Origin of the sequence: Planctomonas psychrotolerans, from assembly GCF_008642235.1 — a bacterium.
GTDB classification, from domain to species: domain Bacteria; phylum Actinomycetota; class Actinomycetes; order Actinomycetales; family Microbacteriaceae; genus Planctomonas; species Planctomonas psychrotolerans.
The window spans coordinates 57,672-114,077 of sequence record NZ_SJEV01000002.1 but is presented as its reverse complement, the minus strand read 5'-3'; the positions used below and the strand labels follow the sequence as shown (position 1 = coordinate 114,077).

Sequence of the window (56,406 nt, the reverse complement as noted above, 5' to 3'; positions counted from 1 at the left end):
TCACGATCGACGTCGCCGCCGCGGCCCTTCCCCTCCTCGGCGACTACATCCCCGACGGCGCGAAGACCCGTCCGAGCGCCACCCGGAACGGATGGCTGGAGACGACGCTGCGGGTCGCGCACTACCACGGGCTGAAGCGGCTCATCGCGGGCATGCCCGGAGTCGTCGTGGTGCTGCAGCCGGAGGACGCGCGCCGGGCCGTCGCCGACTGGGCGTCCGCCGGAGCGGCGCGCTACTTGTAGCCTGTTCTCATGCCGTGGTGGTCGTGGATCCTCATCTGGGGCGGGCTCGTGCTCGCTCTCCTCGGCATGTATGCGTATCTCGGTGTGCGACTGTTCCGCAAAGCGACGGCGGCCCTCCGCGAACTAGCGCTCCTCGCCGAGAAGACGCAGTTGCTGTCCGCGCGGTCGGCTGACGTGGCGGGGCGCGATTTCACCCCCGCTGTGCTGCGCGACTACCCCGACGTGGTGGACGACTACCGGCGCGTACTCGATGTGCGCGAGGCGCGCAGGGAGAACAGAATCGCCCGGGGTAGACTTCTGACCAGCGCCGACTATCGGCTTGCTGCCGCACAGATCAAAGGAGTCTGAACCATGCTTGGAAACCTACAGGGCTGGCACTTCATCATCCTCGTCGTGGTCATCCTGCTGTTGTTCGGAGCTCCCAAGCTTCCCGGCCTCGCCAAGAGCCTCGGTCAGTCGATGCGCATCTTTAAGGGTGAGATCAAGACCATGAAGGAAGAGAACAACACGGATCGCCCGGCCCGGTCGGACGGCACCACGGACGAGTTCCCCCGGAACGATACCGACCGCACCTCGACCGACTACGTCTCGCGCAACAGCCCGAACGATCCGCTGAATAAGCCTTAGCATTCGTGGCCGCTCGTTCTCGTAAGTCGAGTGCCACTGACGGGAAGATGTCGCTCGGGCAGCATCTCCTCGAGCTGCGCAAGCGTCTCTTCATTTCCGGTATCGCGGTGGTGCTGGCCGCCATCGGCGGCTGGTTCCTCTCCGATTTTATCCTCGATGCGCTCCGCGAACCCATCCTTGAGGTGGGGGAGGACCAGGGTCGCGCGGCGACCCTGAACTACGAGACCATCACGTCGGCGTTCGACCTCAAGCTGCAGATCTCGCTCTACGCCGGACTTATCATTTCGAGCCCGGTGTGGCTCTACCAGATTTTCGCGTTCCTGGTGCCCGGCCTCACCCAGAAGGAGAAGCGGTACACCTTCGGCTTCTTCTTCTCCGCGGTGCCGTTGTTCCTGCTCGGGTGCATCGCCGGCTGGTGGGTGCTGCCGCACATCGTCGAGTTGCTCACCCGGTTCGCCGGCATGGAGGACTCGTCGCTCATCACCGCGCGGCAGTACTTCGACTTCGTGCTGAAGCTCGTGTTCGCGGTGGGTATCGCGTTCGTTCTTCCGGCGTTCCTCGTGCTGTTCAACGCGATGAGCATCCTGTCCGGTGAGACGATCCTCAAGTCATGGCGCCTGGCCATCCTCGCGATCACCGTGTTCTGCGCGATCGCGACACCGGCTGCCGACGTCATGTCGATGTTCCTCCTCGCCATCCCCATGATCGGCCTCTACCTGATCGCTGCGGCCATCGCCGTGTTCAACGACCGGCGACGCGCCCGCAAGGTTCGGGTGATGGAAGCGGAGTACGGTCTCTCATGACCTCCTCGCTGTCCCCGGCCGAACGCTACGCCGCGTCACGGACTCGGGCGTCGTCGCCGAAGCTGGATGCGTTCCGCACCGGTCTGCGGTTCGACCTCGACCCGTTCCAGCAGAGCGCGTGCCGGTCGCTGGAGGAGGGCCGGAGCGTGCTCGTGGCCGCCCCCACCGGGGCCGGCAAGACGGTGGTCGCCGAGTTCGCCGTGTTCCTCGCCATGCAGCGGCCCGCGGCGAAGATCTTCTACACCGCGCCGATGAAAGCCCTGAGCAATCAGAAGTACTCCGAGTTCGTGCGGGAGTACGGGCCCGACGAGGTGGGGCTCCTCACCGGGGACACCAACGTGAACTCCGGCGCGCGCATCGTGGTGATGACCACCGAGGTGCTGCGGAACATGCTCTACGCGAACTCCGACCTGCTGCGCGACCTCTCCTTCGTGATCATGGACGAGGTGCACTACCTCGCCGACCGGTTCCGCGGCGCCGTGTGGGAGGAGGTCATCATTCACCTCCCGGAGGAGGTGCGGCTGGTGTCGCTCTCCGCCACGGTGTCCAACGCCGAGGAGTTCGGCGACTGGCTGCAGGTCGTGCGCGGCGAGACCGACGTGATCGTGAGCGAGGAGCGGCCCGTGCCGCTCGACCAGCACGTGCTGCTCCGGCACAAAATGCTCGACCTCTTCGACTCCTCCGGCCTCGCCGCCACCCACCGGGTGAACCCGGAGCTGATGCGGCTCGCCCAGAGCGCCGGGCGCGACTCCCGCGCGTACTCCGGTCCGCGGGGACGGAAGGGGGGGAACGGCGGCGCGAAGGGCGGATACGACCCCGGCCGCATGCAGCGGCCCGAGGTGATCGAGATGCTGCGCTCCAAGCACCTTCTGCCCGCCATCTTCTTCATCTTCAGCCGGGCCGGATGCGACGCCGCGGTGCAGCAGGTGCTCCGCGCCGGCGTGCGGCTCACCCAGCAGCACGAGCGCGACGAGATCCGCGCCATCGTCGACGAGCGGTGCCGCACTCTGCTCGACGCCGATCTCGCGGTGCTCGGCTACTGGGAATGGCTCGAGGGACTCGAGCGGGGCGTCGCCGCCCACCATGCCGGCCTGCTTCCCGCTTTCAAGGAGGTGGTGGAGGAGCTGTTCCAGCGCAAGCTGGTGAAGGTGGTGTTCGCCACGGAGACGCTGGCGCTCGGCATCAACATGCCCGCGCGCACGGTGGTGCTCGAGCAGCTCGAGAAGTTCAACGGCGAGGCGCGCGTGCCGCTGACGCCGGGGGAGTACACGCAACTCACCGGCCGCGCCGGCCGCCGGGGCATCGACGTCGAGGGTCATGCCGTCATCCAGTGGAAGGACGGCCTCGACCCGCAGGCCGTCGCGTCCCTCGCGTCCCGACGCACCTATCCACTCAACTCCAGCTTCCGGCCCACCTACAACATGGCCGTGAACCTCATCGACCAGTTCGGGCGTGAGCGCACCCGCGACATCCTCGAGTCCTCCTTCGCGCAGTTCCAGGCCGACCGCGCCGTCGTCGACCTCGCGCGCAAGGTGCGGCAGCAGGAGGAATCGCTCGCCGGCTACGAGAAGTCGATGACCTGCCACCTCGGTGACTTCGGCGCATACTTCGGCATCCGCCGAGAGATCGGCCAGATCGAGCGCCAGGGAGCGGCCCGCGCCGACACGGCCGGGCGCGGGGAACGCGACGACCGCCAGAAGGAGCTCACCGAGTTGCGCCGCCGCATGAAGGCGCATCCGTGCCACAGCTGCAAGGACCGGGAGCACCACGCCCGCTGGGCGGAGCGCTGGTGGCGGCTCAAGAACCAGACGGATGCGCTGAGCGCGCAGATCCGCACCCGCACCGGAGCCGTCGCGAAGGTCTTCGATCGCGTGACCGAGCTGCTGCTCGGCCTCGGCTACCTCAAGCGCGACGAGTCGTCGAACGTGGTGTCGACGCCGAACGGCCGCACCCTGAAGCGCATCTACGGTGAGCGCGACCTGCTCGTGGCCGAGTGCCTGCGGCACAGCGTGTGGACCGAGCTCGACCCGGCGAGCCTCGCCGCGATGGCGACCGCTCTCATCTACGAGCCCCGGCGCGACGAGGGGAACCCGTCGGAGCGGTACCTGCCGCGCGGCGCGTTCCGCCCCGCCCTCGAACGCACGGAGGAGATCTGGGCGAAGCTCGACGACATCGAGCGGGAACGCCGACTTCCCGTCACGTCGCCCATCTCGACCGGGTTGAGCATGGCGATGCACCGCTGGGCTCGGGGCGGAACCCTCGATGACGTGCTCTTCGAGGCCGATCTCGCCGCCGGTGACTTCGTGCGCTGGGCCAAGCAGACCATCGACCTCCTCGACCAGCTCTCCGTCGTGGCCGACGGCAAGGTCGCCCGCAATGCCCGCACGGCGCTCGACCTGGTTCGGCGCGGCATCGTCGCCTACTCCAGCGTGGCGTGATGACCGCACAGCTCTCCGCCCGCGGTGCCCCGGTGCCACGCTCCCCGGAGTGGCCGATGGCCGGCCCCGCCCCGCGGCCCGTCGGCAGCCGCTCCCCGTCGCCGGCACCGACCCCCGATACCGGCGCTGGACTCCGCGGCGTACCACTGTGGCTCGCGCTCCTGCTCGCCGTGGCATCCGGGTTCGTCTCCGACGTCGGATACCCCGACCGCAACCTGTGGCCGTTCACCCTCGTGGGTGTGGGCGTCTTCCTGTTCGCCCTGCTGGGCCGCACCGGGCGCGGCGCCCTGGCGGTCGGTCTGGTCGGAGGTCTTTCCTTCTACCTCGTACACACCGAGTGGCTCACCGTGTACCTCGGGCCGGTGCCGTGGCTCGCACTGTCGGGCCTGCAGTCGCTGTTCTGGGCGGTGTTCGCCGTGCCGTTGGCGTTCCTGCTGCGAGAGGGCCCCGTGGTGTGGCCCAGTCGGATCGGTCGCGTCGGCATGGTTCCGCTCGCGGTCGCTGCCGTCTGGACGCTGCGCGAAGCGATCACGAGCACCTGGCCCTACGGCGGATTCTCGTGGGGGAGGGTGGCCTACGCGATGTCGGAGAGCCCGCTCGCTCCCCTCGTGGCCTGGGTAGGCATGTCGGGGCTGAGTTTCCTCGTCGTCACCGTGGTGGTGCTCTGCCTCCAACTCGCCCGCGAGGCCGACTGGCCGGCGTACTCCCGCCGCGCCGTCGCCGTAGGCGCGCTCACCCTGCTCGTGCTGATGCCCGCCTGGCCGGCTCCGACCTCCGGCAGCAGCACGATCGCCGCCGTGCAGGGCAACACCAACTCCGGTCTCTTCGCCCAGTACGAGCCCGGGGAGAACCTGCAGAAGCACGTCGACACCACCCGTCCGCTGTACGACCTCGACGCGGACGTGGACATGGTGGTGTGGCCGGAGAACGGATCTGACCTCGATCCTCAGCGCGATGCGATAGCCGAACGGCTGGTGGACGGAGTCAGTCGGGCGATGGACGCGCCGGTCGTGCTCGGCACGGTCACCGAGCGCGACGGGAACAGCTACAACACCTCTCTGCTGTGGGAGGCGGGGTCGGGGGTGACCGACTGGTACGACAAGAAGCACCCGGTGCCGTTCGCGGAGTACGTGCCCGACCGCAGCTTTTGGCGGCCCTTCGCGCCCAACCTCATCGACATGGTGCCGCGGGGGTACTCCTTCGGCACCCGGGACACGGTGCTCGACGTGAACGGTGTTCTCGCGGGCATCTCGATCTGCTTCGACATCACGGATGACGGGCTCGTCGCGGAGATGGTCGACGACGGCGCCGAAGTCATCCTCGCGCAGACGAACAACGCCGACTTCGGTCGCACCGACGAGAACGTGCAGCAGCTGGCCATCGCCCGGCTCCGAGCGATCGAGATCGGCCGAACCGTCGTGAACATCTCCACCGTGGGCACGAGCGCGATGATCGCCCCCGACGGATCGACGCTCGCCGCCCTCACGCCCTACGAGCCGGGCAGCATGGTCGAGACCGTGCCGCTCAGCGACACGCGCACGCCGGCGAGCACGATCGGCGGGCCGCTGTCCTCCCTCATCTACGGGTTCGGCCTCGCGGCGCTCGGTGTCGTGGCGCTGTTCCGCCCGCGGATGCTACGCGCTCGGACCTGATCGCACCGGGAGACGCTTGGCTCCAAGGACGCTGGAGTCATGAGAAACGCCCCTCCCGTTCGAGAACGGGAGGGGCGTCGTGGTGCGGGGCTCTGGGAAAGGGCTAGGCACCAATCTTGTGTTCGCCGCGGCGGGACCGGAGGTACTGGAGTCGCTCTTCGAGCAGCTCCTCCAGCTCGGCGCGGGTGCGTCGCTCGAGCAGCATGTCCCAGTGCGTGCGGGGGGTCTTGGTCTCGACCTCGTCCTGCTCGACGAGTGCCCCGTTGTCATCGACGAGACGGCCTTCCTGGCCGCTCCTCGGGGACTCCCAGGTGTCGGGAACTTCGGCGTCGGCCGCGAAAACAACCTCGAAAGTCGAACCGTTCTCGGACCGGTAGGTCTTCTTCTGACGCGGTGAGAAGGTAACTCCCTCTTCGCTTTGCAGACTCTGTGATCCGAGTCGCATGCCGCGCAAACTGCGATCTGCCATTGTGTGGTCTCCTCTCGCGGACTGTCCCAGTTATAAACGCACAAGCTGGGCGTATCCTTTCCGAAGGCTACGCTTCCCAGCAGTTTCTCAGCGCTATGAGGCAAGAATGCGGCGCGCGAGATCCGCCCGATCCGTCACGATCCCGTCGACGCCCGCCTCGAAAAGGCGGCGCATCAGGAATTCGTCGTTGATCGTCCAAACGTGCACCTCGCGAACGGCCGTGCGCAACCGGCGGATCATCGTGGGCGTGATCGTGGACACGCCCAGTACCCGCACCGGCATCTGCACCGCGTCCACACGGCGGAGCGCCCGTCGCGCGAGAACCGTCAGCCCGACGCGCGCGCTGAGAACGGCGATCGCGAGGCGCGACGCGGACGCCGATGTGGCCACGCCGGGGAGGGTGCGCAGCGTCCGTGTCCGGCGGGACTGGGAGAAGGAGGTGACGAGCACCCGGTGACCCGCGCCGGCGGCGCGGATGACGGCGGCGCTGGCATCCGTCGCGTCCGCCGACTTAACGTCGATGTTGAAGATCGCGTCGGGGAAGGTGTCGAGCGCCTCGGCGAGAGTGAGGATGCGCTGTCCCCGGCCGAGGTCGATCGCCCGCAAGTCCTCGAGCGGGACGTCGGCGATGCTCGCTCGCACGCCGCCCACGCGCTCGAGCGTCTCGTCGTGCCACAGCACGGGCACCCCGTCGCTCGTGGCGCGCACGTCCGTCTCGAGGTGCGTGATGCCGAGGGCCAGGGCGTGCTCGAACGCGAGTGCGGTGTTCTCCGGCGCATCGAGCGCCAGCCCGCGGTGGGCGATCACCCTCGGCGGATCGGGGGAGAAGTACCCGGACACGGGATGGGCGGTCAGGGAATGGCGGGCGCGGGGGGTGTGGCGTTGTCGTCGCGGTGCGGTTCAGCCGGCGTCGCGCTCACGCGAGTCGTGGTGCCCGGTGCATCCGCGATACCCGCCGCATCCGCCGCACCCGTGTCGGGCTGGCGTCGGGCGAGACCCGAACCGCTCGGATCCGTGAACGCCGTTCCGATGCCCTTCAGCGCCTCGGTGAGTTCGCTCGGGATGATCCACAGCTTGTTCGACGCACCCTCGGCGAGTTTCGGCAGCGTCTGCAGGTACTGGTAGGCGAGCAGCTTGTTGTCGGGGTCACCGGCGTGAATGGCACCGAAGACGGTCTTGATGGCCTCCGCCTCGCCCTCCGCGCGGAGCACCTGGGCGCGTGCGTCACCCTCGGCGGAGAGGATGGCGGCCTGCCGGGCGCCCTCGGCGGTGAGGATCGCCGACTGCTTGGTGCCCTCGGCGGTGAGGATGAGCGCCCGCCGATCTCGCTCTGCGCGCATCTGCTTCTCCATCGAGTCCTGAATGGAGGCGGGCGGATCGATGGCCTTCAGTTCCACGCGTCCCACGCGCACGCCCCACTTGCCGGTCGCCTCGTCGAGCACGACCCGGAGCTGCCCATTGATGTTGTCGCGGCTGGTGAGCGCCTCTTCGAGGTTCAGGCTGCCGACCACGTTGCGGAGCGTGGTGGTGGTGAGCTGCTCGACGGCGCCGAGGTAGTTGGCGATCTCGTAGCTCGCGGCGCGCGCATCCGTGACCTGGAAGTACACGACGGTGTCGATGGAGACGACGAGGTTGTCCTCGGTGATCACCGGCTGCGGCGGGAACGACACGACCTGTTCGCGCATGTCGATGAGCGGACGCACCCGGTCGATGAACGGGACGAGCAGGTTGAGGCCCGGCATGAGCGTCTTGTGATAACGCCCGAGCCGCTCCACCACGCCCGCATTGGCCTGGGGGATGATGCGGATGGAGCGGAACAGGATGACGAGCACGAGGATCACCAGGACGGCGACCACGACGGCGAGCACTACATTGCCGAAGGCGTCAGTGGGGTTCATTGCGAGGAGTTCCCTTCGGAGGGGACGACGAACGCCGTCGTTCCCTCGATTGCGGTGACGACGACGCGCTCACCTTCGACGAGGTTGCGGTGGGCCACCTGGGGAGCCACCTTCGCGGTCCACAGTTCTCCGTTGGACAGCTTCACGTGTCCGCCGTACTCCGTGACCGGGGTGACGACCTGGCCGACGAGGCCGAGGAGGGCGTCGAGGTTGCTCTTCGCGGGATCGCCGCCGCGGCGGAGGGCGCGGAGGAGGGGCGGCTTCAACAGGAGCAGCAGGAGAAGCGACAGCAGCGCGGCGATCATGATCTGCAGCCACCAGGGAGCCCCGAGGAGGTCGGCGGTCAACCCCCCGAGCCCCCCGATCGCGAGCATGAGGAAGGTGAGCTCGAGCGTCAGTGTCTCGACGACCACGAAGAGCAGGATGAGGGCCAGCCAGGCGATCCAGGCGTAATTCATCAGGAAGTCGGTCACGGCTCCCCCTTTCAGCGTGCGGGACGCACCGGCGGCCCCGCAGCGGCGCGGAATCCGTGCTTCGAAACTACCAGTAGGCGCGTTCCCGAGCCTGTGCCGCCGCGTGGTCTACGCTCGAAAGTTGGCGGGTCGAGCGGCCCCGAACGTCGAAACGCAAGGAGCAGACCGTGTCGAATCCCCTCACCCCCGGAATTCTGGCCGGCAAGCGCGCACTGGTAACGGGCTCGTCCCGCGGTATCGGCGCCGACACCGTGCACTACCTCGCCGAGGCGGGCGCCTCGGTGGTGGTCAACTACCGCAACAAGAAGGCCCGTGCCGACAAGCTGGTCGGCACCATCGTGAGCGGCGGCGGCACCGCTGTGGCCGTGGGCGCCGACCTCACCGACCCCGAGTCCGTCCGCTCCATGTTCGACACCGTCCGGGCGGAGTTCGGTGGTCTCGACATTCTGGTGCTGAACGCATCCGGCGGTATGGAGAGCGGGATGGCCGCTGACTACGCCATGACCCTCAATCGCGACGCTCAGGTCGACGTGCTGACGGCGGCGATGCCGTTGCTCGGGTCCGGTTCGCGTGTGGTGTTCGTGACCAGCCATCAGGCCCACTTCATCGAGAGCACCCCGACCATGCCGGAGTACCTGCCCGTGGCCCTCAGCAAGCGTGCGGGGGAGGACGCGCTGCGGGCGCTGCTGCCGGACCTCACCGCGAAGGGCGTCGAGTTCGTCGTGGTGTCGGGCGACATGATCGAGGGCACCATCACCGCCACCCTGCTCGAGCGCGCCAACCCCGGCGCCATCGGCGCCCGCAAGGACTCGGCCGGCCGCCTGTACAACGTTTCCGAGTTCGCCGCCGAGGTGGTCTCCGCCGTGGTGGACCCCGTCCCGGACAACAACACGCGGTACGTGGGCGACATCAGCGACTTCACCGGCAAGGACTGAGCGGCGTGCGAGCGAGCGACATCCGCCTCCTCACCACGCTCTCCCGACCGTCGCTGTCGCCCGACGGCGGTTCGGTCGTCGTGGCGGCCACCCGGGCCGACCTCGACGCCGACGCCTACGTGGGTCAGCTCTGGATCGGGCCGACGGACGCCTCCGCCGCGCCGCGCCGCTTCACCCGGGGCTTCCGCGACACCGCACCGCAGTTCTCGCCGGACGGCACCCTCGTGGCCTTCCTCCGCGCCGAGGCGGATGCGGCGCCGCAGTTGCATGTCGTCGACGCGCGCGGCGGCGAGCCCGTTAGGGTCACCGACGAGAAGCTCGGGGTTACCGAGTTCGCGTGGGCACCCGACGGTGGTCACCTCGCCCTCACCTCGCGAGTGCCCGAGCCCGGACGGTACGGCACCATCCCCGAGGTGGGCGGCGACGCCGAACCCCCGCGACGCATCACCACCCAGCGGTACTCGGCCAACGGCGTCGGCTACGTCGTCGATCGGCGCAGCAGCGTGTTCCTGGTGGCGACCCCCGACGTGTCCGCCGAGCCGGCGGTGAAGCGGGTGCCGGAAAGGGTGGGGGAGAAGGCGGGTGACCGCACGGCGCTCGGGGTTACCCCGGCCACGCGACTGACGACGGACGACGCCGACTACTCGCGCCCGACCTTCGGACCCGACGGGTCGCACGTGCTCGCAGTAGCGGCACGCCACGACTCCCGCGACACCGACCTCCGCACCGGGGTGCACGAGATCGCGCTCGACGGGGGAGAAGTGCGCACGATCGTCGGTCCCGAGCACGACCTCGCCATCGCCGACGTAGTTGTCGCACCCGACGGCACGATGCATCTCCTCGCCCAGGAGGTCGGCACGTCCGGCCGCGACTTCGTCGCGCGCAACACCGCCCTCTACCGCGCCAATGCCGACGGGTCGGTCGATCGGCGCACCGATCCGGAGTCGGTGGACCTCGGCGAGGTCGGCAGTGCGATCACACTGGAATCGGACGGATCCGTGCTGGTGCAGAACCGGGTGCGCGGCACCGTGCAACTGCTCCGGGTGCGCGCGGACGACACGATCGAGAGCGTCGTGGACGGTGCCGTCGAGGTGACCGGTGCGGCCGCCGCGTCGGGTGTGACCGCCGTGACGATGACCGATGCCCGAGGTGCCGGCGACCTCGCTGTCGTCCGCGACGGCGTGCTCACCCGGCTCACCGATTTCTCCGCCGCCGTGCGAGACGCGGGTGTTTCCGAACCGCGCGAGCTGACGGTAACCGGCAGGGACGGGTACCCGGTGCACGGCTGGCTGTTCACCCCGGCGGCCGAGGGACCGCATCCGGTGCTCCTCGTCATCCACGGCGGACCGTTCGCGGCGTACTCGGTGGGCCTGTTCGACGAGGCCCAGGTGTACGCCGACGCCGGTTACGCCGTCGTGCTCTGCAACCCGCGCGGGTCGGCCGGCTACGGCCAGGCGCACGGGCGTGTCATCCGACAGCGCATGGGCACGGTCGACCTCTTCGACGTGCTCGACTTCCTCGACGGGGCACTCGCCGACCCGCTGCTCGATTCGGATCGGGTGGGCATCATGGGCGGCTCGTACGGCGGGTACCTCACCGCGTGGACGATCGCGCACGACCATCGGTTCGCTGCCGCGATCGTGGAGCGCGGCTTCCTCGACCCGGACGGTTTCGTCGGCACCTCCGACATCGGCAGCTTTTTCGGCGACGAGTACGTGGGCACCGATCCCGAACTCATGCGCGCCCAGAGCCCGCAGGCCGTGGTGGACCGGGTGCGCACGCCCGCACTCGTGCTGCACTCGGCGAACGACCTGCGCTGCCCACTGCCGCAGGCGGAGCGGTACTACGCCGCTCTGAAGCGCGGGGGAGCGGAGGCGGAACTCGTGATCTTCCCCGGAGAGAACCACGAGCTCAGCCGGAGCGGACGTCCGCGCCACCGTGTACAACGGTTCGAGGTCATCCTCGAGTGGTGGTCCCGCTACCTCCCGGTCGGCGGTGGTGGCTCCGCCGAGGATGCGGATGCCCCGGACGTCGGCATCCGAGACCTGGCCTTCTGATCGTGTCGAGACGCCACGTCCGGAATACGGCGCGCATCCTCCTGCTCGACGGGGAGGGGCGGGCGTTGCTGTTCCTCACCAACTACTCCGTGAACATCGGCCTTCCGCCGCGCTGGATCACGCCGGGCGGCGGCATCGATCCCGGCGAGTCGCCGGAAGAAGCGGCGAGACGCGAACTGTTCGAGGAGACCGGCCTGGCGCTTCCCGACGTGGGTGCGCGGGTGTGGGAGCAGGACTTCGTGCGGCAGCGTCTCGACGGCGACCTCGACACGGGTCACTCGACGTTCTTCGCGGTGCACACCGATGTCTTCTCGCCGGTGTCCGACAACTGGATGCCGGAGGAGTTCCACGACATCCACGAGCATCGGTGGTGGTCGGCCGACGAGCTCGAGGCGTCGGGTGCGGCCTTCGAGCCGGCGGAGCTTCCCCAGCTGATCCGCTCCGCCGTCAGCGTTCGTGCGGCCGGGCGCCCGTGACGACCCGGCTCACGCACGGACGTATGCTGGCGCGATGAGCGACTCCATCGAATCCATCATCCGCGCGGTGGAGGAAGAGGAGCGCACGCTCCTCTTCCCGACATTCACCAATGACGACGCACTGCGCCTCGGTGGCCTCCTCGTCGACCTGGCCCGGGAACGCTCCTTGGCGGTAACAGTCGACATCACCCGCGGCGACCAGCAGCTGTTCCACGCGGCCATGGCCGGTACCGCCGCGCACAACGACGTGTGGATCACACGCAAGGTGCGCACCGTGCGCGAGTTCGCGTCCAGCTCCTACCTGGTCGGTCTGCGGGCGCAGAAGGGCGGGACGGCCTTCGAGGATGCGCCGTGGATCGACCCACTGCGCTATGCCGGACACGGCGGAGCCTTTCCCATCACCGTCGAGGGCGTCGGAATGGTGGGCACCGTCACCGTGTCCGGTCTGCCGCAGCGCGACGATCACGCGCTAGCGGTCGAGGCGATCACGACGTTCCTGGCGACCGCGGGTTCGGGTAGCGACGGCTGAGGTCACACCCTATCGAGGAACGCGATGGCGCGGTGCAGGGCGAGCGTCGCCGCGCCGGCGTCGTAGGCAGGGAGCGACTCATCCATGAACAGGTGGCCGCCGCCGGGGTAGAGGAAGAGTTCCGCGTCCGGGGCGTCCGCCATGAGTGCGCGGGCCGCGTCGATGTCGCCCTCGCCGACGAAGAACGGGTCGGCGTCCATCCCATGGATCTGCACCGGCACGGAGGCCGGCCATTCGCCGAACTCCTGGGCGGGCACGCAGGATGCGAAGAACAGCGCCCCTCGAGCGCCCGCTCGCGTCTGCGCGAGCATCTGGGCGGGGAGCACGCCGAGCGAGAACCCCGCGTAGACGAGATCGTTCGGGAGGTCTCCCACTGACCGGGTGCCGCGGTCGAGCACCTCGGGGAATCCGATCTCCTCGACGTGTGCCATGCCGGCGTCGATGTCGTCGAAGGTGCGTCCGTCGAGGAGATCCGGGGTGTGCACGGTGTGTCCGGCGGCGTGCAGCTGCTCGGCGAACGCGACCACGCCGGGCGTGAGGCCCTGCACGTGGTGGAACAGGACGATCTCGGCCATGTGCTCTCCCGGAATCCCTCGGTGAACGTGCGATCCCAGAATGCTCCACCCGCCCCGATGAGGGCAACGGTCCACGCTCCCTGAGCCTGTCGAAGGGACGCAACCCGCACGCTCCCTGAGCCTGTCGAAGGGACGCAACCCGCACGGTCCCTGAGCCTGTCGAAGGGACGCAACGCCGCGCGGTCCCTGATGCCGCTTCGGCGAGCTCAGCGACCGTCGGTGCCGAGGTCGTCGTCATGACCGGCATGGATGCGCGGCCACTGCGCGCTGGGGCGGCCGTTCTGCCGCATCTGGTCGCCACGGGTGCCCCAGTGCTGCGGCCACCCATCGGGGGAGTCCTCCCAGGTCTCCTTCCTGCCGTACACGGTGCGGTCGAGCAGCCCGTACGACGGCGCCATGATCTCGTTGCCGCGACCAGTGGTCCAATAGGTCTCGAACACCCGGTCGGCGACGCGCAGGTAGGACACCAGAATGCCGAAGTGCCGGCCGGTGATCAGCCGGTCGACGGACTCGTCCGGCACGGAGTACCAGGGCACGGTCCAGCCCATGAAGTCGCGGTACCGGGAGCTCTCGTCGTACGGCCCTTGACATAATGTGGCGTAGGCGACGTCTCTCGAGTTCAGATAGGAGAGTTCGGAGATGTGGCTGGTGGAGAAGGTGCAGCCCTCGCATTGATCGGCCGCCGGCATGCCGGTGTGCCACATCTGGAAGTACGCGATCAGTTGCGATCGGCCGTCGAAGACATCGATCAACGGCACGGCGCCCTGGGCGCCGATGAGCACCGTGGCGGAGTCGACCTCGACCATGGGCAGACGACGGCGTTCAGCGGCCAGCGCGTCGGCGGCCCGAGTGAGCGCTTTCTCCTTGACGCGAAGTTCGTCGATGCGCGCTTGCCATGTCGACCGGTCGGCTATCGTCGGCACGGCGCCGTCACCGTGCATTGCTTCTGTCATGCGACATCTCTAGCGCGGGGTGACGACGTCATGCAATGGGTGGCGAAAGGCTCATGGGCGCGGATTGGCAGATGTCCGATAATGCACATTATGTCAAGTACGCGGTGCGGGGCCACCGTGCAACTCTCCGACCGGCGTGCGGCGTGACAGCGTGTAATGCGCCACGCCGGACGGCGAAACGGCTGTCTCGCTGTCGAAGCGCTCCTCGAGTCCCTCCAGTCCGTCCCACAACCGAACTCCGCGGCCGAGCACGATCGGCACCACGACGATGTGGAGAAAGTCCACCAGGTCGGCGGCCAGGAACTCGCGGACGACCGTCGGCCCGCCTCCGAGGCGCACGTCGAGTCCGCCGGCCAGATCGGTTGCGAGCGCCAGTGCGGCCTGCGGGGTCAGATCGCGAAAGAGGAAGGTGGTCTCACCGAGCACGAGGTCGGGACGTTCGTGATGCGTCAGCACCACCACGGGCGTATGGAACGGCGGCTCGTTCCCCCACCAGCCCTGCCAGGAATGGTCTTGCCATGGTCCGACCTGCGGTCCGAACTTCCCCCGCCCCATGATCTCCGCGCCGATTCCCCGTCTCGTCTGCGCGGCAAAGACGTCGTCGATGCCGTTCGCCCCATCCCCCGTCGCCTCACCCATGTGTCCCGACATCTCCATGAAGGTGCGGGTCGGAAAATACCAGCGCATCAGCCGATCCTGCGCGTGGCCGAACGGAGCGTCGAACGTCCGATCCTCGCCCGTGGCGAATCCGTCCAACGACACGGCCAGATTGTGCACTCGAAGCTGCGCCATGGTCCGACGGTATCACTGATGTGGACGTTGTACACATGCAAGTCCGCGAGACCGTTGAGCCGCGTCGAGAGCGGCGCGGGAGGACGGGCCGACAGGACGCCGTTGCTCCCCCGAGACGTGGGTTCCGCAGGACGCGGAGTCCGGCCGCGGTGGCTGCCCTCCACCGTTTCTGCGAGCATCGATTCGTGAGGTCGATCCATTCGCGGCGCACCGCCATCGCTCTGCTGGCACCGCTCATCGCAGTTTCCGCGGTCGGATGCGGATCTCCCGCGCCGTTGCCCGCCGAGCCGTCGCCCGTGCAGTCACCGTCGGCGGTGAGTACCGACATCCCGTCCCCCGGCGCCGCCATGGACGTGTCGCGCGAGTTGCAGCGACTCGAGACCGAGTACGACGCAACCATCGGCGTCAGCGCCGGGGAACCGGCGACGGGCCGGAGCGTCGCCTACCGACCGGACACGCGATTCGGATACGCATCCACGATCAAACTGTTCGTCGCCGCAGAGTTCCTCCGACGGGTGCCCGCGGACGACCGGAAAGACGTGGTCACCTGGTCCGCCGGTGACGTGAAGGCGGCCGGGTACTCCCCGGTCACCGCGGACCACGTGTCCACCGGCCTCAGCCTGGAGAATCTGGCCGAGGCGGCCGTGCGAGAGAGCGATAACACCGCGACGAATGTGCTGCTCGACCGCATCGGCGGGCCCGGTGGACTGGATGCGGCGCTGGCGCAGTGGGGTGACGACACCACCCACGTCGCACGCGCAGAACCGGCGCTCAACGAGGTGGACCTCGGACGCACCGACGACACGACGACACCCGCCGCCTTCACCGGGAACCTCACGCAGCTCCTGAACGGGCCGATTCTTCCCCCGGACGACCGCGCGTTGCTGCTCGAATGGATGAGCGGCAACGCAACCGGCGACGCGCTGATCCGTGCCGGAGCACCCGCCGGCTGGACCGTTGCCGACAAGTCCGGTGGCGCCGGACCGATGCGGAACGACATCGCGGTCGTCACCCCTCCCGGCGGGGATCCCCTCGTTCTCACCGTCTTGACGCGGAGGAACGATGCGTCGGCCGCCTACGATGACGCACTCGTGGCCGAGGTCGCCGCCGTCGTCCTCAGTGCCTTCGCTGATTGACTCGGTGTCGACAGGGTTCGTCCTTCCCCTTCGCGCTCCCGGCTGACACGATCGACGCATGACTCCCTCCCCTCCGTGGTTCCCGGATGAGGTCGGACTGGCGGGCCGGGAGAATCTCGACAGCGCGCACGTCGAGCGGTACGACGGCAAGATGGACGCCGACCCCGCCGCGGAGGTGGCCCTGCTCCAGCGGTCCGGTCTGACAGCGGACTCCGTGCTGCTCGAGTTCGGCCCGGGCACCGGGCAGTTCACGGTCGCCGCCGCGCGAGTCACATCTCGCGTGATCGCGGTGGATGTGTCACCGCCGATGCTACGGAAGCTGTCGTCGAAACTGAGTGATCGTCGCATCGACAACGTCACCCTCGTGCAGGCGGGCTTCCTCAGCTACCAGCACACCGGGGAGCCGGTGGACGTCGTCTACTCGCGATACGCGCTCCATCACCTCCCCGACTTCTGGAAGGTGATGGCGCTGCACCGACTCCGGCGGATGCTGCGGCCCGGCGGTCTTCTGCGCCTGTGGGACGTGGTCTACGACTTCCTGCCGTCGGAAGCGGAGGCCAGTATCGACGCCTGGTGCGACCTCGGTGGCGCATCCGTCGAGGCGGAATGGAGCCGGGCGGAGTTGGAGGAGCACGTGCGGGACGAGCACTCCACCTTCAGCTGGCTCCTCGAAGCGATGATCGATCGCTGCGGCTTCGGCATCGATGACGTGCAGCGCATACCCGAGACATTCGATTCCAAGTACCTGCTCCGAGCCCGGTGACGCGCCGACCGGGGAGGACTCCTCCCCCGCACCGGCTCACCTCTATGCTCGCTATCCATGGGGCTATGGGATCCGTACGACGTGATGGGCGAGCACTATCAGACGCACGCGGCGGACGGGGCGTACAACGCTCACTACGACCGCCCCGCGATGTTGTCGTGCGTGGGTGAGGTCGCGGGACGCGAGGTGCTCGACGCGGCCTGCGGCCCCGGCTTCTACACCGAGGAACTGCTCGCGCGGGGCGCGTCCGTCGAGGCGTTCGACGGCAGTGCGGAGATGGCGACACTCGCGCGGCGCCGGGTCGGGAACTCGGTGGACGTCCGGGTCGCCAGCCTCGACGACCCACTCCCCTACGACGACGACTCGTTCGACCTGGTGCTGTGCGCCCTCGCGATCCACTACGCCGCCGACCGTGCGGCGACGTTCCGCGAGTTCCATCGAGTGCTCCGCGCCGGCGGCCGAGTCGTGCTGTCCACGCAGCATCCCACCGTCGACTGGCTGCGCAAGGGCGGCTCCTACTTCGACGTCGCGCTCGAGACCGACCGGTGGGACCACATCGGCGGCGCTCAGGACGTGCGCTTCTGGCGGGAACCGCTCGGCGCGCTCTGCGCTGCTGCCACCGACGCGGGATTCCTGATCCGAGGCGTGCACGAGCCTCTGCCGGCGGAGAGCATGCGTCAGTCGTGGCCGGACGAGTACGAGACGCTGCGGCAACGCCCCGGATTCCTCATCCTCGACCTGTTGAAACTCTGACCGCGGGCACGAACGAAAGGCGCACCATGACGTTCTCGGCCAATGTGTCGATCCTCTACAGCGAGCTTCCCTTCCTCGACCGGTTCGCCGCCGCGCGGGCGGCAGGCTTCACCGACGTCGAGTGCTGGTGGCCGTTCGCGAGCCCCACCCCCGAAGACGGTGAGCTCCGTGACTTCTACGCGACCCTGGAGTCGGCGGAGGTGAACCTTCGGGGGCTGAACTTCTTCGCGGGGAACATGGCGGCGGGCGACCGCGGGGTGCTGTCCTCGCCCGCGGCCGCAGAGGACTTCGCATCGAACATCGCTGCCCTGCGCGCCATCGCCGTCGAGACGGGATGCCGCACCTTCAACGCGCTCTACGGCCACCGTCAGGACGGCCTATCCGACGAGATGCAGCGCTCCGCAGCCTCGAGCGCGTTACGGCGGGCGGCCGACGCGCTCGGCGATCTCGAACCGACGATCCTGCTCGAGCCGCTGACCCTCGGCGAGAACGGGGACTACCCGCTCGTCACCATCGACGACGTACTCCGCGTTCTCGACATCACGGGTGAGTCGTCCGTGCGTCTCCTCTTCGACGCGTACCATCTGCACAACAACGGCGCGGATATCGTCGCGGACGTGGTGCGCCACGCCGATCGCATCGGGCACATCCAGATCGCGGACAGCCCGGGGCGCGGGGCTCCCGGCACCGGCGACATCGACTTCGCCGCGTTCCTCGCGGCAGTGGAGTCGACCGGCTACGACGGCTTCATCGGGTGCGAGTATCGCGAGCCCGTGCCGCAGGTCATGCCGACGATCCCCACCAGGGGGTAGGGCGCGCAGCCTCGGGGTCCGAGCCCTCGACAACGGCGCCCGCCGACACGAACGACATCGGGCCCCCCGCAACGCGGAGGGCCCGATGTCGTTCTCAGAAGCGGATCAGAGTGCGCCACCACCGCGCGGGTCGACCGTACCGCGCGACCCGGTACCGGAGTCCCGGTTCAGTTCGTCCGTCACGAAGGGGTCGCCCGTGAGTCCGGCGTCGTCCGTCACGACGGTTCCGTCCAGGACGGGCTCGTCCGACTGGCCGGGCGCGACCGGCGCCGTGTCGATCGGCGGCGTCGTGGTCACCGGGGTCGTGTCGACGGAGTCGTCGGACGAGTCCTTGTCCTTCGTTGCCGCTGCAACGCCGACGGCGGCCGCGGCTGCCGCGGCGACTCCTGCCGCAATGACCTTGCCCGACACCCCGGCCTTGCCGGAATCTCCGCGGGATGCCTCGGCGTCCTCGACGCCGGGGGTACCGACGGTGCCACCGTTGTCGATGGTGCCTCGCCAGGCGCCGGTGGCGTAGTCCTCGGACTCGATGAACGCCTTGAAGCGCTCCAGGTCGCCCTGGGTCTGGTTCTCGACCACGTTCAGCTTGTCCCCGACCTTTTCGACCAGGCCCTCGGGCTCGTACTCGAGGGAGAGGTGCACGGACGTCTGTCCGCCACCGAGGTCTTCGAAGGTCACCTCGCCGGCGTTGGTTGCCCCCTCCGTCGCGGCCCAGGACACCTTGCGGTCCGGTACCTGCTCGAGGATCTTCGCCTCCCACTTGCGTCGTACACCGGCGATCTCGGCGACCCACTCGAGGCGGTCGTCGCCGAGGTGGGTGATTTTCTTGATGCCGTTCATGAAGTGCGGGAATTCTTCGAACTGGGTCCACTGGTTGTACGCCCGGCTGACCGGGACGTTGACCAGGATGGTCTTTTCGATTCTCGTGCTCATGGCAGCTCCTTCGCATCGTTGATGTCGGCGCCCCGGGTACTGGCGCCGTCTTTCGATGCTACTGATCCCGATTCGCCGGGGCCTGCCCCTTGCATTTCTTCGGAGCGTCCGGACAGATACCGTCCCGCAACTCATGCGAGCCGGGCGAGTCGCGAGCGGTCAGCCGTCGATCGACTCGGTGTTGCGCGGGTACAGCGCTAGCAGCGCCCCGGAGAGCACCCAGATCGCCCCGATACCGAGGAACTGCACGGTTCCGCCCCATCCCACGGTGGCCGCCGCGCACGCGGCCCCGGCGGCTGCCGCCGTCGCGCGCAACCCCGCACCGACCGTGAACACCTGACCGCGGAGCGACGCGGGACTCTGCTGCTTCCGGAGCAGGAGCATGGCCGCGGCACTCGACGCGGTGAACAGGCCGGCGATGCCGACCAGCACCACCGTCCACCACAGGCCTCCGTCACGGGCGGCGCCGAGAAGGAGCAGCCCGATCACCGTGAAACCGATGCCCATCGACAGTTCCGGCCGCAGGCGTCCGGGCCGGGCCGCCGTGGCGAGGGCACCCACGAGCCCGCCGATCGCGAACGCGGCCACGATGACCGCACCATCGTTCGCCTCCCGCGTCCGGTCGAGCGCGAGCACCACGGCGGCGACGGGTAGTGCCCCACCGCCGAGCTGGCTGAGGGTGCCGGATGCGGTGACGACGGCCAACGGACGGTGCCTCACGATGTGGCGCAGGCCGTCGCCCATGGTGCGCCAGATCGACGACCCGGTGCTCGGCCGGGGGCGCAACGTCGTGAGGAACAGTCCGGCGACCCCGAGCAGGGCGATCACGGCCATCGCCGCCATCGCGGCCCGCGCCGAACCGAAAGCCGTCGTCACGGCGACGAGGGCAGGCCCGCCGACGGAGCCGAGATTGTAGGAGAGGGCGTCCAGGGCGTACGCCCGTCGCTCCGCCGGGATCTCATCCGTCACGAAGCTCGAGAGCCCGCCGAGGAAGAACGGGCCGGCCGCGCCGGCGGCGATGAGTCCGACCGCCACCACCGCCGTCGGCAGGATGCCGAGGAGTGCCGCGCCGGCGAAGCCCAGCGCGGAGATCGCACCGGCGGCGGCGATCAGGGAGCGCGGGTGCCGGGTGCGGTCGAGCGCGGCCCCGACAAGGGGGGCGGCGACGACGGCGGGTGCGAGCGACGCCGCCACGAGCAGGCCGCCCAGAGCGACGTCGTTCAGGACCTCCACGGAGAGGATGGGGATCGCGACGGCAGCGCCCCCGGATCCGAGACGAAGCGGTGTGGCCGCCGCGAGGTAGCGCGCCCCGCTCACCGGGTCTCCCCTGGTCCTGCACTGCCGCCGTTCGATCCGGTGTCGGCACTCACCCGTTCCACCGGACCCCCTGCTCGACGTGATGGCAGCCCTGCGCTTACCCCGACTGTGCATTCTCACCCTAGGGTGCTCGGAGATGCGTCAGACCCATCGCGGAACGAGACGAGTCGGGCGTCCCGCGTGCGTGTGCGGTCCAGCCTCACATCGCACCCGCGTCCGCGGTCACCGGGCGCGCCGATGACTGCACGGAGTCAGTCGTCGAGACGTCCCGAGAGAGCACCTCGGAATGCGGCCGTTGACGCACCCGAACTCTCGATGCGCCAGTCCAATTCCTTCGACTGGTTGAACCACACCACGCCGATGACATCCGGTTGCGCGGAAAGATAGTCGATCAGTTGTCGTATCCACTCGACCTTCGAGCCACCGACGTCGGTGGAGGCCGTTTCGGCGATCAGAATCGGTTTCTCCGGTGCGAGGGCGCGTAACTGACGTAGGCCCTCACCGAAGAGCGCATCCGGGGCCGTCCACGTGGACCAGGTCGCGGTCGTCCCCCAGTTGTACCCATCGAGCGCCACTATGTCGACGTAGCCGTCCCCCGGGTACAGCCCGTCGATCGTGGGAAAGCCCCAATCGGGAATGTTGGGCGACCAGACCCATTCGACGTTGGTTGCACCCGCTGCCTCGACCAGGTCGTGCACGTGCCTGTACGCCGCGACATAATCGCCCGGCGTGTTGTCATTCACCCCATCGGCCCAGGGGTACCAGTTCCCGTTCATTTCGTGCCCGTAGCGAAGCATGACGGGCTTGCCCCACGCGGCCAGAGCAGTCCCCCATTCGGAGATGTGGGCGTCGTAGTCGCCAGCCGCGATTCTGTCGCTACGGAAAGCCGGCTGATCCACACCTCCGCCCCACTTCCACGGTTCCCAGGTGAGGAGGCTCACGGCGCCACGCGCATGGGCGGAGTCGAGTTCCGCGATCGGCGGTGGCTGCTCGAAATCCTTATACCAGAGCAGGATGGACGGACTCTCGCCGACCGCGGTCGTCGTAGCATCGAGGGTTGCGGTGTCGAGGGGCCACCCGGGGGACATCAGCCCGAACCTGAGAGACGCGTCGCTCGCTGCCCATTCGGTGAGTGCGGGTGGCTGAGACAGGTACGTCGAGGGAGCAGTGGTCGTCGGCAGTGCGGCAGTGTCCGGGACGCCGAGGGCGGTGCCGCTCGCGCTCACGGATGGAGCCGCGTTCGCCTCGGGGGCGACATACGCGTGTGCATCGTGTGGCGCGCGCCAACCCGACTCCCCCGGCGGACTGGGCGGGCTCGGTGGAACCATCGGCTGAGGATCGAGAGCGGCGCCGCTCATGTCCGGGTGCTGACGTCGGGCCGATTCGGACGGCACGTCTCGAGATGAGCCGGCTGAAACAGAGCCGAGGACGGACAGCGCCGGGCTCTCTCGTGCCGCGCCCCTGTGCTCCGTCGCCGGGGATGACGATGCGGACTTCCCGTCCGACACCGAACGGTCGCTATCCATCGCTATGGCTCCTCCGCTCACCGCGAGCGCAAGTGAGATTGCGAGCGTACTAGCGCAGCAATGCTTCAGCCCCATGTGGAAATGCCCCCTCCGCACAGTATGGCGGAGCAGGGGGAGACCTCAACGCCCCCGTCCGAGGGAGGGCTCGGGGTCGTTTCGCCTGCCGAGACATCAGTGAAACGCCTCCCCTTCGTTTCCGGCAGGTAAACGATTTCCCACCAATTTGGTCACCATGCGAAGAAACTATAAGTTGAGTTGATCTCGCGATCCCCCCCTCGCGAGCCGCTCCGTGGCACCCCCGAGCCGCGAGAGATCCCGATTCCCGACTTCCCTTGCGCACGCCCATGCGCCAGGTTCTTCGGTCCCCCGAACGGACCCATCGTGACGTTTACCCTGCCGTCCTGCCGTGAACACGCGTGCACCGCCCCTCGAGAACCACTCCACGGACGCCAGTCCGAGGGAAGCGTTCCTGTCGCATGAGGGCTCCCGCTGACACGGCGACGATCACGCGTGCCGCGGTGCAGTCCGGTGAATCGCGAGTGCGTCGACCCGCCATCGTGCTGACCGATCTCGTGTCGATCGCGGTGGTGCTCGGTGGTCTCACGTGGCTCGTGCTGCAGCAACCCGGAGCACTCGCCGCACTCGCCGCGACGCTCGCAGCCCCAGCACTGATCGCTAAGCGGGCCGAAGACAAGCGCCAGGTCCTCGCCGTGTCCCTGACCGTGGGCATGATCGTCGCTGCCATCGACTATGTCGCATGGCGTTTCACTGTCACCAACTGGGAAGCGTGGTGGCTGGCACTCCCGTTGCTGCTGGCGGAATTGTTCGGCGTCCTGCACGCCGTCGGTGTCATGCACACCGTTTGGCCACGGCGTACACATCGTCATCAGCCCACGAGCGACGCCAGTAAGCACCCGATCTACATCATGGTGCCAACGGCGAACGAAGGGGTCGACGTCGTGCGCCCGACGCTCGCCGCTGCGAAGGTTGCACGAAGCACTTACCTGTCGTGTCATCCCCACGCGAGCGTCACGATCGTTCTGTGCAATGACGGACTGGTCGCCGGTTACGAGCATTGGCGGGAGCTCGAGAAACTCGCGGTGGAGTTGGACGTCGAGTGCATCACGAGGACGATGCCAGGAGGTGCCAAAGCAGGAAACCTGGAGAATGCCCGCACGGTTCTCGGAATCACCGGTGATGCCCTGCTCGTGATTTTCGATGCGGATCAGGTTGCGTTTCCGGAATTCCTCATCCGGACGATCCACGAGTTGGACGATGATCGAGTCGCGTGGGTGCAGACGGGCCAGTTCTATCGGAATCTCGACAACCCTGTGTCCCTATGGGCGGAGCACCAGCAGGCGATCTTCTACGGGATGTTGATGCCGGGCAAATCGACTCTCAACGCAGCGTTCATCTGCGGGACCAACGTGGTGATCCGTGCGGAAGCCCTGGATGAGATCGGGGGGTTCCCCCAGGATTCGGTCACGGAGGATTTCGCTGCGTCCCTGGCCCTGCACCCTCGGTGGAGAAGCGTTTTCGTCCCGGAGCGGCTAGCGGAGGGCCTCGGCCCGATGGACCTGCCCGCCTACTTGAAGCAGCAGGACAGGTGGGCCATCGGGACCCTCGGAACGCTCCGCTCGCATTTCATCCCTCTTCTGTCGTCGCGCCGGACTGGCATGAGCGCGCACCAACGAGCTCAGTACCTCCTGGCGCAGACGCATTACCTCAGCGGAGTCAAGGACCTCATCTTCGTCGTCGCCCCGGTCCTCTTCCTCCTCACCGGCATTCCCGCCGTGAGTGGAGCCGACATCGGCAGCCTCTTCGACCACTTCCTGCCCTATTTCTTGCTATCGCAGGCAGCGTTCTGGGTGGTGGCGGCACGGCGCACCAGCGTGCGCGGTGTCCTGATCGGATTCGGTTCGTTCCCGACGCTCGTGTCGAGCCTCGTCACGGTGCTCGTCGGTCGCAAAGTTGCTTTCCGCGTCACATCGAAACGTCGAAACACCGGTGCGGGCATGCGTCATCTCGCGCCGCACCTGATCGGGGTCAGTGTGTGCGCCGCCGCACTGATTCACGTCAGCTCGAGCGGGCCCATCACCGCCGCCGAGAGTGTCACCATCTTCTGGGTCGGCTACACGACGCTGGCCTTCGTCGGCTTCATCGTGCTCGGGATCCAGGACATTGTCGGTGCTCGGGTCATGGCTTCTCCCACGGCGGTCAGCCGTTCGTCATTCCGCCTCCGTCTCCCCGCGCGACCCGTGGCGGTTCTCGTCTCGATGCTGATCGTTGCGACCGTAACGGTCATCGCGGGTGCGGTGACAACGCTGGGCCCGGCATCGCAGGTGGCCGCGTACACAGCCTCACCTGCCCGGTCGGGAGAACTGGCCGTCGGAGCCGTCCTTCCCGGTCGCCGAGTCGCCACGTCGGTGGCGTACGAGTTCCCCGGTGGACTCGACATCATCGGGCGGACGCAAGAACTGAGCGATCGGTTCGACGCGGACTGGGCGGCTCAGCTCGAGTCTTCGGGTTCTACTCCATGGCTCACACTGACGCTCAGCGAGTCGACGGACGCGTTGCAGTCGAACCTCCTGGGAATGGCCAACGGACTGCACGACGATGACATACAACGCTGGGCGACGGACCTCAAGGACTTCGGATCCCCCGTCTATCTGACAGTGCTTCCGGGCGTCGACACCGCAGAGTCGGCAACGTCAGCGCTGACACCGGGCAGTGACCCGGATGACGTCGCGGTGGCATGGAGCAGGGTGCATTCCGCGCTTCAAGAAGCGGGTGCATCGAATGTCGCCCTGGCGTGGGCGCCGGCGCTCCCGGCCTCCGATGAGGCTTTCGCACCGGACGAGGAACAGATCGACGTCGTGGTGATCACTCTTCTTGCCTATCCGAATACCGAGTGGGTCGAACCGGCGCCCGTCGTCACGGCGGTGCAGAAGCGACACCCCGAGAAGCCGCTTCTCCTGCAGGTTGCGGCGTCGGGAGACGCCGGGCAGAAGGCACGGTGGTTGCAGAGCGTGGCCGGTACCGCCGAGAGCAACGACAGTGTTCACGCAGTCCTGTACTACGAAGCAGACCCGAGCGCTCCAGGCGAATCGGTTGCCGGGTCATGGTCCATCGCCTCCGATGACTGGTCGCGACGAAGCTACGCTGCGATGGCTACCGCTCGGGACCAACCAGAGCTACCGGAGTCCTTCCGCGACGTAACCGCACTCACGGAATCGACCTCGCGATGATGGCCGTTACGGCGGAGCCGACGCTTCGGACTGTCGAGGCATCGATGCGCGACAGCGCCCCGCCGATGCCAGCCCGTCCGACCCGTGCGGTCCGTGCGGTACACGGAGTGCTCGCCATCCTGCTCCTCCAGCTCGTCGGGATGCTGACGCTCCGGAACTCGCCTTTCCAGGACGAAGCGCTCTACATGTATGTCGGCCATCGATATCTGGACCGCCTGCTCGACGGTGATGCCCTCCCCGAGGCGTTCTCGTCTTATCTCTCGGGCCTTCCCTACTTCTACCCCGTCATCGGTGGCGTGCTCGATCGTGCGGGCGGCATCGAGTTCGCACGCGTCCTGAGTACCGTGGCCGTGCTCGCGACGACCTACGCGGCATATCGACTGGGCTCGGCCCTGTTCACCGAGCGTGTCGGCCTCCTTGCGTCAGCCACCGTCGCCGCACAGACGTCGTTCCTCCTCATCGGACGCCTCGCCACGTACGATGCCTGTGCACTCGCGTTCTTCGCCGCTGCAGCGGTGGTCGCCGTGGAGACCAGACGTCATGTCGTGCGGCGCACGGTCGCCGTCGTGCTTCTCTGCGTGTGCGCGGTCGCCGCGAAGTACGCCCTTGCGTCGGTCGTCCCGGCGGCCGGACTGCTTCTGCTCCTCGCACCCGGCCTCCGGCATGACGCTCGGACCCTCGTTCGTATCGCCACCACGGCTGCCATCACGTCGGGGGTCGTCATCACGGGCGGCATCATGCTGCTCGGAGCGGATTCGTCGATGTTGGCCGGGGTGGCCCAGACCACCACCGCCCGTGTCGTGAGCCAGGAAACTTCCACGATGAGTATCGTCGCGACGATAGTCGAGCGGTCCGGAGCGGTGATCGTTCTCGCCTTGGTCGGGCTGGCCCTCCTCGCACGAAAAGGAGGGTCGGCGCTCCTCGCTTCGGGTGGGCTCCTGCTCGTAGCCTCGGTCGTGCCCGCCTATCACCTCCTTCAGGGCGAGCTCACCTCTCTCGACAAGCACCTGGCGCTCTCGGGTTTCCTCCTGGCTCCGCTCGCGGGCCTCGCTCTCGTTCGAGTCCTGGATCGGAGATCGGCGCCAGCCGGGTGGGTCGTGGTCGCGACGGTCCTCATCCTGATGTTCTCGACTGCCGTATCGGATGCCCAACGGCTGTTCCGAGCGTGGCCCGACAGCGCTCAGCTTCACGTTTCGATGCTGAGTCTCGTCCGGGACGGCAGCACCGAAGTGCTGGCGGAAGAAGTAGAGGTGCTGAAGTACTACCTGGTCGACCAGGTCGCACAACCCGAGCAGTTCACGGGACTCGACTTCTTCGACTATGTCGGGTCGGACGGACAGCGTCGCATCGGGGCGGAGGCATACGCCCGTGCCATCGAAGAGGGCCACTTCGATGTGATCGCGTTCCGGTACGGCCCCAGCGCTGAGCTGGCCCGGTCTCTGACCGACGACATCGAGCGGTCCGGACTGTACGAGCAGGTCGCCGAGCATGCGTTCACGGTCACGAGTGGAGACGGTAACTACATCATCTGGCGGCGTTCAGCCGATCGAAGCGAGGAACAACAGTGAGCATGCCAATCTCGATCGTGATCCCCACCTTCAACGAGGCGGGTAACGTCGCCGAACTGGTGGGGCGCCTCAATGCTGTAGGCATCGGCTCGGAGATCCTCTTCGTCGACGACTCGACAGACGACACTCCCGCTGCGATCACCGCGGCCGCGAGGACCTCCGACATCCCGCTTCGGCTGCTGCAGCGGGAAACCCCGGTGGGAGGACTCAGCGGTGCTGTGCTGATGGGGATGACCGAGGCGACGAATGACTGGGTGCTCGTCATGGACGCCGACCTGCAGCACCCCCCGGAGATGATCCCGGTACTGGCGGAAACGGCTGGGCGCGGCGCCGCTGACGTCGTTGTCGCGTCGCGATACTGCGAGGATGGCGACGCGGGAGGACTCTCGAACGCCGCGCGGCGTGCCGTGTCGTCACTCTCGACCGTGTTGACCCGATCGATGTTCCCCTCGAAGCTTCGTGACTGCACGGACCCCATGACCGGCTTCTTCCTCGTGAGGAAGTCGGCACTCGTCATCGAAGACCTGCAACCGCGCGGGTTCAAGATCCTGCTCGAGATCCTTGCCAGGCAACCACGTCGCCTTACGGTGCTCGAAGAGCCTTTCGTCTTCGGCGAGCGATTCGCCGGTCAGTCGAAAGCTTCTCTCTCGCAGGGCGTCCGGTTCATGAGTCAACTCTTGAGCCTTCGTTTCGGGCGTATGTCGGCGTTCGCCGTGATCGGACTGATCGGTGCACTGTGCAACATCGCGATCGTCGCTCTGATCACCTGGGCGGGGTTCGACTACCTTGCGGCCGCGATCATCGCTGCCGAGGTCACCATCGTCGGCAACTTCCTCCTGCTCGAGAGATTCGTGTTCCGCGACCTCACCAGGAGTCGCCCGGGGACGTGGTCGAGGTTCTGGAAGTCGTTCGCCTTCAACAACGCGGAGACGGCTTTGCGACTGCCTCTCCTCTTCCTCCTCGTCGACCTGTGGACCATTGCCGCGGTTCCAGCAACCGGGATCACGTTGATCATCGCTTTCCTGGCCCGTTTCGTCTTCCATTCCCGCGTGATCTACGGGCCGCCAGCGTCGAGTGCCGGTACGCCGTCCATACGCGCCATCGAGGAGTCGGATTCCGACCGGGCAGTCGACGCGCCGTAGGGTCCTCTTCGCCGGGGTACGACGTCACGGACCGGGCTATCCGTCGACGACCGCCGACGGGAGGGTCAGAGTGACGACACCATCGGTAACGTCGATCGTCGCGTCGAGGAAGTCGCGGATGCGGGGCAACCCCTCGGTCGTCGGGCTCACGTGTTCCCCGACCACGACGACACGCATCCCGGCCGCGAGCCCGGCACGGATGCCCGCCTCCGCGTCCTCGAACACGATCGCGTCGCGCGGTTCGACACCCAGAAGTTCCGCGGCGCGGAGGTAACCGTCGGGAGCGGGCTTGCCGTGCGTGACGTCCTCCGCGGTGACGAGAACGGACGGGATACCCACGGCCGCACCGCGCATCCGACCGGTCATGAGGGGGACGCTCGCGGAGGTGACCAGAGCGACAGCGGTCGGTGGCAGCGCCCCGAGGAAGGCGTCGGCACCGGCGATGGCGACGGTGGAGCCGGCATTGTCGAGCTCGAACGCGGTGAGCTCGGACACGAGCGCGGCCACGTCGGTGCCGGCCGGTGCGAAGCGCCGCACGCTGTCTTCGGCGCGGATGCCGTGGATGCTGTGCAGCACCGCATGCGTGTCCAGCCCGAACCGGGTCGCGAACCGGGACCAGATCTCCTCGACGACGGCCGTCGAGTCGACGAGGGTGCCGTCCATGTCGAAGAGCATGGCGCGAGCGGTGAGTGCGATGGGGTCGGACATGGGTGTTCCTCCCTCGGGGCGGGGCTCTCGCCCATGGGGCGGAATTCGAAGTGGGCCCTACCGGGCTCGAACCGATGACATCCACGGTGTAAACGTGGCGCTCTACCAACTGAGCTAAAGGCCCCGATCACCCACGACAGGCGACGGCATCGCCGAGGCGACTCCCTGATCGTACAGGCTGTGCGACCCTACGCGGGGATGGGCGCGTCGAGTTCGGAGAGCGCAGCCGCGTAGGACTCGAACGACCGGGCCTGACCGGGGGCGGTGATGAAGCTGGCCCGGATGATTCCCCCGCGGTCGATGAGGAAGGTGGCCCGGTTGGCGAACCCCTTTTCATCCAGGAAGACGCCGTACTCCTTCGCCACGGCGCCGTGCGGCCAGAAATCGGCGAGCAGGGGGAAGTCGTAGCCCTCGGTCTCGGCCCACGCGCGGAGCGTGTGCTTGGAGTCGACGGAGATGCCGATCAGTTCGACGTCGTGCTCGGCGAACACGGAGAGATTGTCTCGGAGCTGGCAGAGCTCTCCGGTGCAGGTGCCCGAGAACGCGAGGGGGAAGAAGACGAGAGCCACTGATCGTCGGCCGCGGAACTCGCTCAGACGGATGCGCTCGCCGAACTGGTTGGCGAGTTCGAAGTCGGGGGCGAGAGTGTCGTTCTCCAATGCCATGACGGTGGTCCTTTCCTTCCCGCTCCGGGTGCGGGCCAAAACACCGGCTCATCCTACGCCCGCGCGAAACACGCCGGAAACAAGGTTCGCCTGCAGCGTCGCCGCGGTCCCGGTCGGACCGGCCGACCCGGGTCCGCCGAGGCGGCGCACCGGCGCGAATAGAATTAGTAGGCTGGTGAGGTTGCGCTTGACGGCCCGCACCCATGGGCATTCGGGCGGGCGAGACAAAATCTGTCCACCACAGAAAGAGGTCGAAGGTGACGGTCAACGATCAGGACCCGTACTCGGTTTCCACGGAAGATATCGATCCCGGAGAGACCGCCGAGTGGAATGAGTCCCTCGATGCGGTGGTGGAGGAGCGGGGAGCGGGTCGCGGACGCGACATCATGCTCAGCCTGCTGAAGCGCTCCAAGGAACTGCACCTCGGCGTGCCGATGGTCCCGACGACCGACTACATCAACACGATCGCTCCGGAGAACGAAGCCGCATTCCCCGGTAACGAGGAGCTCGAGCGCCGCTACCGCGCGTGGATCCGCTGGAACGCCGCGATCACCGTGCACCGTTCGCAGCGCCCCGGCATCGCCGTCGGCGGCCACATCGCGACCTATGCGTCCTCCGCCGCCCTGTACGAGGTCGGCTACAACCACTTCTTCCGCGGACAGGACCACCCGGGCGGTGGCGACCAGATCTTCGTGCAGGGGCACGCCTCCCCCGGCACCTACGCGCGGGCCTACCTCGAAGGTCGACTGAGCGAGGACCAGCTCGATGGCTTCCGCCAGGAGAAGTCCCACGCGCCGAATGGCATCCCGTCGTACCCCCACCCCCGTCTCATGCCGGACTTCTGGCAGTTCCCGACGGTGTCGATGGGTCTCGGACCCATCAACGCCATCTACCAGGCGCAGACCAACCGCTACCTCACCAATCGGGGCATCAAGGATGCGTCCGACCAGCAGGTGTGGGCGTTCCTCGGCGACGGCGAGATGGACGAGGTCGAGAGCCGCGGCCAGCTGCAGGTCGCGGCGAACGAGGGGCTCGACAACCTCAACTTCGTGATCAACTGCAACCTCCAGCGCCTCGACGGACCGGTCCGCGGTAACGGCAAGATCATCCAGGAGCTCGAGAGCTTCTTCCGCGGCGCCGGCTGGAACGTCATCAAGGTCGTCTGGGGCCGCGAGTGGGACGACCTGCTCAGCCGCGACTCCGAGGGTGCACTGCTCGACCTGATGAACCGCACGCCCGACGGCGACTACCAGACCTACAAGGCCGAGTCGGGCGCCTACGTGCGCGAGAACTTCTTCGGCCGCGACCCGCGCGCGCTCGAACTCGTCAAGGACTACACGGACGAGCAGATCTGGAATCTCAAGCGCGGCGGTCACGACTACCGCAAGGTGTACGCCGCGTTCAAGGCCGCATCGGAGCACAAGGGCCAGCCCACGGTCATCCTCGCGAAGACGGTGAAGGGGTACGGCCTCGGACCGTCGTTCGAGGGCCGGAACGCCACCCACCAGATGAAGAAGCTGACGCTCGACAACCTCAAGCAGTTCCGCGACGAGATGCGCATCCCGTTCACCGACGCGCAGCTGGAGGAGAACCCGTACCAGCCGCCGTACTACCACCCCGGCAACGACGACGAGGCGATCGAGTACCTGCATGAGCGCCGGCGGGAACTCGGCGGCTACTCCCCCGAGCGTCGGACGAAGCACACGGCGATCAACCTGCCCGACGACTCCGCCTACGCGATCATGAAGAAGGGCTCCGGCACGCAGGAGATCGCCACGACCATGGCGTTCGTGCGGCTTCTGAAGGACCTGACCCGCGCCAAGGACTTCGGCAATCGCATCGTGCCGATCATCCCCGACGAGGCCCGCACCTTCGGCATCGACGCCTTCTTCCCCACGGCGAAGATCTACAACCCGACCGGTCAGAACTACACGTCGGTCGATCGTGAGTTGCTGCTGTCCTACAAGGAGAGCCCGCAGGGCCAGATCCTGCACGTCGGCATCAACGAGGCCGGCGCGATGGCGGCGTTCACCAACGTGGGCACCTCGTACGCCACGCACGGTGAACCTCTCATCCCGATCTACGTGTTCTACTCGATGTTCGGTTTCCAGCGCACCGGCGATGCCATGTGGGCGGCGGGCGACCAGATGGCCCGCGGCTTCATGATCGGAGCCACGGCGGGACGCACCACGCTCACCGGCGAGGGCCTGCAGCACGCCGACGGCCACTCGCTCGTCCTGGCCTCCACCAACCCGGCTGTGGTGTCGTACGACCCCGCCTACGGGTACGAGATCGGCCACATCGTGCGCGCCGGCCTCGATCGCATGTACGGCGGCGAGCACCCCGACCCGAACGTCATGTACTACATCACCGTGTACAACGAGCCGATCGTGCAGCCCAAGCAGCCCGAGAACCTCGACGTGGACGGTGTCGTTCGCGGCATCTACAAACTTCGCGCGGCGGAGAACGAGGGCCCCAGGGCCCAGCTGCTCGCGTCCGGCGTGGCGGTGCCGTGGGCGCTCGAGGCTCAGGAACTCCTCGCCGAAGAATGGGGCGTCGCCGCCGACGTGTGGTCGGTGACGTCGTGGAACGAGCTGCGGCGCGACGGGCTCGCCGCGGAGCGCCACAACTTCCTGCACCCCACCGAGGAGGAGCGGATTCCGTACGTGACGGAGAAGCTGCGCGACGCCGAGGGACCGTTCGTCGCGGTCACCGACTTCGAGCACGCCGTTCCTGATGCGATCCGCCAGTTCGTGCCCGGCGAGTACGCCACGCTCGGCGCCGACGGCTTCGGCTTCTCGGACACCCGCCCGGCAGCGCGACGGTTCTTCGCCATCGACACCCCGAGCATGGTGGTGCGCACCCTGCAGATGCTCGCCAAGCGCGGCGAGATCGACGAGGACCTGGCACTGCAGGCGATCGAGAAGTACGAGCTGCACGACGTGAACGCCGGAACCACCGGCAGCGCCGGGGGCGAGAGCTGAGTCTCGACCGCTTCATCGACACGAAACCGTAGGCACCGTGGCCAAGACGAAAGAGCAGACCCTCGCGTGGTTGCGCACCGTGTCGGGCGAACTGGCGACGGCGACGCTGAGGCGGCTGGATGAGACGCTGCCCTGGTACGGCGACATGCCTCCGGGGCGGCGCTCGGCCGTCGGTCTGGTGGCGCAGGCCGGGATCAGTTCGTTCATCAGCTGGTACGACGACCCGAAATCGACGCCGTGGATCGCCGCGGACGTCTTCGGCGCGGCGCCTCGCGAGCTGCTCCGCTCCGTGAGCCTGCAGCAGACGCTGCAACTCATCCGGGTCACCGTGGAAGTGGTCGAGGAGCGCATCAAGAACGGCGACGCCTCCCTGCGGGAGGCGATCCTGCTCTACTCGCGGGAGATCGCCTTCGCCGCGGCCGATGTCTACGCCCGTGCGGCGGAGGCCCGCGGACTGTGGGACGCCCGGCTCGAGGCACTGGTGGTCGACTCCATCCTGAGTGGCGAGTACGACGACGAGCTGCCGTCGCGCATCGCCGCTCTCGGGTGGCATGGTCACGGGGAGGTGAGCGTGCTCGTCGGCACGACCCCGAAGATGCTCGACGTGGACCAGTTGCGGCGCACCGCCCGTCACATGCACGCCGACGTGCTGATCGGCGTGCAGGGGAATCGCCTCGTGCTCGTCATCGGTCGCGCGCACCCGATCGCGTCCGAACCCGAGGAGGGCGCGGCGCCCCTCGAGCCGTTCCTCGAGATCGCCCGGCAACTCGAGCCAGGGTTCGGACCCGGCCATCTGGTTCTCGGACACGAGGTGGCAAGTCTCGTCGAGGCATCGCGGAGCGCGCGTGCCGCGCTGGCCGGCTTCGCCGTGGCCCGGTCCTGGCGTAATGCCCCGCGGCCGGCGCATGCGGATGACCTGCTGCCCGAACGGGCTCTCGCCGGCGACCCGCTGGCCCGGGCGACGCTGATCAACCGCATCTACCGGCCCCTCTCCGATCACTCGACGGAGCTCCTCGCCACCCTCTGGTGCTACCTCGACAACGGCCGGTCGCTCGAGGCGACCGCCCGCGAACTCTTCGTGCATCCCAACACGGTGCGGTACCGCCTGAAGAGGATCTCCGAGGTGATCGGCTGGGACGCGACCGGGTCCCGCGAGGCGCTCATCCTCCAGGCGGCGCTGATCCTCGGCTCGATCGCCGAACCCGGGTCAAATGACGTGCGTATTCCCTCGGCGCGTCGGAAGCGTCCGCGGTGACCGCGGGCGCCGCCCTAGCCGCCGAGGAGGCACGTGGGATTGAAGCCTGGCCACAACGAACGCGACGAATGTTCGTAGCCACCACACATACCCGCGGTCGTGCGGGTTGGGAGGATTGACCGATGATCGTTCTCGTCTGCCCCGGGCAGGGCTCCCAGACCCCCGGCTTCCTCGAGCCGTGGCTGCAGGATGCGCGAAGCCGCGACCTCCTCGACGAGCTGTCCGCGGCCGCGGGCATGGACCTCGCGGCGCACGGCACCGTCTCCGACGCCGACACCATCCGCGACACCGCGGTCGCGCAGCCGCTGATCGTCGCAGCCGGACTGCTCGCCCTGCAGTCGATCCTCGGCGACGGCAGGGACGCGCGGGTCGCCGGGATCGCCGGTCACTCCGTCGGTGAGATCACCGCAGCGGCCGGAGCGGGCATCCTCGGCTTCACCGAAGCCATGACGCTCGTTCGCGCCCGGGCCACCGCGATGGCGGCCGCGGCCGCATTGGAGCCCACCGGCATGAGTGCTGTTCTCGGTGCGGACGAGGACGCGCTGCTCGCGCGTCTCGCCGAACTGGATCTGCAGCCTGCGAACTTCAACGGGGGCGGTCAGGTCGTCGTCGCCGGTGCGCTCGACGCGCTCGATCGCCTGCGAGCGGAGCCGGTTCCCGGCAGTCGGGTGATCCCGCTGCAGGTGGCGGGCGCCTTCCACACCCGGTACATGGAGCCCGCGAAGGACGCCCTCGCGCGTGCGGCGGCCGAGGTATCCCCCGCCGATCCCCGCATTCCCATCTGGACGAACGCCGACGGCAGTAAGGTCGCCGACGGGACCCGCTTCCTCGACCTCGTGGTCGGACAGGTCTCCTCCCCCGTGCGGTGGGATCGCTGCATGGAATCGTTCGCCTCCGCCGGGGTGACCGGACTCGTGGAGGTGGCCCCGGCCGGTGCGCTCGTCGGACTCGCCAGGCGCGGCCTCAAGGGCCTGCCCACCGTCGCCGTGAAGACCCCCGACGACCTGGCCGCCGCCATCGACCTTCTCGACTCGCACACCTCCGCACCCGAACAGGACACCGCCTCATGACCCAGCCCACCCTCACGCAGTCGCGCGGCCCCGAGTTCACCCGGATCCTCTCCGTCGGCGCCTCCCGCGGCGACCTCGTCGTCCCGAACGACGACATCGTGGGACCGATGGATTCGTCGGACGAGTGGATTCGGCAGCGCACCGGCGTGATCGAACGCCGCCGGGCGAGCTCGGAGGTGGGCGTGATCGACATGGCCGTCGAGGCGGCCACCGAGGCGATCGAACGCGCGGGCATCGCGCCCTCGCAGATCGGCGCCGTGCTGGTGTCGACGGTGAGCAACACCGTCACCACCCCGTCGCTCGCGGCGCTTCTGGCCGAGCGGATCGGGGCGACCCCCGCCCCGGCCTACGACATCTCCGCCGCCTGCGCCGGGTACACCTACGCCATCGCGCAGGCCGACTCGCTCGTGCGCACGGGACTCGCGGAGTACGTGCTCGTGCTCGGCGCGGAGAAGCTCTCGTTGTTCGCCAAGCCGACGGACCGGACCATCTCGTTCCTGCTCGCCGACGGCGCGGGTGCGGCCATTGTGGGCCCCAGCGACACCCCGGGAATCTCCGCGACGGTGTGGGGCTCCGACGGCTCCAAGTGGGACGCCGTGGGTATGGACGCGACCTTCGAGGAGTACCGCGACGGCGCCGAATGGCCGATGATGCGCCAGGAGGGGCCCACCGTCTTCCGCTGGGCGGTCTGGGAGATGGCGAAGGTCGCACAGCAGGCACTGGATGCGGCCGGCGTCACGAGCGACCAGCTCGCCGCCTTCATCCCGCACCAGGCGAACATGCGCATCATCGACGAGCTCGCGAAGCAGCTGAAGCTGCCCGAGTCGGTGGCGATCGGTCGTGACATCGCCACGACGGGCAATACCTCCGCCGCCTCCATCCCGCTCGCGACGCACCGCCTGCTCGAGGAGAACCCCGGATTGAGCGGCGGGCTGGCGTTGCAGATCGGCTTCGGCGCGGGCCTCGTCTTCGGCGCCCAAGTGGTCGTCCTGCCCTAAACTGTCCACGGTTCAGTCGACACACCCAAGGAGAAAAACAATGGCATTGTCCACCGAAGAAGTACTCGCCGGCCTGGCGGAACTCGTCAATGACGAGACCGGCATCGCGGCCGACACGGTTGAGCTGGACAAGTCGTTCACCGATGACCTCGACATCGATTCCATCTCGATGATGACGATCGTTGTCAACGCGGAGGAGAAGTTCGACGTGAAGATCCCCGACGAAGAGGTCAAGAACCTGAAGACCGTCGGAGACGCCGTCACCTTCATCACCGCGGCTCAGAACTAGACCGCAACGCCGAGACATGGCCGGCCCCTCGATCACGAAGGGCCGGCCATTCTCACGAAGCGAACCATCGCTGTTTTCCAGGAGGTAGCCGCAATGCCCAAAACCATCGTCGTCACCGGAATCGGCGCCACCACCCCCCTCGGCGGCACCGCGGAGGAAAGCTGGCAGGCGCTGCTCGCCGGGGAGTCGGGTGCTCGCCCGCTGGTGCAGGACTGGGTCGAGAAGTGGGACATCCCGATCAAGTTCGCGGCCCAGGCGAAGGTGCCATCCGTCGACGTCCTCGACCGGCGCGAGACCAAGCGGCTCGATCCCTCCAGTCAGTTCGCCCTGAGCGCGGCCCGCGAGGCCTGGGCCGATGCCGGCTCGCCCGAGGTCGACCCCGAGCGGTTCGGTGTCGATTGGGCCACCGGCATCGGCGGGGTGTGGACCCTGCTCGACGCGTGGGACACGCTGCGAGAGCGCGGACCGCGGCGGGTGCTGCCGATGACGGTGCCGATGCTCATGCCGAACGGGCCCGCGGCGGCCATCGAGATGGACCTCGGCGCCCGCGCGGGCGCGCGCACCGTGGTGTCCGCGTGCGCGTCGAGCACCGAGTCGATCGCGAACGCTTATGACCACCTGCAGAGCGGTGTCGCCGACATCATCATCGCCGGCGGGTCCGAAGCCGCCATCCACCCTCTTCCCATCGCCTCGTTCGCCGCCATGCAGGCCCTGTCGAAGCGCAACGACGACCCCGCCACCGCCTCACGACCCTACGACGTCACGCGGGACGGTTTCGTGCTGGGCGAGGGTGGAGCAGCGGTCGTGCTCGAGACGGAGGAGCACGCCAAGGCCCGCGGCGCACGGATCTACGCCGTGCTCGTCGGCGGCGCGGTCACGAGCGACGCCCACCACATCACGGCGCCGGACCCCGAGGGGTCCGCAGCGGCCCGGGCGATGATCTCCGCGGTGCGGGCGGCGGATGCGGACCTGGCCGACGTGGCGCACATCAACGCCCACGCCACCAGCACCCCCGTCGGCGACATCGCCGAGTACAACGCCCTGCGGCGCGTCTTCGGCGACCGGGTGGAGGGCATCCCGGTCTCGGCCACGAAGGCGTCGACCGGTCACCTGCTCGGTGGGGCGGGCGGCATCGAGGCCATCTTCACGATCAAGGCTCTCGCCGAGCGCACGCTCCCGCCCACGATCAACCTGACGGAGCAGGACCCCGCCGTGAAGCTCGACGTGGTGACGAGCCCGCGCCCGCTCGGAGACGGCGACCTGCTCGCGATCAGCAACTCGTTCGGATTCGGCGGGCACAACGCCGTCATCGCGTTCCGGACGGTGTAGCGCCACCCGCGGCGCCGGTCCGACCGAACGGACCAGCGTCACCGACGAAGGACGGCAGGCTCTCGCCCGCCGTCCTTCATCGGTTCAGGGGATCAGCCCGCGTTGTGCAGCCAGACGACGGAGCTGGCATCGCTCGCGTGCCGGAACGGCTCGAGCTCGTCGTCCCAGGCCTGACCGAGCGCCAAGCGCAGTTCTCGGTGCAGCTCCAGCGTGTTGGATCCGGCGACCTCCATGGCGTAGCGGACGCGATCCTCCGGGACGACGGTGTTGCCGGCGGTGTCCGTCTGAGCGAAGAAGATGCCGAGGTCGGGGGTGTGCATCCATCGGCCTCCGTCAGCGCCTCGCCCGGCATCCTCGGTCACCTCGAATCGCAGGTGCTCCCACCCTCGGAGGGCGGATGCGATCGCCGCACCGGAGCCGCGCGGACCCTCCCAGAAGAACTCGGTGCGCTGGGCGCCCTTCAGCACCGGCTGATCGATCCACTCGAAGTTCACGGCAGCACCGAGAGCGCGACCTGCTGCCCACTCGACGTGGGGGCAGAGCGCGCGGGGACTGGAGTGCACGAATAGCACTCCCCGAGCCTTCAGTTGTGTGGCGCTTCCCACGACCATGGTTCCTCCGATCACAGTGGTACGTCTTCCCCAACGACCGGTGATCGACCAAACGCAGATAGCGGTAAGCCAGCGACATCGCTGCCGCTCCTCGATTATGTCGGTGGGGGCTACAAATGACAACCGTCGCATCCGGCTCAGCGGCGTGTCCGCTCCGCCCAGCGCCCCCGGAGCGCGCAGGATGCCTATACGGAGAAATCAATACCGGGGAATGAAGGTCGGTCTGTGTCGGTTCGTTCGAGTCTGCTCGCCATCCTCGATCAGGGACCGTGCTACGGCTATCAGCTGCGCGCAGAGTTCGACCGGCGCACCGGGGGTACCTGGCCGCTCAATGTCGGCCAGATCTACAACACGCTCGATCGCCTGGAGCGCGATGGCCTGGTGGTGAAGGGCGATTCCGACGCCGAGGGGCACGTGTACTACGAGATCACGCCGTCGGGGAGCGCGGACGTCGCCGAATGGTTGTCCCGCCCGGTGATCGCGTCGAGTGTTCCCCGCGACGAACTGGCCATTAAGATCGCCCTCGCCGCGACACTGCCCGGCGTGGACCTCGCGACCGTGCTCTCCGATCAGCTGGCGGCGTCGGTGGACCGCTTCGAGGCGCTGGCCGCAGCGCGGGGCGACTCCGCCCCCGACACGGAGGCACATGCCGACGGAGACGACCCGGCCGGCATGGCCAAGGCGCTCGTGCTCGACTCGGTGCTTCTGCACGCCGAGGCGGAGGTGCGCTGGCTCGAGCTGGCTGCCGCTCGCGCCGCCCGGGACCTCGCGGGCGACAGGCCGATTCCGCTGCGGGCGACGAAGCCCCGGCGCGGTCGCCCCGCCCGTCGCGAGTCCGCCGCCTCCTAGCGGCACCGTCAGCGTCGGTTCCTGAGCCGGTCGAAGGGGCGTCCACGGTCCCTGAGCCTGTCGAAGGGGCACTCTCTCGTCCCTTCGACGAGCTCAGGAACCGTCAGCGTCGAGCGCCGCACCGCTCCCGGAACCGGCGGCTCAGTGCAGGAGGCGGTCGGCGCGATCGAGCACATTCCTCTCGCCCGCCTCGATCCGCACCGGAAAGCGATTCTCCCGTGGCGGCATCGGGCAGGTGAAGTGGTAGCTGAACGCGCAAGGCGGCAGATACGCCCGGTTGAAGTCGAGCACGACGGTGCCGTCGCCCTCCGGCAGAACCTTGAGGAACCGGCCGACGCCGTAGGTGTCCGTGCCGTTCGTCGCGTCGGCGAACACGAGGAGCAACCGCTCCTCGTCCCAGTAGGCGGCCACCGAGTAGTCGATTCCATCGCGGGAAAAGGTGATGTCGGCGGGCACCACGTGCTGACGTGACATTCCGCTCTCCTGCATGTGCTCGAAGCCGACGGCACGACCGCCCGGCACCGGGGTGAACGACGCGCGGATGACCCACTCGGGGTCGAACGGGTAGGCGTCGATCGAGCCGAACGTCGACATCGCTTCCGAGGAGGCATCCCATACTCGCAGCGCGTAGTCGCCGGACTCGCCGGCGATCACGTATCCGGTGACCCCGTCCCGGAAGCGGATCTCCGACGGGGAGTCGGAGTCCCGGCCGCGCACCACGACGCTGCCGTACACGGGCTCGCCGTCGACCACGATGCCGTCGCCGGCAGACGCGAGAAGCCGGAGCCCCGATTCCCCGACCGGCAGGGGCGCCCACTCCCCCGGCACACCCCAGACGGTCTCGCCCGCCATGCCGTTGTTCCGGGAGATCCACTGCGTGTTCACGAGCGCCAGCGGGCCCTGCGGCGATGTGACGAAACGGGTGCGGGCTTCGCGGTGGCGTACCAGATCGGATTCGGCAGCGACGATCGTGCGTTCGGGGATGGTGCGGGAGCGATTCAGCGTCGGGCGAGTGGCAGGGTGCAGGGTCATGGGATCCGTTCCATCGGTGTCCTCCCCTCCAACCGGCTCACCCGCCGGAATATGCCGCATCGCATCGCATCGAGTCGACCTCGATCACTTCGCATCCGCATAGCTGTCGACGATCGCGGTGGTGACCGGGAAGTCCACGGGGAACGTGCCGAACAGCGAACGCCCGGCAGCCGCTGCGGCCGCGTGCACAGCATCCCGTACCGCGTCGGCGGTGGCCTCGGGCGTATGCACCATCACCTCGTCGTGCAGGAAGAAGACGAGGTGCGGCCCCGTCGGGCCTCCGCCGAGCTCGCGAAGGGAGCTGCGCAGGTGCGCCATCCAGCAGAGCGCCCACTCGGCCGCGCTCCCCTGCACGATGAAGTTGCGGGTGAAGCGGCCCCAGTCCCGCGCCGCACTCCGCGCACGGGCCCGCGCGGCGTCACCGGCGTCCTCGGCACGAGCGTCCGCCTGCGCCGCGAGCCACGCCTCGCCGGGGAGCGGCGAACTCCGGCCCAGCCGGGTGGTCACCTGCTTCCCCTGCTCGCCCGCCCGCGCCGCATTCTCGACCATCCCGATCGCCTGGGGATACGCCTTCGCGAGTCGCGGCATCAACCGGCCGGCTTGACCCTGGGTGGCACCGTACATGGCGCCCAGCATGGCGACCTTGGCGGACGCTCGAGTATCGACCACCCCCCGATCCACGAGCCCCTGATAAAGATCCTTCCCCCGCCCGGCACTCGCCATGGCGTCGTCTCCCGACAGGGCGGCGAGCACCCGAGGCTCCAGCTGCGCGGCGTCGGCGACCACGAGCTTCCAGCCCGGATCGGCCACGACGGCACCGCGCACCTGCCCCGGCAATTGCAGTGCACCGCCGCCCTTGGCCGCCCACCGGCCGGTGACGACACCGCCCGGCACGTACTCGGGGTGGAACCGGCCCTCCCGGATCCACGTGTCCATCCACGTCCACCCGTTCGCGCTCAGCAGGCGGCTGAGCTTCTTGTACTCGAGCAACGGTGGTATCGCCGGATGGTCGATCGACTTCAGTTCCCATTGCCGCGTGCTGGTGGCCGGAACGCCGGCGCGACGGAGAGCGCGCAACAGTTCGGCCGGCGAATCCGGATGGAGGTCGGGGCTGTCGAGCGTTCGGCGCACCACGTCGGCGAGGGCCTCGAGACGCTCGGGGCGGTCCCCGTCCCGCGGACGGGAGCCGAGCAGCTCGGTCAGCACGCGGTCGTGTATCGCGGCGTCGAAGGGCAGCCCGTCGAAGGACATCTCGGCCGCGCTGAGGGCGCCGGCGCTTTCCGCCGCGAGCAGCAGGCGGATGCGTCCCGGTGCTTCCGCACCGGCCACGGCCGCCAACTGCGCCCGGAGCTCGTCGGCCACCGCGGTTCCCGGTTCGTCTTCACCGGGTGGCGAATCAACCGCCAGGAGATCGAAGAGCGTGGCCGAATCCGCGGGCCCGGTCGACGGCTGCACGTCGTCGAGCGGCACGTCCCACTCCCCGGCGGCCGCCCGGGCCAGCACGGAGTCCGCGGTCAGCTCGGACGAGCGGAGGATGGTGTGGCAGAGCCGCAGGTCGTGGCACCTGTCCACCCGAATGCCCGCGCGGAGCAGCTCGGGGTACCACCTCGCCGTCGAGTCCCACACCCAGCGTGGGCGCGATGCTCGCTCCAGCTCGGAGACCGCAGCCGGTATCTCCAATCGCCGCATCGATCGGGAACCGTCCACCGCCGCCCCATCGGCATCCACGACGTCGATGCGGGCACCGTTCGGCGTGGCGGTGAGAACGGCGTACACACTCTCATTGTCACCCGCGCCCCCGACATCCGGCCGTCGAAAGCGTTCCGAGCGGACCCGAAATCAACACGATGACAATCCATGCGCGCACTTCTGCACTATGTGGGCTATCCTTCAAGGAGTAGTTGTTGTGTCTCGCACGTCTTGAATGCTTGCGGCCTTGTCCTGAGCGCCTAGCTTCCTCGAGAAGCGGGCGACGAGCACCACGACGAGCGGCTCCGGGAAATTCGGAACCGATCTAATTTCCATGGAGGAAAAGTAAAAATGGCAACAGGTACCGTCAAGTGGTTCAACGCTGAAAAGGGATTCGGGTTCATCGCACCCGAGGACGGCAGCGCCGACGTGTTCGCGCACTACTCCGCGATCACCACGAGCGGCTACAAGTCGCTCGATGAGAACCAGCGCGTCGAGTTCGACATCGCTCAGGGCCCCAAGGGTCCGCAGGCTGAGAACATCCGCCCGCTCTAACCAACGGCTTCGTTCCGTCCATATGGCGGGCGACCGGGCACATGCCCAGGTCGCCCGCCATATGGCGTTTAACGGGTCGGGCGGAGATGGAGCACATCGCTCATCGGGCACATCGGTAAAGTAACGCGCCAGTGATAGGGCACCGCACTGCGATAGGGCACCGCACTGCGGAAGGGCTCGTCAGTAGATGAAGATGTTCAGCCACTCCCGGTTGTGCGCGTGAACGAGCACCAGGAACAGCACCAGGTCGAACAGCAGGTGCACGCACACCACGTAGGTGAGCGACTTCGTGATCTTGAACGTGTAACCCTGCAGCAGGGCGAACGGGAAGGTGAGGAGAGGGCCCCAGGCGTGGTAGCCGATCTCCCACAGGAACGACGAGAAGATGAAGGCCTGGAGGAGGTTCGCCTGCCAGTCGGGGAAGTGGCGGCGCAGCAGCGTGAAGGTCGTGCACACGAAGAACAGTTCGTCCCAGATGCCGACCGCGTTCACACCGATGAACAGGCGCGTCATCTCGAACGGCTCGGAGACGGCGGGCCAGTTCTCATACACCCCCGTATTGATCATGTAGAACGGCAGAATCGCCCATCCGAGGATGACGATGAACACCAGGTAGAGCCGTTCGATCCTCGTCCACCGCTGCCCGGTGTTGATGGGGAAACGCACGGCGTGGTCGCGGTACACCCAGCGCGACACGACGTACGGCACGATGACCGCGAGGGCGAGAGCGGATCCCATCTGGATCATGTTGCCGACACTGATGTCGGCGTCGAGCGGTATGGCGCTGATGATGAGCATGCCGGCGGCGATCAGCAGCATGTCGCGGAACAGCGGGCGATCGATCAGCCAGGCGATTCCCAGGGCGAGGGCGAGCGCAGGATAGCCGAGAACATCGCTACCGATGCCGAAGAGCAGCACACCCGATGCCGACAGCAGGATCGCCGGAACGAGCTTCACCGAAGCGCGCGGTCGACCGAGAGTGTTCGGGCTGTGCACCGGGGTGGCGGTCATCGGTCGGCACCGGCCGGCGATTCCGTGCCCGTCGCGGGTCCGCCGCTGCCGAGCGGCCGCGCTCGCTCGATCAGCGCGGTCGCTCCGGGAACGTCCGGATCTGACGCATCGAGAACGCGAATGGGATAGTCGAGCACGTCCTCGACCGCGACGGCGAAGGTGATGAAGGCGAGCGGCGACGCCGACTCCCCCGGTGCGACGATCAGCACGCACTCGCCCTCGTCGTCGGCGATCCGCACGTCCCGCATGCCGTGACGCCCGGCGAGTTCCAGGACGCGATCGACGGAGCGTTCGAGTGCGACTTCCGGCTGCGGGCGGGCGGCGCGCAGGATGCGCTCCGCCATCGCGTCCGAGGGACGCACGATCCCCCGCTCGTACAGGCTGATCTGAGCCTGCATCACCCCGGCCGCCCGGGCGAGTGCTTCCTGGCTGAGCCCCGATCGCGCGCGAGCCGCACGAAGTTTCTGGGCGATCGAAATCATCCGGCACCTTCCGTATCGCTCACAGAGTAGCGGACACGTCGGACGCGAACGCGAAAGCCGCCCCGCCCCCCAAAGGGACGGAGCGGCTCCTCGCTGCGACCTACTCGCCGGTGCTCTCCTCCGGGGCCGGCGCATCGGTGTCGGAGTAACTCTCGGAGTCACCCGAACCGTGCGATCCGTAACCGTGTCCACCGCCTCGACTCAGCTGATACGTGACGATCTTGCCGACGGCCTCCGGGCCCTGCTCCCCGAACACGGTGGTGTCCGTGGTCACCCACAACTTCCCGTGGCGAAGCTCGATCGCCGCGGGCAGAGAGGCGGCGACGAGAGGCGTCGGCGCATCCGCGCCCGGAGCCAGCACGGAGATCTGCCCCGACCCGTTCTCTCCGCCGAACAGCTCCGCCACGTAGATGGTGCCCGACTTCTTCGAAACCGCGAGCCCGGTGGGCGACACGAAGCCGCCGGCGACGAGCTCGACCGTGCCCTTGTAGGGGTGCACCTTGTAGACGGCTCCGCGTGCGCCGAGGCTCGGGTCCTCCGGGCCACCGGGCAGCGTGGTGACGTAGAGCCAGCCGTCCGGGCCCTGCTCGACGTCGGTCGGTACCGGCTCGAAGTAGTACTCCTTGCCCGCGACGCACTCCGGGAAGCCTGCCTGCTGCGCGACCTCCGCGTTCACGACGAACGGGCCGATGGGCGGCAACACTGCCACCGTCGACACGGTCCCGTCGTACTTCGCCCGAAGGATTGCGTTCGCGCCCGCATCGGCGACGTACACGCCACCCCGGGTCGCGAATGACGCGTAGGGGTTCGTGTCGACGAGGCCGGTGTACTCCGCGGGCAGGAACGGCTCGGCTTCAGGGTCGATCTGCGCGGCGCACTCGGGGTCGCTCTCGTTGATCCCGACGAATCCGTAGGTGTTCACCTGGTCGGGGTTCACCGTCTCCTCGTGCTGTTGCAGGTCGGCGACGTCACGGACGCCGTACCGCGTCACCTTCTTCAGCATCGCGTAGGAGTGGTCGGGTGACACCTCAGCGAAATACACCCGCCCGTGCCGGGTGGACACAGCGCCGATGCTGTTGCCCGGTGTGCCCGCGCTGGCGAATTCGGACATCGTCCCGTCGCGTCCGACCTCGGTCAGCAGCCCGGCGAAGTCCTGCGAGACGAAGGCGGTGCCACGTCGGTTCACGTCGAGGCTCAGCGGAGTGAGGAGCCCCTCCGCGATGGTCACCGGGTCTCCTACGGTGATCGGCGGACGGTCATCGCGTCCATGGGCGGATGCCGGCGCTGCAATGGCGGCCGACATCACGAGCGTCGCGCATGCGACGCCGGCGAGAAGGGGGCGTTTCACGATGTACTACTCCTTTGTGTTCTTCGTGGTGAAAGGAGAGCTTCTAACTTTCGGGCGCACGCCGAGGACTCCGATGTCGTTTCGACGCGTGATCGCGAGGCAGTTTCCAGCTCGCCTGGCCTCGGCGCTCGTGCGCCGACGACCGCACGATACCGAGAAACTCATAATTTGTCGAGCAATTCTCGGGTAAGCGCGCGCGGTCAGGACACGTCGCGAGCAGCCACCAGCTGAGCGATGTCGATCTTGGACATCCGCATCAAGGCCTCCGTCACTCGGGCGGCCCGCTGCGGATCGGAATCCGTGAGCAGCTCGGTCACCACGGGCGGGACCACCTGCCACGACAGACCGAATCGATCGGTGAGCCAGCCGCACCGCCCGGGTTCTCCCCCGTCGGCGGTGAGCGCGGACCAGAAGTAGTCGATGCGCTCCTGCGACTCGGCGACGACGGAGAACGAGACCGCCTCCGTGAACGAGTGCTGGGGACCGCCGTTCAGCGCATGGAACTCGAGGCCGTCGAGGGTGAAGTCGACGGTGAGCGCGGTGCCCGCCGGCATCGGCGCCCCTTCGCCATACCGCGACACGCCCGTGATCGCGGAGTTGTCGAAGACGGAGACGTAGAACATGGCGGCCTCCTCCGCCTGTCCGTCGAACCAGAGGAAGGGAGAGATCGACTGCATTCCGTGCTCCTATGCGCGTGCGGGCGGTGATCTCCGAAGTTAGTACTCGGTGCGAACGGGGCGCTAGCCGTTTTTCGTGAATGTCGCTCGACTGTCGGTCACGAACGCGGAGTACAGTAGCAGCACGGCAACCGTGGGGGATAACGGTCACCGTATCTGCGTCGAGCCGTCAGGGCGTCCTGCCGATCGACGCTTCCCTCCTGATCCCACCGAGCCTGACGACGGGATACCGGAATGAACCCGAACCACCGCCTCGCCGCTGCCACCGCCGCGCTGTCGATCGCCGCGCTGAGCGTCGCCGGCGTTGCGGCACCCGCGCTCGCCGCACCGCTGGCGCCGGCGTCGTTCATCGCGGCGATCGATGCGGCGGATGAGGGGGACGTGGTCGTGCCCGAGCCGACGGCGCCCGTACAGCCGAGTGTTCCGCAACCGCCCGTGGTCGACACCGGTATCACTCCCGAGCCCGCTCCGACGCCGGACCCCGAACCGACGACGACGCCGATCCCGGCCGACACGTCGACCCCTGCTCCCACGCCTCCGCCGACTTCTCCGACGCCCGCGCCCGGGAGTGCCGTGGTGCCGCCGGTCCCCGCCGAGAACGCTACGGAGCCCGTAGTCGAGGTCCCGCTCGGAACGACGGACGAGCCGTCCGACGTCGGCACGGATGCGGATGCGGAGGCGGATGCGGAGGAGCAGGGCGCCGTTCCGGCACCGGTCAACGCCGGAACTCCCGGCGGCGCTGTCAGCGGCACCGCCGGTAGCGGCGCCGGTTCTGGTGGGTCGAGCGGCGCTGCGGAGAGTCCCTCGTCGGGCTCGCCGCGCTTCTCCTCGGTGCCGGAGGTCGTGCGCAGCTGGCCTTCCGCCCGAGCGGTGGCGTTGTTGGTCGCCGCCGCATGCGCCTTCGCCGCCGCGATCCTCGCGGGCGTCTACTACGGCCTGCTCCGTCGGGACGACCGTCGCCGCGAGGCTGACGCCATGCCCGCCGTGCCCGCCGTGCAGTCGGGTGAGTCGCCCGTCGTCCCGACGAGCACCGTGACGTCGGCCAGCGCCGTGCAGCACGGCGCTTCGGGTTATGGGACGCCCTCGCCCACGCGAGCGAGTTCGACCGTGCAGACCCACGTGCTCAGCAGTACCGGTCGCCAGTTCTGACGCCCGATACCTTCAGCGGTCGCGACTCGCGGGCGCTCGTGCTGACGATTGTCGGTGGCGGTCCTTACCGTGGTGGCATGGAAGAGAACATCTGCCGCGAATGCGGCCACAGCAGCGCCGGTGGAGACAGCTGGGACGCCCTGTGCGGGCGATGCGCAGACCACGCCGTCTGCTCCGACTGCGATGGCCAGCTCGACCTCGACCGTGATGGCGACAACCCCGTCTGCGTCGGGTGTGTGCCCGCGCTCGCGCTCGCGGCATAGCGCCTCACCGATCGACCGAGTCGCCCGCGATCATTCGAACGTCATCCTTCCCCATGACTCTCCGGCGCTGGCGCATCTGGTTCGTACTCGGGAACACCGCGGTGGTGCTCGGATTGACCATCGGAGCGTCCCTGTGGCGCGATGGCAATCCCGGGTGGATCGCCTGGGCCGTCGTCGGGGTGGTCGGCCTTGCGGGAATGGTCGTCGCCGGCATCCGAAGACGTCCCACGGAGAAGCGGGAAGCCGCCGAACGCGCGGCAGCCGGCCCGGATCCCCGGCGCTGGCGCATCGTCGAAACGACCGACGACGAGTGATTCGCGGGTGAGCGCCGCACTGCAACCGTCGTATCGAGCACACCGCACGGTGCCCACCGACTCATTAGGCTAGGCGGTCATGCGAGCACGGCAGGATACTCCCCCCGACACTGCCGAAACCGACGCTGCCGACACGCCAGGCGTGCAGCTCGGCACCGGGCTTCGTTCGTACGGTCGCCTCCTCGCCCACGGACCGGCCTCGCGCCCGTTCATCTCCGCCGCCCTGGCCCGCCTCACCCTGGCCATGATCCCGCTGGGCATCCTCATCCTGGTCGAGCAGGAGCGCGATTCGTACGTGATCGCCGGAGTGGTCAGTGGCGCGTACGCGCTCGGTGCGGCTGTCGGAACCCCCGTGTGGGGCCGCCTGATGGACCGGGTGGGTCAGGTGCCGGTGCTGCTGCCGACCACGCTCACCAGTGCGGCGCTGCTGGGCACGCTGGCCTTCGTCGCCACGACCACCGCCCCCTCCTTCGTGCTCATCGCACTCGCGATCGGCGTGGGCCTCGGTTATCCCGCGATCAGCCCGGCGTTGCGCTCGAGCTTCCGGATCGTGCTCCCCGACCCGGAGTCTCGTCGTGTCGCCTTCGCTCTCGACGCCACATCGGTGGAACTCGCCTTCGTGTGCGGCCCACTGTTGCTCTCGGTCCTGCTGCTTCCCGGCATCGCGGTCCTCCCCCTCGCCGTCACGGCGGGCCTTCTCGCCGCCGGTGGCGTCGGCTACTGCGCGACGGGAGTGGCCCGCCGTGCCACTCCCGCGCGCCAGCAACAGGCATCCGGACACTCCCCCGCCAGCGGAGCTGCCGGCCCGTCGACCTCGCTCATCTCGGCCGGCGTGATCGCCGTGCTCGCCGTGATGCTCATGATCAGCATCGGTTTCGGCCAGCTCGACACGTCGATGGCGGCCACGGCCGACCTCGCCCTCGGCGGTACCGCTCAGGTGGGCATTCTCTTCGCCGCCATCGCGGGAGGCAGCACCGTCGGCGGGCTGGCGTACGGGGCCAGATCCTGGCCGTTCGAGGAGCGGCACGCCGTACCCGTCCTCCTCGCTCTGTTCGGCACGTGCTTGGCCGTTCTCGCCCTTCTGCTGGCCGGCGGAGATGTCAGCCTGCTCGTACTGCTGCCGATCCTGTTCCTCACCGGGCTGACCATCGCTCCTACCCTGATCATGCAGCAGGCGCTGCTCGACCGCGCCGCACCCGCCAACCGGCTGAACGAAGCGCAGGCGTTCCTGTCCGCCTCGAGCACCACCGGCGTGGCGGTCGGCACGGCCATCGCCGGGGTGGTCATCGACGGCGCCGGTCTGTCCTGGTCGTTCGGCGGCGCCGCCCTCGGGGTGCTGCTCGCTGCGGTGGTCGCTCTCGTCCACGTCGGCGGGTTCCCGCGCCGGGCGCGACGCGCACGCGCAGGAGTCAACGCTTAACGGGGTCATCGTTGGGGTGGCATCCGCTCGGAGGTGATCGATCGGGAGCGCCCGCGGCGACCGATCTCCCTGAGCCCGACAGCGCGCCTCGGATCGGCGGATAATGGCGAACGAGGGAACGGTGTGCACCGCTGCAGCGGACACTGCACCCCGCTCCGAGAGCCCCGTTGCCGCGAAGCCCGCCTTCGCGGCCTGACACCCGCCCCAGGAGATTCCCATGGCCGCTGGCCGTAGCCCGCTCGACGACCTGCGCGACACCTTCAGTCACCTGGCCGAGCAGATCAAGATGTCGGGATCCGAGCGGGCGGATTCCGGGGACGTGCTCGGCAATCGACCCACCCCGGCCCGGCCGCTCGCCGAGGTGCAGGCCGAACTCGACGCGCTGGTGGGACTCGACACCGTGAAGGAGCAGGTGCGCGCCCTCGTCGCACTGCTGCAGGTGCAGGCCCGCCGCAAGGCGCACGGCCTGCCCGAGGTCGCCACGTCGCAGCACCTCGTGTTCCTCGGCAACCCCGGCACCGGAAAGACCACCGTCGCGCGACTCCTGGCCGAGATGTACCGTGCGGTCGGGCTGCTGCAGAAGGGTCACCTGGTCGAGGTCGACCGATCGGGCCTCGTCGGGCAGTACGTCGGCGCGACGGCCATCAAGACCGACCGGGTGATCCGGCGGGCGCTCGACGGCGTCCTGTTCATCGACGAGGCCTACGCCCTCGCGCCGGAGGACGGCCGGATGGACTTCGGCCCAGAAGCGATCGAGGTGCTGCTCAAGCGCATGGAGGATCACCGCCACCGACTGGTGGTCATCGTGGCCGGCTACCCGCGGCTCATGGAGTCGTTCCTGCTGTCGAACCCCGGACTGCGTTCCCGCTTCGCCCGCGAGATCACCTTCCCCGACTACTCGGTCGACGACCTCGAGTCGATCTTCACCAAGACTCTGGCCCAGCACGAGTACATGCTCGAGGAGGGCGCCGACCAGATGCTGCGTCGCATCCTCGCCGGTCTGCACGCCGGCGAGGACTCGGGCAACGCGCGGTTCGCCCGCACCCTCTTCGAGCAGGCGCTCAACCGTCAGGCGCTACGACTCTCGCTCAACGAGGAGCGGAGCCTCGATGCGCTGGACCGGGACGACGTGATGACGCTGACGACGGAGGACCTCGTCGAGGCCGCGCGCGCGCTCGGCGAGGGGCCGGCGCCGGAGGAGACGCAGCTGCCGGAGCCGGTGCGCTGGTGGCGCTGGTGATCGCGCGGGCGCACGCCTCGAGGATGTGGTGAAGTAGGGCGGACGGGACTTGAACCCGTGACCGACGGATTATGAGTCCGCTGCTCTAACCAGCTGAGCTACCACCCCGTAGGCCCACGCGATGTGAGCCGATGCGCCGCGACCGGTACCGAGTGCCATCGTCATGCGCTGCCGCCGGCGTGCGATCAATGACCGGGTCGATCACCGGCTCACCACGATACAGGCTCTCGAAGGTGTTGAGGGTGCGCTGGATGTCGTGGGCGGAAACCACATGCAGCGATTCGCGCTTGAATCGCAGCAGCTCCTCGTGCGGCAGCGCGAGGAGCTGCTCGAGCTTGTCGGCGAGGTCGCGGGCGTTCCCGGGCTCGAACAGGTAACCGTTTTCGCCGTCGTGCACCAGATGGGGCAGGGCCATGGCGTTCGCCGCGACGACGGGGAGTCCCGACGCCATCGCCTCCATCGTCGCGATGCTCTGCAGCTCAGCGATGGAAGGCATCGCGAACACGGTCGACCGCGTGTACGCCCGCCGCAGGTCCTCCTCGGACACGTAGCCGGTGAAGGTCGTGCGGTCGCTGATGCCGAGTTCCGTCGCGAGCTGCTCGAGGTTCCGCTTCTGGTCTCCCCCGCCCACGATGTCGAGCTTCACGTCGAGCTCGCTCGGCAGCAGCTTCACCGCCTGCAGCAGCACGTCGATCTGCTTCTCCCCGGTGACCCGTCCGACGAAGATGATGCGGTTCTCGGTGCGCGGCTCGAAGTCGGGGGTGTAGTTGTCGGCATCGATGCCGCACGAGATGGCGTGCACGCCGGTGAGGCCGGTGTACCTCTCGAGGAACTGCGCCGCACGCCTTGTCGGTGTGGTGACGGCCTCGGCGCGGCCGAACGTGCGCCGAGCCGCCCGCCACGCGGCGACGATCGCCCGGTGCTGCCACACCTTCGGCAGCAGGGTGTGCTCGAGCATGTTCTCGGGCATGAAGTGGTTGGTGCCGATGATGCGGATGCCCCGCTTGGCCGCCTCGATGCTGAGACCGCGCCCGGTGATCATGTGCGACTGGAAGTGCACCACGTCCGGCTTCACCAGGTCGAGAATGCGCGCGCTGTTCTGGTTGATGCGCCACGGCAGGGCGAACCGCAGCCAGTCGTGCGGGTACCAGCGCCAGCTGCGCAGGCGGTGGACGGTCATCTCCTGGCCCTCGTGCACCTCCGTCCACGATCCGTGCTTGCGACTCGGCGCCGGGGCCACGATGTGCACCTCGTGCCCGCGCGCCACCATGCCCGCGGCGAGCCGTTCGGCGAACTTGGCGGCGCCGTTCACATCGGGGGGGAAAGTGTCCGCGCCGATGAGGATGCGCAACGGTGTCCTGCCCGCCGGAGATGCGGCTGGCTGAGAGTCGCGGGTGTTCGACACGAGGGGAAAGACCTAACGTTGATTGGCGGAGAACGCACTTTCCGGGCGGCTTTCTCTCCCCCGCGGATGTGCACCACGGTACCGCACGGTGCTCCGCGAACACCGGGGACGCTCCGCGCTCAGCGGATCTGTGGATGGAACTTCGCGAGCTGGAAGACGCCGAAGATGGCGATGGCGGCGGAGACGACGAAGGCCAGGATGGCGAAGGGCGGGGCGCCCGCGGCCTCGCCCAGCACGATGACACCGATGCCCACGGCGACGAGCGGGTCGATGACGGTCAGTCCCGCGATGACCAGGTCCGGAGGACCCGAGGAGTAGGCGGTTTGCACGAAGTAGGCCCCGAAGGCGGCGGCGGCCAGCAGCGCGACGATGCACAGCATCGTCAGGAACTCGACGTCACCGGTCTTGATGCGCACGATGACCACCTTCGCCAGGGTGGCGACGAACCCGTACAGCACGCCCGCCCCGAGGATGTAGGCGATCGCCTTGAACCTCGACCGGAGAAAGGCGAACGCGGCGCCGAACAGGGCGATCACGGCGGCGAGGATGATCAGGATGGTGATCAGCTGACCGTTGTCGATGGGGGTCTCTTTGGCATAGATCGCCGCGAAGATCACGAAAAGACCCACCCCTCCCACGCAGATGACGATCGCTCGGATGGACCGCCGGTCGAGCGCGGTCTTCGTGACTCGGGAATTGACGATCGCGGTGATGACGAGCGCCACCGCGCCGAGGGGCTGCACGACGATGAGGGGGGCGATGCCCAGACTGACGAGCTGGAGCACGATCGCGAGACCCAGCATGAGGGTGCCGATGACCCACGAGGGCCGCTTCACGAGCGCGAGAAGCTGGGTGAGGTTCAGCCCGCCGCTCGCGGCGACACCCGAGCGCGCCTCGACCTTCGACACACCGGTCGACTGGAACTGCGCGCCCAACGCGAGGAATACCGCACCGATCAGGGCGATCGGGATACCCAACGCTTGGTACGGAGTCAGGGATATCGAGTCCGTCAAGTCGTTCAGGTCGGGCGGCACGCCACGACCTTACCGGGCGCTCGGCAGATATTCTTGGCGAATGGCCGTTCTCCCGATCCGGATTTCCGGGGATCCCGTATTGCACACCCCGGCGACCCCGGTGACCGAGTTCGACGACGACCTGCGGCGGCTGGTGGACGACATGTTCGACACCATGGATCGCGCCCCGGGCGTGGGTCTTGCCGCCCCGCAGGTCGGTGTCGGCAAGCGGGTGTTCGTGTTCTCCTATCAGCCCGAGGACGGGCCCATGCGTCGCGGCGTGGCCGTGAATCCCGATCTGCTGATCACTCCGGTGCCGCTCGGGGACCCCGATGACGACGCCGAGGCCGAGGGCTGTCTCTCCTTCCCGGGCGAACGCTTCCCCCTCCGCCGCGCCGAGCGCGCCGTGCTCACCGCGGTCGACGCCGCGGGCGCCCCGATCCGACTGGAGGCGGAGGGCTGGTTCGCGCGCATCCTGCAGCACGAGTTCGACCACCTGAACGGCATCCTGTACACCGATCGGATCGACCGCGGCTACGAGCGCACCGTCGCCCGTATCACCCGGAAGAGCGGGTGGGGCGTGCCCGGCGTGAGCTGGCTACCCGGCGTCGATCACCTCGAGGACTAGGTCACCGCGCGCACCGCCGCGGCCACGGCGGCGGCCGCCAGCACCACCACCACGAAGGGCACGCGCACCGCGTACAGGACGGCGGCCACCAGGAGCGCCGGGATACGGGCATCCAGTTCGATGGCCGTGCCGCGGGCCAGGGTCTGCACCGCGATGAGCGCCGAGAGCAGGGCGACCGTGAGGAGATTCGCCACGCGTGCGGGCGTCGGGCGTTCGAGAACGGTGGCGGGCACCCCGTAGCCGACGAGCTTGAGGGCCACGCAGGCGATGGAGGCGATGAGCACCACGTGCCAGGCGGTCATCAGGCGGCCCCCGTCGAGTTCACCGGCAGCTGTTCCGGCGCCTGCGGCCACCAATTCGCGATGCCGACGACGACCGCCACCAGCGCCGCCGCGAGCACCGGAATGCCGGGAGGCACCACGGGCGTGAGCACGACGGCGACCACCGCGGCGCCCACCGCCACGGCGACCGGCTGCAGCGCGCGCAATCGAGGCCAGAGCAGGCCGAGGAAGGCCGCAGCGGCCGCGGCGTCGAGACCGTACTGCCGCACGTCACCGAGCGCATTGCCGAGGAAGGCGCCCACGAGCGTCATCGCGTTCCACGCCACGAACACCGAGATGCCGGTCACCCAGAAGCCCACGCGCTGCAGGGGCGGCGTGGACTGCGCCGTGGCCACCGCGGTCGACTCGTCGATGGTGAGCCAGCCCGCTGCGAGGCGCCGGAGCCACCCGCTGCCGATGACCGGCGACATCCGTACCGAGTAGAGCGCATTGCGGGACCCCAGCAGCACGGCGCTGCCGATGGCCGCCGGACCCGCCGCGAGTCCGCCGGAAGCGAGCACGCCGATGAGGGCGAACTGGGAGCCGCCGGTGAACATCACCGCGCTCAGCACGGCCGTCTGCCAGATGTCCAATCCGGCCGCGACGGAGAGAGCGCCGAACGATATTCCGTAGGCGCCGGTGGCGAGCCCCACGGCGATTCCCGCTCGGATGGTCCGCCCGCGTGCACCGTCGGCCGATGCCGCGTCCGGAACGTCCGCCTCGCCCACATCCCACCGATCTCTTCACCCTGAACCGGAGCCGCTGTCGATGGCGAAAGCCGACGGCTACCGGTGACGCAAAAAGCCCCCAGTCGTGGAGGACTGGGGGCTTCGCTCCCCGAGTTGGACTCGAACCAACAACCTGCCGGTTAACAGCCGGCTGCTCTGCCAATTGAGCTATCGAGGAATGCTGAAACAGCTTGGCTAGCTTAGCGGAACTCCCCCACTTCCCAAATCGGCCCTCCGGCGGGTCCGGTCACGCCCGCAGCAGGAAGGTGGGCGACGGCACCGGCTCGGCGAGTCCCAGCTGCGTGAGCATGCCGGTCCGGTCGTCGATGCGGAAGGTGGTGACCGTGCTCGACAACTGGTTGGCCACATGCAGCAGCGAGCCGTCGACCACATGGTGGCGAGGCCAGTTCCCGCCGCAGGACGCGATCTCCGTGGGGGTGAGCGTTGCTCCGCCATCGGTCACCGCGAGGGTGGCGAGCCGGTTGCTGCCGCGCAGCCCCACGTGCACGAAGCGTCCGTCCTCGGTGATCGAGAGCTCCGCCGCGGTGTCGCCGGCGACGTCATCCGCGGCGATCGGCGTGGAGGAGACGATGCGCACCGCGGCACCGTCCCGTGCGAGGACGAACACCTCGCGGCTGTGCTCGGTGACGAGGTAGACGTGTCCGGAGGGATGACGGCGCAGGTGTCTCGGACCCGTACCGCCCGCGAAAGCGAGCGAGCCGACGCGTTCGAGCAGGCCTGTCGCGGCATCGGTCGTGTGCACGTGGACGCGATCCGCGCCGAGATCGGCGCTGAGCACCATCCCGTCCTCGAAGACGAGGGTGGAGTGGGCGTGCGGGCCGTCCTGCGACTCGTGCGGGCCGTTCCCCTCGCCCGCGAGGGATTGGCCGAGCCCGCCGACCGCGCCGGTCGCATCGAGCGGAAGCACGCGGAGCGAGCCGTCGCCGTAGCAGGACACCAGCGCCGCCGCCGCGTCGGGGCGGATGGACACGTGGCAGGGTCCCGCTCCGCCGGTGGCCGCGCCGCCCAGCGCCGTCAGAGCACCGGAGTCGCCGCGGAGGAAGGCCTCCACCCGGCCGTTCGCCTCTCCGACCGCGTACAGGATGCGCGCATCCGCCGGGTTGCGGGCCAGGAACGACGGTGAGTCGGCCTCCACCGCCACACCGACGTACTCCAGGGTGCCGTCCTCTCGGGAGCGCAGCACGCCGATTCCGGAGGCGGTGCCACCCATGTCGGCGGTGTACGAACCGCTCCAGTAGAGCGCGGGGGTGTCGGTCATGAGGTCCTTTTCTGTGGGGATGACAGGGGCTCGAACTGGCCGGGCGATGGATCAGTACCCGGCGGACGGATCGACCACACCGACGAAGCGGCCGGTGCCGAGGAACGCCTCGACGTTCACCCGGATCCGCTCGGCGAGCAGCGGCGTGATCATGTCCGGCGTGTCCGCGGTGTGCGGCGTGATGAGGCAGGTGTCGAGCGTCCACAGCGGCGAGCCGTCGGGCAGGGGTTCCGGGTCGGTCACATCGAGCCCCGCGGCGGCGATCTGCCCGTGGGTCAGCGCGTGCACGAGCGCGTCGGTGTCGATCAACGGGCCCCGCGCGATGTTGACCACCACAGCATCCGACCGCATGGCCTCGAACTGCGCGGCACCGAGCAGGTGCCGCGTGTCCGAGGTGCTGGCGGCCGCGAGCACGAGCACGTCGGCGTCGGGCAGCACCTCGGCGAATCGGTCGGCGGTCACGGTGCGGTGCGCCCCCGGCACGGTGCCGGCGCTCTTCCGCACCACCGTGACCGTCACCCGGAACGGTTCGAGCAGTCGGATGAGTTCGATCGCGATACCGCCGGCGCCGACGATCACCACGTTGAGGCCGTACAACGAGCGCCCGTCCGACTCGCCCCAGCTCGCGGCGCGGGCGCGCGCCGGGAACAGTCTCAGGGCGGCGAGGGTGAGGGCGAGGGCGTGCTCCGCCACCGGTTCCGCGTACGCGCCCTTCGCACTCGTCCACACGAGGTCGGGCCGGTCGTTGTCCCGCAGGGCGGAAGCGAAGGCGTCCACTCCGGCGAACGGGAGCTGCACCCACTGCACCTGCGGATTCGCGGCGAGGGTGTCGGTCAGTTCGCTCGCGCGCGTCACCGAGGTCCATACGATGCCGCGGGTATCGCTGTCGATGTCGGACAACCGGCCCCCGGCCGCGTGCACGGCGTCCGCATACGCACCGACCGGTTGCGGCAGCATGGCGATGGGACCGGGGTGCGG

General features: G+C 68.4%; 56 protein-coding genes and 3 tRNA genes (2 of these 59 running past the window's edge). 31 read left to right on the top strand and 28 right to left on the bottom strand.

Annotated features, from left to right (window positions below):
- The 6 genes in view from EY822_RS13835 to lnt are tightly spaced (at most 47 nt apart) and all read left to right on the top strand, a layout consistent with a single transcriptional unit that may run on beyond the window.
- Positions 1 to 242 carry the end of a helix-turn-helix transcriptional regulator gene (locus EY822_RS13835; protein ID WP_150309047.1) on the top strand. The gene continues 742 nt to the left of window position 1, outside the view, so only the last 242 of its 984 coding nucleotides appear in the window; its start codon lies beyond the left edge, outside the window; it ends in the stop codon at positions 240 to 242.
- Positions 243 to 251: 9 nt separating this feature from the next.
- Positions 252 to 590 carry a hypothetical protein gene (locus EY822_RS13830; protein ID WP_150309046.1) on the top strand — a complete coding sequence of 113 codons (339 nt, stop codon included), beginning with the start codon at positions 252 to 254 and terminating at the stop codon, positions 588 to 590.
- A gap of 3 nt (positions 591 to 593) precedes the next feature.
- Entirely contained in the window at positions 594 to 869 is a 276-nt protein-coding gene (tatA, locus tag EY822_RS13825; RefSeq protein ID WP_150309045.1) for a Sec-independent protein translocase subunit TatA, read from the top strand.
- Positions 870 to 916: 47 nt separating this feature from the next.
- Positions 917 to 1,672 (top strand): twin-arginine translocase subunit TatC, encoded by a 756-nt coding sequence (tatC, locus tag EY822_RS13820; protein ID WP_150309295.1) that lies wholly within the window; start codon positions 917 to 919, stop codon positions 1,670 to 1,672.
- Positions 1,669 to 4,110, top strand: coding sequence for a DEAD/DEAH box helicase (locus EY822_RS13815; protein WP_150309044.1), 2,442 nt, complete (start codon positions 1,669 to 1,671; stop codon positions 4,108 to 4,110). The genes tatC and EY822_RS13815 overlap by 4 nt, the downstream gene beginning before the upstream one ends.
- On the top strand, positions 4,110 to 5,762 hold the full coding sequence (gene lnt, locus EY822_RS13810) for an apolipoprotein N-acyltransferase (RefSeq protein WP_227497357.1): 1,653 nt from the start codon (positions 4,110 to 4,112) through the stop codon (positions 5,760 to 5,762). Before EY822_RS13815 ends, lnt begins: the two co-directional genes overlap by 1 nt.
- A gap of 103 nt (positions 5,763 to 5,865) precedes the next feature.
- On the opposite strand, the gene EY822_RS13805 is transcribed toward lnt, so the two are convergent.
- The 4 genes from EY822_RS13805 to EY822_RS13790 all read right to left on the bottom strand — a co-directional run bounded on the left by EY822_RS13805 (position 5,866) and on the right by EY822_RS13790 (position 8,602).
- A complete protein-coding gene (locus EY822_RS13805; RefSeq protein WP_150309043.1) occupies positions 5,866 to 6,231 on the bottom strand; it encodes an RNA polymerase-binding protein RbpA in 366 nt (121 codons plus the stop codon).
- 93 nt (positions 6,232 to 6,324) lie between these two features.
- Positions 6,325 to 7,071 carry a glycerophosphodiester phosphodiesterase gene (locus tag EY822_RS13800; protein ID WP_150309042.1) on the bottom strand — a complete coding sequence of 249 codons (747 nt, stop codon included), beginning with the start codon at positions 7,069 to 7,071 and terminating at the stop codon, positions 6,325 to 6,327.
- A gap of 11 nt (positions 7,072 to 7,082) precedes the next feature.
- A complete protein-coding gene (locus EY822_RS13795; protein ID WP_150309041.1) occupies positions 7,083 to 8,129 on the bottom strand; it encodes an SPFH domain-containing protein in 1,047 nt (348 codons plus the stop codon).
- A complete protein-coding gene (locus EY822_RS13790) occupies positions 8,126 to 8,602 on the bottom strand; it encodes an NfeD family protein (protein WP_227497356.1) in 477 nt (158 codons plus the stop codon). Before EY822_RS13790 ends, EY822_RS13795 begins: the two co-directional genes overlap by 4 nt.
- A gap of 167 nt (positions 8,603 to 8,769) precedes the next feature.
- On the opposite strand from EY822_RS13790, the gene EY822_RS13785 reads away from it, so the two are divergent.
- Genes EY822_RS13785 through EY822_RS13770 form a run of 4 tightly spaced genes read left to right on the top strand, consistent with a single transcriptional unit; the run spans position 8,770 to position 12,599 of the window.
- On the top strand, positions 8,770 to 9,537 hold the full coding sequence (locus EY822_RS13785) for an SDR family oxidoreductase (protein WP_150309040.1): 768 nt from the start codon (positions 8,770 to 8,772) through the stop codon (positions 9,535 to 9,537).
- A gap of 5 nt (positions 9,538 to 9,542) precedes the next feature.
- Positions 9,543 to 11,594 (top strand): S9 family peptidase, encoded by a 2,052-nt coding sequence (locus EY822_RS13780; RefSeq protein WP_150309039.1) that lies wholly within the window; start codon positions 9,543 to 9,545, stop codon positions 11,592 to 11,594.
- 2 nt (positions 11,595 to 11,596) lie between these two features.
- Complete coding sequence (locus EY822_RS13775; RefSeq protein ID WP_227497355.1) at positions 11,597 to 12,070, top strand: NUDIX hydrolase; 474 nt, start codon at positions 11,597 to 11,599, stop codon at positions 12,068 to 12,070.
- A gap of 34 nt (positions 12,071 to 12,104) precedes the next feature.
- A complete protein-coding gene (locus EY822_RS13770; protein ID WP_150309038.1) occupies positions 12,105 to 12,599 on the top strand; it encodes a heme-degrading domain-containing protein in 495 nt (164 codons plus the stop codon).
- Positions 12,600 to 12,601: 2 nt separating this feature from the next.
- On the opposite strand, the gene EY822_RS13765 is transcribed toward EY822_RS13770, so the two are convergent.
- The 3 genes from EY822_RS13765 to EY822_RS13755 form a co-directional block, all read right to left on the bottom strand.
- A complete protein-coding gene (locus tag EY822_RS13765; protein ID WP_150309037.1) occupies positions 12,602 to 13,174 on the bottom strand; it encodes a dienelactone hydrolase family protein in 573 nt (190 codons plus the stop codon).
- A 206-nt stretch (positions 13,175 to 13,380) separates the two neighbouring features.
- Entirely contained in the window at positions 13,381 to 14,127 is a 747-nt protein-coding gene (locus tag EY822_RS13760; RefSeq protein ID WP_227497354.1) for a DUF899 family protein, read from the bottom strand.
- Positions 14,128 to 14,220: 93 nt separating this feature from the next.
- Positions 14,221 to 14,919 (bottom strand): dihydrofolate reductase family protein, encoded by a 699-nt coding sequence (locus tag EY822_RS13755; RefSeq protein ID WP_150309036.1) that lies wholly within the window; start codon positions 14,917 to 14,919, stop codon positions 14,221 to 14,223.
- 185 nt (positions 14,920 to 15,104) lie between these two features.
- Between EY822_RS13755 and bla the strand changes: the two genes are divergently transcribed.
- From bla to EY822_RS13735, 4 genes are read left to right on the top strand one after another with little or no spacing between them, the layout of a single operon-like run.
- Positions 15,105 to 16,055: a class A beta-lactamase gene (gene bla, locus EY822_RS13750; protein ID WP_227497353.1), complete on the top strand. Its 951-nt coding sequence runs from the start codon at positions 15,105 to 15,107 to the stop codon at positions 16,053 to 16,055.
- A 58-nt stretch (positions 16,056 to 16,113) separates the two neighbouring features.
- Positions 16,114 to 16,818 (top strand): class I SAM-dependent methyltransferase, encoded by a 705-nt coding sequence (locus tag EY822_RS13745; protein WP_150309034.1) that lies wholly within the window; start codon positions 16,114 to 16,116, stop codon positions 16,816 to 16,818.
- A 57-nt stretch (positions 16,819 to 16,875) separates the two neighbouring features.
- Positions 16,876 to 17,571, top strand: coding sequence for a class I SAM-dependent methyltransferase (locus EY822_RS13740; RefSeq protein WP_150309033.1), 696 nt, complete (start codon positions 16,876 to 16,878; stop codon positions 17,569 to 17,571).
- A gap of 26 nt (positions 17,572 to 17,597) precedes the next feature.
- The gene (locus EY822_RS13735; RefSeq protein WP_150309032.1) at positions 17,598 to 18,383 is read left to right on the top strand and encodes a hydroxypyruvate isomerase family protein; all 786 of its coding nucleotides are present in this window, start codon (positions 17,598 to 17,600) and stop codon (positions 18,381 to 18,383) included.
- A 105-nt stretch (positions 18,384 to 18,488) separates the two neighbouring features.
- Here the strand turns inward: EY822_RS13735 and EY822_RS13730 are convergent, their stop codons facing one another.
- The 3 genes from EY822_RS13730 to EY822_RS13720 form a co-directional block, all read right to left on the bottom strand.
- Positions 18,489 to 19,316: an SRPBCC family protein gene (locus tag EY822_RS13730; protein ID WP_150309031.1), complete on the bottom strand. Its 828-nt coding sequence runs from the start codon at positions 19,314 to 19,316 to the stop codon at positions 18,489 to 18,491.
- A 159-nt stretch (positions 19,317 to 19,475) separates the two neighbouring features.
- Positions 19,476 to 20,633: an MFS transporter gene (locus EY822_RS13725; RefSeq protein WP_227497352.1), complete on the bottom strand. Its 1,158-nt coding sequence runs from the start codon at positions 20,631 to 20,633 to the stop codon at positions 19,476 to 19,478.
- 251 nt (positions 20,634 to 20,884) lie between these two features.
- Positions 20,885 to 21,574, bottom strand: a complete 690-nt coding sequence (locus EY822_RS13720) for a glycoside hydrolase family 26 protein (protein ID WP_319803499.1) — start codon at positions 21,572 to 21,574, stop codon at positions 20,885 to 20,887.
- A gap of 1,157 nt (positions 21,575 to 22,731) precedes the next feature.
- Between EY822_RS13720 and EY822_RS13715 the strand changes: the two genes are divergently transcribed.
- The 3 genes from EY822_RS13715 (at position 22,732) to EY822_RS13705 (ending at position 28,117) form a co-directional block, all read left to right on the top strand.
- Positions 22,732 to 25,407, top strand: a complete 2,676-nt coding sequence (locus tag EY822_RS13715) for a glycosyltransferase (protein ID WP_227497350.1) — start codon at positions 22,732 to 22,734, stop codon at positions 25,405 to 25,407.
- Between the two features lie 65 nt (positions 25,408 to 25,472).
- Positions 25,473 to 26,975 carry a hypothetical protein gene (locus EY822_RS13710; protein WP_227497349.1) on the top strand — a complete coding sequence of 501 codons (1,503 nt, stop codon included), beginning with the start codon at positions 25,473 to 25,475 and terminating at the stop codon, positions 26,973 to 26,975.
- 2 nt (positions 26,976 to 26,977) lie between these two features.
- A complete protein-coding gene (locus EY822_RS13705) occupies positions 26,978 to 28,117 on the top strand; it encodes a glycosyltransferase (RefSeq protein ID WP_150309289.1) in 1,140 nt (379 codons plus the stop codon).
- A 36-nt stretch (positions 28,118 to 28,153) separates the two neighbouring features.
- Here EY822_RS13705 and EY822_RS13700 read toward each other — a convergent pair whose 3' ends face one another.
- The 3 genes from EY822_RS13700 to EY822_RS13690 form a co-directional block, all read right to left on the bottom strand.
- On the bottom strand, positions 28,154 to 28,825 hold the full coding sequence (locus EY822_RS13700; RefSeq protein WP_150309027.1) for an HAD-IA family hydrolase: 672 nt from the start codon (positions 28,823 to 28,825) through the stop codon (positions 28,154 to 28,156).
- A gap of 51 nt (positions 28,826 to 28,876) precedes the next feature.
- A tRNA-Val gene (locus EY822_RS13695) sits at positions 28,877 to 28,949 on the bottom strand.
- A 64-nt stretch (positions 28,950 to 29,013) separates the two neighbouring features.
- The gene (locus EY822_RS13690; RefSeq protein ID WP_150309026.1) at positions 29,014 to 29,490 is read right to left on the bottom strand and encodes a peroxiredoxin; all 477 of its coding nucleotides are present in this window, start codon (positions 29,488 to 29,490) and stop codon (positions 29,014 to 29,016) included.
- Between the two features lie 257 nt (positions 29,491 to 29,747).
- On the opposite strand from EY822_RS13690, the gene aceE reads away from it, so the two are divergent.
- The 6 genes from aceE to EY822_RS13660 all read left to right on the top strand — a co-directional run bounded on the left by aceE (position 29,748) and on the right by EY822_RS13660 (position 37,415).
- Complete coding sequence (aceE, locus tag EY822_RS13685; protein WP_150309025.1) at positions 29,748 to 32,474, top strand: pyruvate dehydrogenase (acetyl-transferring), homodimeric type; 2,727 nt, start codon at positions 29,748 to 29,750, stop codon at positions 32,472 to 32,474.
- A gap of 37 nt (positions 32,475 to 32,511) precedes the next feature.
- Complete coding sequence (locus EY822_RS13680) at positions 32,512 to 33,729, top strand: PucR family transcriptional regulator (RefSeq protein ID WP_150309024.1); 1,218 nt, start codon at positions 32,512 to 32,514, stop codon at positions 33,727 to 33,729.
- Positions 33,730 to 33,851: 122 nt separating this feature from the next.
- Positions 33,852 to 34,799, top strand: coding sequence for an ACP S-malonyltransferase (locus EY822_RS13675; protein ID WP_150309023.1), 948 nt, complete (start codon positions 33,852 to 33,854; stop codon positions 34,797 to 34,799).
- Positions 34,796 to 35,797 carry a beta-ketoacyl-ACP synthase III gene (locus tag EY822_RS13670; protein ID WP_150309022.1) on the top strand — a complete coding sequence of 334 codons (1,002 nt, stop codon included), beginning with the start codon at positions 34,796 to 34,798 and terminating at the stop codon, positions 35,795 to 35,797. Before EY822_RS13675 ends, EY822_RS13670 begins: the two co-directional genes overlap by 4 nt.
- A 40-nt stretch (positions 35,798 to 35,837) precedes the next feature.
- Positions 35,838 to 36,086 (top strand): acyl carrier protein, encoded by a 249-nt coding sequence (locus EY822_RS13665; RefSeq protein WP_150309021.1) that lies wholly within the window; start codon positions 35,838 to 35,840, stop codon positions 36,084 to 36,086.
- 93 nt (positions 36,087 to 36,179) lie between these two features.
- On the top strand, positions 36,180 to 37,415 hold the full coding sequence (locus EY822_RS13660) for a beta-ketoacyl-[acyl-carrier-protein] synthase family protein (protein ID WP_150309020.1): 1,236 nt from the start codon (positions 36,180 to 36,182) through the stop codon (positions 37,413 to 37,415).
- 92 nt (positions 37,416 to 37,507) lie between these two features.
- On the opposite strand, the gene EY822_RS13655 is transcribed toward EY822_RS13660, so the two are convergent.
- Complete coding sequence (locus EY822_RS13655) at positions 37,508 to 38,020, bottom strand: DUF3145 domain-containing protein (RefSeq protein WP_227497348.1); 513 nt, start codon at positions 38,018 to 38,020, stop codon at positions 37,508 to 37,510.
- A gap of 231 nt (positions 38,021 to 38,251) precedes the next feature.
- On the opposite strand from EY822_RS13655, the gene EY822_RS13650 reads away from it, so the two are divergent.
- Complete coding sequence (locus EY822_RS13650) at positions 38,252 to 38,875, top strand: PadR family transcriptional regulator (protein WP_150309019.1); 624 nt, start codon at positions 38,252 to 38,254, stop codon at positions 38,873 to 38,875.
- Between the two features lie 141 nt (positions 38,876 to 39,016).
- On the opposite strand, the gene EY822_RS13645 is transcribed toward EY822_RS13650, so the two are convergent.
- Positions 39,017 to 39,907, bottom strand: coding sequence for a DUF1684 domain-containing protein (locus EY822_RS13645; RefSeq protein WP_150309018.1), 891 nt, complete (start codon positions 39,905 to 39,907; stop codon positions 39,017 to 39,019).
- A gap of 84 nt (positions 39,908 to 39,991) precedes the next feature.
- On the bottom strand, positions 39,992 to 41,683 hold the full coding sequence (locus EY822_RS13640) for a bifunctional 3'-5' exonuclease/DNA polymerase (RefSeq protein WP_150309017.1): 1,692 nt from the start codon (positions 41,681 to 41,683) through the stop codon (positions 39,992 to 39,994).
- A gap of 264 nt (positions 41,684 to 41,947) precedes the next feature.
- Between EY822_RS13640 and EY822_RS13635 the strand changes: the two genes are divergently transcribed.
- A complete protein-coding gene (locus tag EY822_RS13635; RefSeq protein ID WP_150309016.1) occupies positions 41,948 to 42,151 on the top strand; it encodes a cold-shock protein in 204 nt (67 codons plus the stop codon).
- Positions 42,152 to 42,331: 180 nt separating this feature from the next.
- Here EY822_RS13635 and EY822_RS13630 read toward each other — a convergent pair whose 3' ends face one another.
- The 4 genes from EY822_RS13630 to EY822_RS13615 all read right to left on the bottom strand — a co-directional run bounded on the left by EY822_RS13630 (position 42,332) and on the right by EY822_RS13615 (position 45,669).
- Positions 42,332 to 43,162 (bottom strand): CPBP family glutamic-type intramembrane protease, encoded by an 831-nt coding sequence (locus EY822_RS13630; RefSeq protein WP_150309015.1) that lies wholly within the window; start codon positions 43,160 to 43,162, stop codon positions 42,332 to 42,334.
- Positions 43,159 to 43,644, bottom strand: coding sequence for a helix-turn-helix domain-containing protein (locus EY822_RS13625; RefSeq protein ID WP_227497347.1), 486 nt, complete (start codon positions 43,642 to 43,644; stop codon positions 43,159 to 43,161). Before EY822_RS13625 ends, EY822_RS13630 begins: the two co-directional genes overlap by 4 nt.
- A gap of 100 nt (positions 43,645 to 43,744) precedes the next feature.
- Positions 43,745 to 44,992, bottom strand: coding sequence for a ScyD/ScyE family protein (locus EY822_RS13620; RefSeq protein ID WP_150309013.1), 1,248 nt, complete (start codon positions 44,990 to 44,992; stop codon positions 43,745 to 43,747).
- Between the two features lie 200 nt (positions 44,993 to 45,192).
- Positions 45,193 to 45,669 (bottom strand): VOC family protein, encoded by a 477-nt coding sequence (locus tag EY822_RS13615; RefSeq protein WP_150309012.1) that lies wholly within the window; start codon positions 45,667 to 45,669, stop codon positions 45,193 to 45,195.
- Positions 45,670 to 45,903: 234 nt separating this feature from the next.
- On the opposite strand from EY822_RS13615, the gene EY822_RS13610 reads away from it, so the two are divergent.
- The 5 genes from EY822_RS13610 to EY822_RS13590 all read left to right on the top strand — a co-directional run bounded on the left by EY822_RS13610 (position 45,904) and on the right by EY822_RS13590 (position 50,055).
- The gene (locus EY822_RS13610; protein WP_150309011.1) at positions 45,904 to 46,818 is read left to right on the top strand and encodes a hypothetical protein; all 915 of its coding nucleotides are present in this window, start codon (positions 45,904 to 45,906) and stop codon (positions 46,816 to 46,818) included.
- Between the two features lie 77 nt (positions 46,819 to 46,895).
- On the top strand, positions 46,896 to 47,081 hold the full coding sequence (locus EY822_RS13605; RefSeq protein WP_150309010.1) for a hypothetical protein: 186 nt from the start codon (positions 46,896 to 46,898) through the stop codon (positions 47,079 to 47,081).
- 53 nt (positions 47,082 to 47,134) lie between these two features.
- Complete coding sequence (locus EY822_RS13600; RefSeq protein WP_150309009.1) at positions 47,135 to 47,395, top strand: hypothetical protein; 261 nt, start codon at positions 47,135 to 47,137, stop codon at positions 47,393 to 47,395.
- A 79-nt stretch (positions 47,396 to 47,474) separates the two neighbouring features.
- Positions 47,475 to 48,815, top strand: a complete 1,341-nt coding sequence (locus EY822_RS13595; protein WP_150309008.1) for an MFS transporter — start codon at positions 47,475 to 47,477, stop codon at positions 48,813 to 48,815.
- Positions 48,816 to 49,032: 217 nt separating this feature from the next.
- The gene (locus EY822_RS13590) at positions 49,033 to 50,055 is read left to right on the top strand and encodes an AAA family ATPase (RefSeq protein WP_150309007.1); all 1,023 of its coding nucleotides are present in this window, start codon (positions 49,033 to 49,035) and stop codon (positions 50,053 to 50,055) included.
- Positions 50,056 to 50,089: 34 nt separating this feature from the next.
- Here EY822_RS13590 and EY822_RS13585 read toward each other — a convergent pair.
- The 3 genes from EY822_RS13585 to EY822_RS13575 all read right to left on the bottom strand — a co-directional run bounded on the left by EY822_RS13585 (position 50,090) and on the right by EY822_RS13575 (position 52,494).
- Positions 50,090 to 50,163, bottom strand: a tRNA-Ile gene (locus tag EY822_RS13585).
- On the bottom strand, positions 50,141 to 51,460 hold the full coding sequence (locus tag EY822_RS13580; RefSeq protein WP_227497346.1) for a glycosyltransferase: 1,320 nt from the start codon (positions 51,458 to 51,460) through the stop codon (positions 50,141 to 50,143). Before EY822_RS13580 ends, EY822_RS13585 begins: the two co-directional genes overlap by 23 nt.
- A 119-nt stretch (positions 51,461 to 51,579) precedes the next feature.
- Complete coding sequence (locus EY822_RS13575) at positions 51,580 to 52,494, bottom strand: DMT family transporter (protein ID WP_150309006.1); 915 nt, start codon at positions 52,492 to 52,494, stop codon at positions 51,580 to 51,582.
- Between the two features lie 40 nt (positions 52,495 to 52,534).
- Here EY822_RS13575 and def point away from each other — a divergent pair, with 40 nt between their 5' ends.
- Positions 52,535 to 53,101 carry a peptide deformylase gene (def, locus tag EY822_RS13570; RefSeq protein WP_150309005.1) on the top strand — a complete coding sequence of 189 codons (567 nt, stop codon included), beginning with the start codon at positions 52,535 to 52,537 and terminating at the stop codon, positions 53,099 to 53,101.
- On the opposite strand, the gene EY822_RS13565 is transcribed toward def, so the two are convergent.
- The 5 genes from EY822_RS13565 to EY822_RS13545 form a co-directional block, all read right to left on the bottom strand.
- On the bottom strand, positions 53,098 to 53,403 hold the full coding sequence (locus tag EY822_RS13565; RefSeq protein WP_150309004.1) for an AzlD domain-containing protein: 306 nt from the start codon (positions 53,401 to 53,403) through the stop codon (positions 53,098 to 53,100). The genes def and EY822_RS13565 overlap by 4 nt on opposite strands.
- Positions 53,403 to 54,074: an AzlC family ABC transporter permease gene (locus EY822_RS13560; protein WP_319803498.1), complete on the bottom strand. Its 672-nt coding sequence runs from the start codon at positions 54,072 to 54,074 to the stop codon at positions 53,403 to 53,405. The genes EY822_RS13565 and EY822_RS13560 overlap by 1 nt, the downstream gene beginning before the upstream one ends.
- A 180-nt stretch (positions 54,075 to 54,254) precedes the next feature.
- A tRNA-Asn gene (locus EY822_RS13555) sits at positions 54,255 to 54,327 on the bottom strand.
- A 69-nt stretch (positions 54,328 to 54,396) separates the two neighbouring features.
- Positions 54,397 to 55,428, bottom strand: a complete 1,032-nt coding sequence (locus EY822_RS13550) for a lactonase family protein (RefSeq protein WP_150309002.1) — start codon at positions 55,426 to 55,428, stop codon at positions 54,397 to 54,399.
- Between the two features lie 51 nt (positions 55,429 to 55,479).
- On the bottom strand, positions 55,480 to 56,406 hold the 3' portion of the coding sequence (locus EY822_RS13545) for a D-isomer specific 2-hydroxyacid dehydrogenase family protein (protein WP_406610355.1). Its footprint extends 111 nt past the window's final position; 927 of the gene's 1,038 nt are visible here — the last part of the coding sequence; its start codon lies off the right edge, out of view; it ends in the stop codon at positions 55,480 to 55,482.

Bases quoted from the DNA above. Each gene is read 5' to 3' on its own strand.
- EY822_RS13690 (WP_150309026.1), bottom strand. From the start codon at position 29,490: ATGGCATTGGAGAACGACACTCTCGCCCCCGACTTCGAACTCGCCAAC.
- EY822_RS13630 (WP_150309015.1), bottom strand. From the start codon at position 43,162: ATGACCGCCACCCCGGTGCACAGCCCGAACACTCTCGGTCGACCGCGC.
- EY822_RS13605 (WP_150309010.1), top strand. From the start codon at position 46,896: ATGGAAGAGAACATCTGCCGCGAATGCGGCCACAGCAGCGCCGGTGGA.
- EY822_RS13745 (WP_150309034.1), top strand. From the start codon at position 16,114: ATGACTCCCTCCCCTCCGTGGTTCCCGGATGAGGTCGGACTGGCGGGC.
- EY822_RS13670 (WP_150309022.1), top strand. From the start codon at position 34,796: ATGACCCAGCCCACCCTCACGCAGTCGCGCGGCCCCGAGTTCACCCGG.
- EY822_RS13595 (WP_150309008.1), top strand. From the start codon at position 47,475: ATGCGAGCACGGCAGGATACTCCCCCCGACACTGCCGAAACCGACGCT.
- lnt (WP_227497357.1), top strand. From the start codon at position 4,110: ATGACCGCACAGCTCTCCGCCCGCGGTGCCCCGGTGCCACGCTCCCCG.
- EY822_RS13700 (WP_150309027.1), bottom strand. From the start codon at position 28,825: ATGTCCGACCCCATCGCACTCACCGCTCGCGCCATGCTCTTCGACATG.
- EY822_RS13565 (WP_150309004.1), bottom strand. From the start codon at position 53,403: ATGACCGCCTGGCACGTGGTGCTCATCGCCTCCATCGCCTGCGTGGCC.
- EY822_RS13600 (WP_150309009.1), top strand. From the start codon at position 47,135: ATGACTCTCCGGCGCTGGCGCATCTGGTTCGTACTCGGGAACACCGCG.
- EY822_RS13755 (WP_150309036.1), bottom strand. From the start codon at position 14,919: ATGGCGCAGCTTCGAGTGCACAATCTGGCCGTGTCGTTGGACGGATTC.
- EY822_RS13615 (WP_150309012.1), bottom strand. From the start codon at position 45,669: ATGCAGTCGATCTCTCCCTTCCTCTGGTTCGACGGACAGGCGGAGGAG.
- tatC (WP_150309295.1), top strand. From the start codon at position 917: ATGTCGCTCGGGCAGCATCTCCTCGAGCTGCGCAAGCGTCTCTTCATT.
- EY822_RS13805 (WP_150309043.1), bottom strand. From the start codon at position 6,231: ATGGCAGATCGCAGTTTGCGCGGCATGCGACTCGGATCACAGAGTCTG.
- tatA (WP_150309045.1), top strand. From the start codon at position 594: ATGCTTGGAAACCTACAGGGCTGGCACTTCATCATCCTCGTCGTGGTC.
- EY822_RS13795 (WP_150309041.1), bottom strand. From the start codon at position 8,129: ATGAACCCCACTGACGCCTTCGGCAATGTAGTGCTCGCCGTCGTGGTC.
- EY822_RS13665 (WP_150309021.1), top strand. From the start codon at position 35,838: ATGGCATTGTCCACCGAAGAAGTACTCGCCGGCCTGGCGGAACTCGTC.
- EY822_RS13645 (WP_150309018.1), bottom strand. From the start codon at position 39,907: ATGACCCTGCACCCTGCCACTCGCCCGACGCTGAATCGCTCCCGCACC.
- EY822_RS13730 (WP_150309031.1), bottom strand. From the start codon at position 19,316: ATGAGCACGAGAATCGAAAAGACCATCCTGGTCAACGTCCCGGTCAGC.
- EY822_RS13770 (WP_150309038.1), top strand. From the start codon at position 12,105: ATGAGCGACTCCATCGAATCCATCATCCGCGCGGTGGAGGAAGAGGAG.
- EY822_RS13705 (WP_150309289.1), top strand. From the start codon at position 26,978: ATGCCAATCTCGATCGTGATCCCCACCTTCAACGAGGCGGGTAACGTC.
- EY822_RS13760 (WP_227497354.1), bottom strand. From the start codon at position 14,127: ATGACAGAAGCAATGCACGGTGACGGCGCCGTGCCGACGATAGCCGAC.
- EY822_RS13675 (WP_150309023.1), top strand. From the start codon at position 33,852: ATGATCGTTCTCGTCTGCCCCGGGCAGGGCTCCCAGACCCCCGGCTTC.
- EY822_RS13590 (WP_150309007.1), top strand. From the start codon at position 49,033: ATGGCCGCTGGCCGTAGCCCGCTCGACGACCTGCGCGACACCTTCAGT.
- EY822_RS13610 (WP_150309011.1), top strand. From the start codon at position 45,904: ATGAACCCGAACCACCGCCTCGCCGCTGCCACCGCCGCGCTGTCGATC.
- def (WP_150309005.1), top strand. From the start codon at position 52,535: ATGGCCGTTCTCCCGATCCGGATTTCCGGGGATCCCGTATTGCACACC.
- EY822_RS13765 (WP_150309037.1), bottom strand. From the start codon at position 13,174: ATGGCCGAGATCGTCCTGTTCCACCACGTGCAGGGCCTCACGCCCGGC.
- EY822_RS13550 (WP_150309002.1), bottom strand. From the start codon at position 55,428: ATGACCGACACCCCCGCGCTCTACTGGAGCGGTTCGTACACCGCCGAC.
- EY822_RS13815 (WP_150309044.1), top strand. From the start codon at position 1,669: ATGACCTCCTCGCTGTCCCCGGCCGAACGCTACGCCGCGTCACGGACT.
- EY822_RS13740 (WP_150309033.1), top strand. From the start codon at position 16,876: ATGGGGCTATGGGATCCGTACGACGTGATGGGCGAGCACTATCAGACG.
- EY822_RS13625 (WP_227497347.1), bottom strand. From the start codon at position 43,644: ATGATTTCGATCGCCCAGAAACTTCGTGCGGCTCGCGCGCGATCGGGG.
- EY822_RS13830 (WP_150309046.1), top strand. From the start codon at position 252: ATGCCGTGGTGGTCGTGGATCCTCATCTGGGGCGGGCTCGTGCTCGCT.
- EY822_RS13635 (WP_150309016.1), top strand. From the start codon at position 41,948: ATGGCAACAGGTACCGTCAAGTGGTTCAACGCTGAAAAGGGATTCGGG.
- EY822_RS13735 (WP_150309032.1), top strand. From the start codon at position 17,598: ATGACGTTCTCGGCCAATGTGTCGATCCTCTACAGCGAGCTTCCCTTC.
- EY822_RS13660 (WP_150309020.1), top strand. From the start codon at position 36,180: ATGCCCAAAACCATCGTCGTCACCGGAATCGGCGCCACCACCCCCCTC.
- EY822_RS13710 (WP_227497349.1), top strand. From the start codon at position 25,473: ATGCCAGCCCGTCCGACCCGTGCGGTCCGTGCGGTACACGGAGTGCTC.